Source organism: Pseudomonas sp. 10B238, assembly GCF_000970615.1.
GTDB lineage: Bacteria > Pseudomonadota > Gammaproteobacteria > Pseudomonadales > Pseudomonadaceae > Stutzerimonas.
The window spans coordinates 1-56,059 of sequence record NZ_KQ033944.1 but is presented as its reverse complement, the minus strand read 5'-3'; the positions used below and the strand labels follow the sequence as shown (position 1 = coordinate 56,059).

Sequence of the window (56,059 nt, the reverse complement as noted above, 5' to 3'; positions counted from 1 at the left end):
GCAATGAAGAGCGAGTAGATGTCGTTCTACATCGGGGTCATGTCAGGTACCAGTCTGGATGGCCTTGACTTCGCTCTGATTGAGCAGGGTCAGCGAACGACCCTGCTGGAGACACATTACGTGCCTATGCCTGGGCAGCTCAAACAGGATCTGCTCGATCTGTGTACGTCCGCTTCTGACGAGCTAGCTCGGGCAGCCATTGCTGAACAGGCTTGGGCCGAACTCGCAAGTGCCGGGGTACACCAACTGCTACACAAAGCGCAGTTCGCCCCCTCAGCCATCCGTGCGATCGGTAGCCATGGGCAGACCGTGCGGCACGAGCCGCAACGCGGCTTCTCTATCCAGATCGGACACCCTTCTCTACTCGCAGAACTAACCGGCATCAGCGTTGTGACTGATTTTCGTCGGCGTGACATTGCAGCCGGTGGCCAGGGCGCACCGTTGGTACCCGCCTTCCACGAAACCATGTTCAGCGACGCAAAACGGATCAGAGCGGTGCTCAATATTGGCGGGTTCAGCAACGTCAGCTTGCTACAGTCTGGCACGCCGACACGCGGTTTCGACTGCGGCCCAGGCAACGTGCTGCTCGACGCTTGGATACATCGCCACCAGGGGCAACCCTATGATCGCGACGGAAACTGGGCATCCAGCGGCCATGTCAATCACCAGTTGCTGACGCTACTGTTAAGTGACAGGTTCTTCTCTACTCATGGCCCAAAGAGCACCGGGCGGGAACTATTCAACCTGCCATGGCTGGACACCCACCTCGCATCTTTCCCCGACCTCGCTCCTGAAGATGTCCAGGCTACGCTGCTCGAACTGACTGCCCGCAGCATCAGCGAATCGCTCATCGTGGCCCAACCTGACGCAGAGGATGTGCTGGTCTGCGGCGGCGGTGCACACAACACGGCTCTGATGCAAAGACTGCGAGCATTGCTGCCAGCATGCGAGCTGGCGAGCACCACGAGCTACGGGGTAGAACCTGACTGGCTAGAAGCCATGGCATTCGCCTGGTTAGCGCATTGCTGCATAGAGGGTATCGCCGCCAACCGTCCAAGCGTGACAGGCGCTCGCGGGCTTCGAATCCTTGGCGCCATCTACCCTGCATGAGCTGTTCGCGTCGCACGGTCTTACCAGTCCGCCACCATCCTGGCTCAGAAACAAAAACACCGTGCCAAGGCACGGTGTCTCTTTGCTGCAAGAGAACTTAGATCGAGAATGACTGGCCGCAACCGCAGGTTGTCGTAGCGTTCGGGTTTTTGATGATGAAGCGTGAACCCTCCAGGCCTTCCTGATAGTCGACTTCAGCACCAGCCAAGTACTGGTAGCTCATCGGATCCACCACCAAGCTCACACCCTCACGTTCAATGATGGTGTCGTCTTCCGCGAGCTCCTCATCGAACGTAAAACCATACTGAAAACCAGAGCAACCGCCGCCGGTGACGAAGACACGCAGCTTCAGCCGCGAATTGCCCTCTTCATCGACCAGACTCTTCACCTTGCTCGCGGCGCCCTGACTGAACTGGATCGCGGTGGGCGTGAAGGATTCGACACTCATTTGGTTCTCCTAGCGCGTGAACGCACGTTACTGCTTGACGCCGCATTATCGGCTTGTCCTACAAAATTGGTCAACTATTCATCGATCACGGACCGATACGATGCTGATCTCAAGCGATTTCACTGACAGCCAGTTCAGGGCAGCAAAGCCGCATTACCTAGGCCGAGCCGCTCATCCAGCCCGAAGATAATGTTCATGTTCTGCAGCGCCTGACCGGACGCGCCTTTAACAAGGTTATCGATGACCGACAGCACGACCACCAGATCTCCATCTTGAGGGCGATGGATTGCGATACGGCATACATTGGCACCGCGAACACTGCGCGTCTCTGGATGACTGCCTGCAGGCATCACATCGACAAACGGCTCGCTAGCGTAACGTTGTTCGTAAAGCGCTTGCAGATCCACCGAGGTGTCGGCAACCGTCGCGTACAAAGTGGCATGAATTCCGCGGATCATCGGCGTCAAATGAGGAACGAAGGTCAACCCCACATTACCCCCGGCGGCACGTCGCAGCCCTTGGGTGATCTCTGGCAGATGACGGTGACCTTTGACGGCGTAGGCCATCATGCTTTCGCCCGCCTCAGTGAACAACGAGCCGATCTTCGCTGCTCTTCCGGCGCCGCTGACGCCCGACTTACAGTCGGCTATTAGCCGAGACGTATCGGCCAGGCCACGCTCCAGCAACGGCAGGTAGCCGAGCTGGGTTGCCGTGGGATAGCAACCGGGCACAGCAATCAGGCGCGCCCCCTTGATCTGTTCACGGTTCACTTCCGGCAGCCCGTAAACCGCTTCGGGCAGCAGGGCAGGCGCCCCATGTGGCTGGCCATACCACTTGGCCCACTCATCCGCATCTTGCAGGCGGAAGTCCGCGGAGAGGTCGATAACCCGAGTACCGGCATCCAATAGCTCCCCCGCTAGGGCATGGGCCACGCCATGGGGAGTGGCGAAGAAGACCACATCGCAGGCGCCTAGCGTTGCGGTGTCGGGCACACTGAAGGCCAGCTCGTCGTAATGGCCTCGGAGATTCGGATACATATCCGTCACCTTGACCCCGTTTTCGGAGCGGGAGGTGATCACAGCCACTTCCGCCTGGGGGTGCTGGGCTAGCAGACGCAGCAACTCGACCCCGGTGTAGCCTGTGCCGCCAACGATTCCGACCTTGACCATGAGCTGCCTCTCGCAGTGGAACGATAAAGAACGCTGATGATAAAGGCGCCTGCGCTCAGGGCCAACCACCGAGATGACGCGCGGGCCCTCAAGCCACTACTATCGAGCTGACTCTGAACCGAAGGAACTTCCGAATGCTCTATCTCTGGCTGAAAGCCCTGCACATCGTTGCAATCGTCTGCTGGTTCGCGGGGCTGTTCTATCTGCCGAGATTGTTCGTTTATCACGCCATGAGCGAGGACGCGATCAGTCGAGAGCGGTTCCAGGTCATGGAACGCAAACTCTATCGCGGCATTATGATTCCCTCGATGGTCGCCACGCTGGCTTTTGGCATAGGCATGATTGCGCTTAATCCTGCGCTATTCAGCGGAGGGTGGCTACACGCCAAGCTCGCACTGGTTGTCCTGCTGATCGGCTATCACCATATGTGTGGCGCTCAGCTAAAACGATTCGCACGCGACGAAAACACTCGCAGCCATGTGTTCTACCGCTGGTTCAATGAGTTTCCGGTATTGCTGCTACTGGCTATCGTCATTCTGGTCGTCATCAAACCATTCTGAAACCGACCCAAGGAATCTGCCATGTCATTGCCAGCACTCCTCGAAGAGCGCCTTCGCCTGCCATTGGTTGCCGCTCCCATGTTCCTGGTATCAAACCCTGCACTGGTAGCAGCATGTTGCTCCAGCGGTGTGGTCGGCAGCTTTCCTGCACTGAATCAGCGAGAAAGCAGCGGTTTCCGTGATTGGCTACAGGAGATAGACCAGCACCTGTCGGGTGCCCATAAACCTGCGCCGTATGCGGTCAATCTGATCGTGCATCACAGCAATCCTCGGCTCCAGGCTGATCTTTCAATATGCGTGGAGCAGCGGGTGCCGATTGTCATTACCAGTCTCGGCGCCGTGAAAGAAGTGGTGGACGCCGTTCACAGCTACGGCGGGCTGGTTTTTCATGATGTCACCACGCGGCGCCATGCTGAGAAAGCTGCTGATGCTGGGGTTGATGGTCTGATAGCGGTGGCAGCAGGCGCAGGCGGGCACGCCGGCACTTGGAGCCCCTTTGCCTTGGTGGCAGAAATTCGCCAGTTCTTCGACAAAACACTGCTGCTCTCCGGCTGCCTCAACCATGGCCACGAGATACTCGCGGCGCAGCTCCTCGGCGCGGACCTGGCCTATATGGGGACGCGCTTCATTGCCACCCGCGAAAGCCAGGCTTCGGATGAATACAAGCAGATGCTTCTGCAGGCACATGCTGCGGACATCATTCACACCGCAGCGGTTTCAGGCGTACCTGCAAGCTTCCTGCGTCAAAGCCTGCAGCAAGCCGGCTACGACGAGGAGCGCCTGAAAAACAAAGGCGAAATGAATTATGCAGAAAAGCTCAAGCCTGTCAGCGATGAGGCCAAAGCATGGAAAACCGTGTGGTCGGCGGGCCAGGGCGTGGGGGAAATACGAGACCTGCCGACCAGTGAAGAACTGATTGCCCGTCTGGATCGGGAATACCGTGCCGCCCACGATCACGCAGCGCAGCTGTCGCATCGCTGGCTGCACCAACCGTGACGCATCTCTCAATTGCCACAAGCCTCGTGCAACTCTGATTGGCGCCGCTTGTTGGCCGTTCACCCGCCATTTAGGCTTGCGCGAAAAACCGGCAACAGGGACGCTGGATGAGCACTGATCAATTCCGAATCGTTTTCGACGGTGAACTTGTACCGGGTGTATCGCCCGATACGGCCAAGAGCAACCTGACCCGACTCTTTAAAAGCGACGCCGACAAAGTCGAGCGCCTGTTTGGTCGTGGCTCAGTACATATCAAGCGTAACCTGAGCGCTCCGGAAGCTGACCGATACGTGCAAGCGCTGCAGCGTGCCGGCATCCAGGCACGCAAGGAACCCGAAGCAGCAAAAGGTCTGACGCTCACAATCGCTGACTATGCGCCGGCATCTTCGAGCGAGGTCCCTATCGCCAGTGAGCAGATGGACTGCCCCAAATGCGGCCACACTCAGCCAGCCGCTATCGAATGCCACAGCTGCGGCATCGTTATCCAGAAGTACCTGGCACGCCAGGCACAGCTGGGCGAAACGCCAGCGCAACGTAACAGCGCTGCGCATCCGTACGCTCCGCCCCGCGCTGAAGTGGGCACCCCGGCTGCGGAGTACGGCGAGCTAAAAGTATTTACAACACAAGGCAGAATTGGCCGGTTGCGCTATCTGGCCTGGACAATGGCGCTAACGGCTGCGGCGCTGGGCCTAATGTTAGTAGCAGGCATGATGTCCGCCGCCTCAGTCGTGCTCGGTGTGATTCTTACCGGCGTATTCGGCATCAGCTTCCTGCTCGTAAGTATTCAGATTGGCGTGCAGCGTTTGCATGACCTGGGTTGGTCCGGCTGGCTTATGTTGCTCTATCTGGTGCCGATCATTGGCACCGTCTTGCCACTGGTGGTATTGCTGATGCCCGGCAACCCTGGTGTGAATCGCTTCGGCCCGCCACAACCACCGAATAGCCGGGCGGTAAAAATTCTCGCGGCGCTCTGGCTGCTTGTGCCTGTGATCGGCGTCCTGGCCGCCATCGTCTTGCCAACCTACCAGTAAGCTGTAGCGCTCATTGGGAGCAGCACGCCAGTCAGGCCAGCACGGCTCGCCCCGAAGCCCAACCACGAAGCTCGTCCAGCTTTTCGGCCATCACCACCGAAAGCGGTGCGGTCGCCCGGACGCAGTGCAGAAGCATGTCCTGATCCGGTTCGCGAGATTGGGCCTGACCAGCATAGACGGCCGATACCACCACCTGTTCGATCTCCGCACCGGAGAAACCATCACAGGCCACCGCAAGTGCTTCCAGATTGAACTGATCGGCTTTCAATTCACGCCGTGCCAGATGAATTTGAAAGATCTCAGCCCGCGTTGATGCATCGGGCAGGTCGACGAAGAACAGCTCGTCAAAGCGGCCTTTGCGCAGCAGTTCTGGCGGAAGCCGATCCACCGCATTGGCAGTCGCAACCATAAACACCGGCGCTTCACGCTCAGCCATCCAGGTCAGCAGGGTGCCTAGGACTCGCTGACTGACGCCGCCATCCATCTCGCCCGTCGCGAGCCCCTTCTCCAACTCGTCCATCCATAACACGCAAGGCGCCATCTGTTCGGCCAGTTTTAGCGCCTCACGCAGATTGCGCTCGGTTTCACCGAAGAACTTGTTGTACAGGCAAGCAAAATCCAGGCGCAGCAGTGGCAATCCCCAAAGCCCAGCGACCGCCTTGGCTGCCATGCTCTTACCACCACCCTGCACGCCGACAAGCATCACCCCGCGCGGCCTATCCGATCCGCTGCCTGCCACAAAGGCAGCCTGACGTTGCACCAGCCATCGCTTAAGGTTCTGCAGTCCTCCAACATCAGCAAAACGCTCTGTTTCGTATTCGAAGCCGAGCACGCCTTCCATGTCCAACAACTCAAATTTCTTGCGATTGAGCTCCGGCAGATCTTCCTGTGTGATCGCCCCGTCGTCGCAGATCAGGCTGTGCGCCAAGCTGCGAGCTTCGGCATGACTGAGCCCACGCAAATTCTTTACGACCTGCTGCAGAGTGCGATTGTCGGTACGTACGCGGGCGCCGCGATTACGCTCGCTCCAGACGGTCGCTTCATCCCGAACGATGCTCAGCAGCTCCTCCTCGGACGGCAGGGTGAGACTGAATCGAGCCGCGTAGCGCTGAACCTCCGGAGGTAACTTGAGGGCATGGGAAACCAGCACAAGCGTGGGCGCAGAAGGCCCTTGCGCCATCGCGATTTCCTTCAACAAACGCACCGAACGTGGCTCATCGAGAAACGGATGTAGATCGCAGAACACATACAGATTGCCAAGGGGATCGTGCTTGACCCGTCTCAATGCAACCTCAGCTGAACAGCTTTCGCCGGCATCCAGCGCCTCGCCACCGAACGCGAGATGCCGCAAGCCTTCCGTCACGGACCAAACATGCAGCGTCATACCCCGGTTCACAGCCAATCCGCTCAGGGTTTCGAGCACCCGACGCTCGTCCCAGGACTCGATCAGCACCAATCGCAGCCTTGATTCGAGCACCAGAGCCAAGTCGTGGATATCATTCTTCATTCGCTATGCTCCGTGCCAGCTGACCAGTCCGAAAATCGCCTGTTACACTGCTTTCTGATCAATTCTGGAGAAACGCCGTGGATTGTCTATTTTGCAAGATCGTGGCCGGGGCTATCCCTGCGCAGAAGATCTATGAAGACGAACAGGTTATCGCCTTCAATGACATCGCGCCCCAGGCGCCGGTACATTTCCTGGTAATTCCGAAAAAACATATCGCGACCCTGCATGATCTAAGCGAAGACGACGACAAGATCCTTGCTGGGCATATTCTTTTTACCGCGCAGCGTCTCGCTCAAGAGCAGGGCTGCCAGGAAGGCTTTCGGGTTGTCATGAACTGCAACGACCTTGGCGGTCAGACGGTCCATCACATACATATGCATGTGCTCGGCCAGCGTCAGATGCATTGGCCCCCCGGCTGAACACTCGCTATCCAAACGCACCACCCACTGTCCACGCCTGCTCCGAATCATCTGGAGGCGACATGCCCAACCAACGCCAATACTCACCTGCCGACCGTCTGCTGCTGCAGGCCGATGCCGCGTTACGGACGCTGCTGCCGTTCAGCGGCCAACCTCAGCGACCGACTCCCGCCGTATTAAAGAACGAGGCCGAGCTGAGCGACAGCCAAGCGCGTCACGTTGCCGGCCTGATGCGCATCAATCACACCGGTGAGGTCTGCGCGCAGGCCCTATATCAGGGGCAGGCACTGACGGCACGGTTGCCGAGAGTACGGGAGGCGATGGAGCGAGCTGCAGCTGAAGAAATCGACCACCTGGCCTGGTGTGAACAGCGCATTCACCAGCTGGGCAGTCACACCAGTGTTCTGAATCCGCTTTTTTACGGATTGTCGTTCGGCATCGGTGCATCCGCTGGCCTGATCAGCGACCGGATCAGCCTGGGCTTCGTCGCCGCCACCGAGGATCAAGTCTGCAAACATCTGGATGAGCATCTCGAGCAGATTCCACAAGACGACGAGAAGTCCCGGGCAATACTCGAACAGATGCGCACGGACGAAGCGCAGCACTCGACTGCCGCTCTGGATGCCGGGGGCTTGCGCTTCCCAGCGCCAGTGAAGTTCGGCATGAGCCTGATGGCTAAGGTGATGACTAAAACCACCTACCGGATCTGACCCGATCCTAACGAAGAGGGCGCCTACATGGCGCCCTTCTTCTTTCAGAAGACCGTTGTCTTAGCTCGGCATATTGCGCGCATAGAAAATCTCCAGCATTTCATGGCGCAGACGTTCCTCCACCTCTCCACGTTGTTCTGGCGAAAGATTGCAAGTGGCGTCCCCGAATAGATAACTCTCCAGCTCGAAGTCTTTCAACAGCATCTTGGTGTGGAAGAGGTTCTCTTGATACACGTTCACATCGGTCATCTGATAGGCCGATCGGGTGTCTTCGGATAGATAGTTCTGAATTGAGTTTATTTCGTGGTCGATGAAGTGCTTCTTGCCTTCGACGTCACGAGTAAAGCCGCGAACCCGATAATCAACGGTGACAATATCCGAATCGAACCGATGGATCAGATAGTTGAGGGCTTTGAGCGGTGAGATAACGCCGCAAGTCGACACGTCGATATCCACCCGAAAGGTGGCAATACCTTCGACCGGATGGATCTCTGGATACGTGTGAACGGTGATATGACTCTTGTCCAGATGCGCCAGAATGGTCTCAGGCAACGGACCAGGTGACTCTTCGATCTGGCTGTCGGTGGGCGTTACCGGTTGTTCAGAGATAAGGATGGTCACGCTTGCGCCTTGCGGCTCGTAATCCTGCCGCGCAATGTTCAGGATATTTGCACCAACGATCTCTACAACATCAGTCAGAATCTGCGTTAGCCGCTGCGCGTCATACTGTTCGTCGATGTACTCCACATATGCCTGCTGGTCTTCCTGTGTTTCGGCATAGCAGATGTCGTAAATATTGAAGCTCAAGGACTTGGTCAGGTTGTTGAACCCGTGGAGCTTGAGTTTGCTTTTAACCATTGGAGACTCTCTTCGATGCGGCGCACCGCGTGATCGAGCGTGCCCGTCAGATACCCCTGTATCTGTGTAGGACTGCATACACCTCTTCGCATTTGGGATCGTGGCTGAGTTGCTCTAGCAAAACGCCCCGCTAAAACGGGGCGCGCATTATGCTGGCCGATGCCGCCCGGCCAAATTCCGGTAGCCCTAATCAGATGCCAGCTTCGGTAGCGCCCGGCATTGTCGAGTCGACGAAGTTCGCCGGACTGACGTCAGCCAAGCTCGACGATCTCATAGTCATGGCTGATTTCCACACCCGCGCGGCCGAGCATGATCGAGGCGGAGCAGTACTTCTCGGCAGACAGTTCCACGGCACGCTTGACTTGCGCGTCCTTCAATCCACGTCCCTTAACGACGAAGCGCAGGTGGATCTTTGTGAACACCTTCGGATCCTCATCAGCGCGCTCCGCCTCAAGAAAGGCTTCACAGCTTTCCACAGCCTGGCGCGACTTTTTCAGGATGCTCACGACATCAAAGTTGCTGCAGCCGCCGAGGCCCAGCAAGAGCATTTCCATCGGACGGACACCTAGATTGCGTCCACCATTTTCTGGTGGACCATCCATGACCACCACATGGCCGCTGCCGGACTCGCCAAGGAACATTGCCTCGCCAGCCCACTGAATGCGCGCTTTCATCGATAGACCCCGCTTGAAAAGGAGCGAAGCTTAGCATGTCCATAGGCGGTCGCTGGAGGCGGTAAACCGACGAAATGAATGCCCAAAAGTTGATATTCGTGTCGCAGTTTTATTGTCGACCCGAACGGGTCTGTTAAGCTCGCTAAGCCTGATAACAGAACTCAGTCATACATAATAAGAACTGCCTCCTATTGGACATATCTTCCGGGACTACAGCATGGTCGCTATTACACTCACGCCCAAGATCAAGAACATCGACAAACTACTTGCACATTGCCATCGCCGACGCTACACCGCCAAGAGCACTATCATCTATGCCGGTGACCGTAGCGAAACGCTTTTCTTCATCGTTAAAGGTTCGGTCACGATCCTGATCGAAGACGACGATGGTCGTGAAATGATCATTGCCTATCTCAACTCCGGCGACTTCTTCGGAGAGATGGGATTGTTCGAGAAAGAGGGTTCGGAAAAAGAACGCAGCGCATGGGTTCGCGCTAAGACTGAATGTGAAGTAGCAGAACTGAGCTATGCCAAGTTCCGTGAACTGACCCAGCAAGACCCCGATATTCTTTATGCGCTCGGCAGCCAGATGGCTGAACGCTTGCGCAATACGACGCGCAAGGTGGGTGATCTGGCGTTCCTCGACGTAACCGGTCGCGTAGCCCGCACATTGCTCGACCTGTGCAAGCAGCCCGATGCGATGACGCACCCCGATGGCATGCAGATCAAGATCACTCGCCAGGAGATCGGCCGCATCGTTGGTTGCTCGAGGGAAATGGTCGGGCGTGTACTGAAGAGCCTGGAATCCCAGGGGTTGGTACACGTGAAAGGCAAGACCATGGTGGTATTCGGCACTCGCTGAGCCAACCGTCACGCCAATAATAAAGCCGGCTATTAACCGGCTTTTTTATTCACGCTGCTTATTCGGGATCGACCGACGACCGTAGGCTCGCGCGTCCGGGAAAGAACAAACGCTGCAGCTCAACCCCAGGCTGCTCGGCTCGCATGAAAGCCTCTCCCACCAAAAACGCATACACCTGGTTGATTTCCATCAACTCAACGTCGGCACGATGAAGAATGCCGCTTTCGGTAACCGCCAGACGGTCTCGAGGGATGCGCGGCAGCAGATCGAGAGTCGTTTCCAGACTGAGTTCAAAGGTGTGAAGGTTACGGTTGTTAATCCCGACCAGAGGCGTGTCGAGGCGCAGCGCGCGTTCCAGCTCTGCTCCATCATGGACCTCTACCAATACGTCCAGATTCTGAGCCTTCGCCACATCGGCCAGCTCCGCCATCTGACCGTCCTCCAGCGCAGCGACGATCAGCAGAATACAGTCCGCGCCCAAGGCTCTGGCTTCGATGATCTGGTAGGGGTCGACCATGAAGTCCTTACGGATGACAGGCAGTTTGCATGCCGCGCGCGCTTGCTTCAGGTAGTCGTCGGCCCCTTGAAAGAAGTCGATGTCGGTCAATACCGAGAGGCAGGTGGCGCCACCTGCCTCATAGCTTCTGGCGATGTCCGCCGGCACGAAATCCTCTCGCAGCACCCCTTTGCTTGGTGAGGCTTTCTTAATTTCTGCAATCACAGCCGGTTGTTTGTTACGCGCCTGCTCCTGCAGCCGGCGGGCAAAACCGCGGACCGGGTCGGCTGCCGCCGCCATTGTTTCGAGTTCAGCCAGGCCGACCCGGCCGCGACGCTCAGTCACTTCCTCGCGCTTGCGCCTGATGATCTTTTCCAGAACCGTCGGCACACTGGTCATTGCGAACTCTCCTGCTTGAACACCACGGTGAAGGACACCAGCTCCTCGAACTTGTCTCGCGCCAAACCTGTATGCAACGCATCGTGAGCGATCTCTACGCCCTGCTTCAGGCTGCTGGCGATATCGGCCGCGTAAAGCGCAGCACCGGCATTGAGGACGATCATGTCGGCAGCCTTTTGCCCATTGTCCGTTTTGCGCCGTCCCAGTGCGTCGCGAATCAGCGCCAGCGAACCCTGTGCATCCTCGACATTGAGACCTATCAGGCTCTGGCTCTTGATCCCGAAATCTTCAGGCTGGATACGGTATTCGGTGATCTCGCCCTTGTTCAGTTCGGCGACATAGGTCGGGGCCGCCAGACTGATCTCGTCAAGCCCATCCTGCGCATGCACCACCAACACATGCTGGCTTCCCAGGCGCGACAGCACCTCGGCCATGGGCCGGCAGAGTTCCTTGCTGAACACGCCAAGCACCTGATGCTTGACGCCTGCGGGGTTGGACATCGGGCCGAGGATGTTGAAAAGCGTGCGCAGGCCCAGCTCGCGACGTGGGCCTGCGGCAAATTTCATCGCGCCGTGATGCGCAGGCGCGAACATGAAGCCAACACCCACTGCATCGACGCTGCGCGCAACCTGCTCGGGCGTGAGATCCAGGTAAACACCGGCCGCTTCGAGCAGGTCGGCGCTGCCACTCTTGCCCGACACCGCACGGTTACCGTGCTTGGCCACCTTGCCTCCCGCGGCGGCGACCACGAAGGCTGCGGCAGTTGAAACATTGAAAATGTTCATCCCATCGCCACCGGTACCGCAGGTGTCCACCAATCGATGGGTATCGAAATGCACCGGTTCGGCCAGCTCACGCATCACCTGTACGGCGCCGACGATCTCGTCGATCGTTTCGCTCTTCATGCGCATGCCCATGAGGAACGCGCCAATCTGCGCATCGGTGCACTGACCAGTCATGATCTGGCGCATCACCGCCTTCATCTCATCGGTACTCAAGTCCAGCTGACCGACGATGCGGTTGAGGGCTTCCTTGATATCCATCAGCGCACGCCTCCGGTCTGTTTCAGAAAATTGGCGAACAATTCGTGCCCCTGCTCGGTGAGGATTGACTCAGGGTGAAACTGCACGCCTTCAATGTTCAGCGTCTTATGCCGCAAGCCCATGATCTCGTCGACACTGCCATCTTCCAGTTGCGTCCAGGCAGTGATTTCCAGACAGTCGGGAAGCGTTTCGCGCTTGACCACCAACGAGTGGTAGCGCGTCACCGTTAATGGATTGTTCAGGCCGGCGAACACGCCGGTGTTCTGGTGAGCGACCGGACTCGTCTTGCCATGCATGACCTGACGCGCCCGCACGACCTCACCACCAAACGCTTGCCCGATGCTCTGATGGCCAAGACAAACGCCTAGAATCGGCAGCTTGCCGGCGAAATGGCGGATCAGGTCGAGTGAAACCCCCGCCTCGTTCGGCGTGCAGGGGCCAGGCGATACGACGATACGCTCCGGGTTCAGTGCTTCGATTTCGGCGACACTCAACTCATCGTTGCGCACCACTTTGACGTCCGCACCGAGTTCGCCGAGGTATTGCACGACGTTGTAAGTAAAGGAATCGTAGTTATCCAGCATCAGCACCTTAGTCATGATAACCTCTTGTTTCTTGTATATTTTCCATGACAATGCTTCGATCTATATACACAGACATATACACACATGCACCGGATTTCGGCAGCACAAGCGTCGGAGAATGCCCTTGTGGGGTGGCAGCAAGCATGGAGGCCTGCCTCACGGTGCGTCTCTGCAAGACGCCTCGATGGGACTCCTTGCGAGACCGCCGGCCTTGATGCCGGTGAGCGACGTGCGCAACCGAGCACCACGAGGACGCGGTGCGCGAGGCGCTACCTATGGCGGGGAAATTTAATGGCATCGGGCAATCTCCTGAGTTTTGGAGCCGCCGTGCCGGAGAGCCATCTGCTGAACCTTGCCTGCCGGTACGGCGGCAAGGTGCGGGTCGAGGCCGCAACGACGTGCCGCTTCCTACTGGAAGCGCCACCACTGAGCAACGTTGATCGAAGCGGTACGGGTCATGGCAGACCGAGGTTCAGTTAACCGGGGAAGATACATGCGGAAGCGAACTCTCCCACAGCAGCTTCATATCCGAGTTATTGTAACACGTATTCCTATTTGCCGTCTACCGGCCATACGCATTAACGCATACGAAAGGTCACCCTCAAAGCCGGCAAACTGACCCGCCTACACGACCACGGTCTTCACGTGAGCATGAACTGCGCCAGTGGTTCGGAGGGGCAGCACAGTAGGCAGGGAGATGGCCCTGTCATCCCGGCCACCGCCGATGCAGACTGTCGATGACGAAAGGATGCGCATGAGGAGCGGCACCATGCGCACTGAAGTGCGGGTGGTTCGCCGGCAGACCATCATGGTCGTGAACGAGAACCGCTTGCTCCTCCCTCGGCCAGTTTCGGATCGCAGCGACCATGCCCAACAGCGCAAGGCCACTCAAAGCGGCCAGCGCGACGCCGAGACCGAACGTCAGGCCCACCCAGCCCGCCAGGGGATAAGCCAGCAGCCAGCAGACGTGCGAGAAGGAAAACTGCGCGGCAAACACGGCCGACAGGTCTTCCTCGTGCGCTGATCGACGTATCAGGCGCCCGCCCGGTGTGACCAGACCGGCATAGGCGATGCCCATCAGGCCCCAGGCAGGCAGCAATACCGCCCAGCTACGCCCCGATGGCAACGCGACCCAACATAAGGTGGTGATCAGCAGCACCGCCACCATCACGATAGCGGCCGACAGCATCACCCGGCGATCGGCGACCTGATCGAGTACCTTGGGCAATAGTAGTGCGGCCACCATGGAGCCACCACCGAAGGTCGCCAGCGCCAGCGCAAGCTGTTGCTCACTGCCGCCGAGGACATCCCGCACGATCACGATGGTGTTGACGAACACCATCGCACCACCGGCTGCCGCGCACATATTCAGCGCCAGCAGGCCACGCAACCGTGGCGTGCGCAGATAGATCCTCATGCCGCGCAGCATCCGCTCGCCAAGCCCATCACTGCGCGAGTCGCCAGCGACGGTCGGCAGCGCGGCCGCCAGAATCAACCCCGCCGACAGCGCGAAACCAAAAGCCGTGCCAACGAACAGGACATGGAAACTGACCCAAACCAACAGGGCCGCCGCAAGCATGGGGCTGAGCAGGCTTTCCAAGTCATAGGCCATACGCGACAAGGACAAGGCACGGGTGTAATCGCGCTCCTCGGGGAGCACTTCCGGAATCAAGGACTGGAACAGCGGCGTGAATCCCGCCGAGGCTGATTGCAACACCGCAATCAGCAGATAAATTTGCCAAATTTCCGTGACGAACGGCAGCGCCAGCACGACGCCCGCCCGGACGACATCGAGCGAAATCAGCACCGCCTTGCGCCTGGCCGGCGGCACGATGGCGCCCGCCAGCGGCGCCAGCAGGACATAGACCGTCATCTTGATCGCCAGCGCCGTGCCCAGCACCGCCCCGGCCCCCGAACCGGCCAGATCGTAGGCCAGCAGCGCCAGCGCCACGGTCGCCAGTCCGGTGCCGACAAGTGCGACAACTTGCGCCAAAAACAACCGGCGGAACGTGGCATGTTGAAGAATGGCGAGCATGACTGGCTCCTGGAAAAATTGTGGCAAAGACACGTAACCGTCACCAACGCAGTGCGGTTACGGTCCAAGCTGTCAGTTACCGTTGCCGGACGAGCGCGCTCAAGACTCTTCTTTCTCCTTCGCGGCGTCGCATTGCTCCTTCAGCTTCCTGACTTCAGGATAAGCCACATCGGTGACATAACGCTCTCCATCGGCCAGTTGCTCGCAGGTCTTGGGCATCAACTTGTCGTTATCGGAACCATGCCCTCCAGGATGAGCCATAACGAACGTGGACGCCAACGAGGCACTGGCGGCAACAACAACCAATATCGAACGAATCTGCATTTCACTATCTCCTGATAACTGAATCCGGTGTACACACCGGAAGGGGGTTTACAACACCCCGGTTCCTGCCAGACGCATGGCCTGTGGCAGGGATGCCGGAGTACATGGGACTGGAGTCCATGTCAGTTGGCGAATCACAGGACACGCTTCATTTCCGTGTACTGGCCTCGGGTACGAATGATCACGGTTACGTCAGCACTGTCGCGGTTGCGCCAGAACCAGCCGTGGTTACCATCGAATGCAGCTTCGAGCACACCGTCATCGCCGGGTACTGCGCGCCCTTTCTCATAACTGATCGACTGACCGCCGCCACCGCCATCGCCATGGGTGTCGAAGTTCACCACGCCGCCTTCGGCAACCCAACTGAACTGCGCCTGCTCGCCGGTCTTCATGCTGAGTTTCACCTCGGCACCTTCGCCAGGCTGCAACACCACGCGTATCTCGTCGCGCCAGGCAGCACCCGCCACAGGCTGCGCGGACGATGTAACAGGCATTACAGCGGGCGCCGACTGCTCCGCCGCCAGCGCCGCATCCCTGGCTGCGTCGGCAGCCGCTTCCTCAGCCAACTGTGTCTTGATCTCACCCATCTCGCTCAGTCCGAGCACGCGACCGATTCCGGTGGGATCAATCCCATACTCGGAAGGCAACACGATCGCGATCAGAATCGCGAAGGCGGCAACCAGCGCGATGAGTGTCGAGCGCAACAACTGCTTCGAGGTTGGCAAATCGTCGAGGGTGGGCTTTGTTACGTTGTACATAGTGGTTTTCTCCGTGTGCGGTTCAAGAAACGAAATAGCCGGTGAGCTGGTAACCGATCAGAATGAAGCCAGCACACATCATCGCGACGTTCGCGGTATAGGCATGGCGCCAGAAGCTCGCCGTCCGACGCCAGTAACCCATGACAATCAGGATCGCGCCCAACGCCAGCAATTGGCCGATCTCAACGCCGACGTTGAAAGCCAGCAGATTCGGAATCAGCCCATCGGGTGAGATGTCGTACTCGATAATCTTCGTGGACAGGCCGAAACCGTGGAACAAGCCGAAGACCAACGTTGCGATTTTCGTATCGGGCTGGAACCCGAACCATCGCTGGAACGCGCCGATGTTGTCGAGCCCTTTGTAGACCACCGACAGACCGATGATGGCGTCGATAATGTAGCTGTTGATGCCGATATTGAAGTACACACCCAGCAGCATCGTGGTCGAATGACCGATGGCGAACAGGGTCACGTACAGGCCGATATGCTTCATCCTGTAGAGGAAGAAGATCACGCCGAACAGGAACAGAATATGGTCATACCCGGTCGCCATGTGCTTGGCGCCGAGGTACGCGAAGGAGACAAGGTGGACACCTGTGATCTCCTGAATATAACCCTTGTCGCCCTCGGCAATAGCATGTGCCAATGCCTCATTGGTGCTCGCAAGCAGAAGTACGACCACGGCGGCGAGAAACAGGGACATTCGCAGCCAAGCCTGCTGCTGTCGCAGGCCTGACACCACTACAGATACTCTTTCACTCATGAACTTCGCACCTTAAATCGGATTAAAAATAATTTCCTGTCTGGCATGCATTGCGAGCAATGCGAGGACGAACCGGAACCGAAGAAACAGGCCATCCAGGTCACGTCGTTTTTGTCGCCTCATGTTCGGTATTTCGATGAGTCAGGCGATACAGCGCCGGCAACACCAGCAGTGTCAGCAGTGTCGAGGAGATGATCCCGCCGATGACCACGGTGGCGAGCGGTCGCTGCACTTCCGCGCCTGTGCCGACGTTGAGCGCCATGGGGATGAAGCCAAGGCTCGCGACCAGGGCGGTCATCAGTACCGGGCGCAGTCGCGTCGTGGCCCCGTTGACGATGGCGTCCTGCAACGGCAGCCCATCGTCGAGCAGCTTGCGGATGAAGCTCACCATCACCAGGCCATTGAGCACCGCCACACCCGAGAGGGCGATGAAGCCGACACCCGCCGAGATGGAGAATGGAATATCACGTAGCCACAAGGCGACCACACCCCCCGTTAATGCCAGGGGCACGCCGCTGAAGATGATCGCCGCATCCCGGCCCGAGCCAAAGGCCATGAACAGCAGACCAAAGATCATGAACAGCACCACAGGCACTACCACCGACAGACGTTGACCGGCCGCAATGAGCTGCTCGAAGGTGCCGCCATAATCGACCCAATAGCCCGCCGGCAACTCGATCTGACGGTTCACCTGTACGCGTACTTCTTCCACGAACGAACCCAGGTCGCGCCCACGCACATTGCTGGTGACGACCACCCGGCGCTTGCCGTTCTCCCGGCTGATCTGGTTGGGACCGGGCGCCACCTCAATCGACGCGAGCTGACCGAGCGGCACGTAGGCGGCCTGACCCAGGCCAGCAGCGATGTCAGCCGGTATTGGAATCGGCAGGGATTCAAGCACCTTCGGGTCTTGACGCCGCGCTTCCGGCAGCCGCACCACGATGTCAAAGCGGCGGTCGCCCTCGAACACCTGGCCAGCGACGGCACCGCCCAAGGCGATCGCAACGGTCTGCTGCAGGTCGTCGATCGCCAGGCCGTAGCGGGCGAGCGCCTCCAGGTTTGGTGTGATCGTCATCAGCGGCAGGCCCGTCACCTGTTCGACTGCCACGCCCGCCGCCCCGGGAATGCTTTCGGTCAAAGCCGCGATCTGTGCACCGATTTCGGCCAGTTGGTCCATATCGTCGCCGAACACCTTGATGGCCACCTCGGCACGCACGCCGGCAAGCAACTCGTTCATACGCATCTGCACCGGTTGCAGGAACTCGTATTTACTACCTGGGATTGCGCTGACTGCTTCTTCCATTTCAGCAACCAACGCCGTCTTCGGCTTGCGCGGGTCAGGCCAATCGTCGCGATCCTTGAGCATGATGAAGGTGTCGGCCACCGACGGCGGCATGGGATCGGTCGCGACCTCGGCCGTGCCGATCTTGGAGAACACTTCCTCCACCTCGGGAAACTGCTTGAGCCGGTCCTCCAGTTGGCGTTGCATACCGATCGCCTGGGTCAAACTGGTGCCGGGGATGCGCAGCGCGTGCAGGGCAATGTCACCCTCGTCCAGATCCGGGATGAACTCGGTGCCCAGGCGCGTCGCCAGCATGGCCGACAGCACCACCAGCACCAACGCCGCTGCGACGACCACGACGCGCAACTTGATGGCCTGCTTGAGCAAAGGGGCATAGCAGCGGCTGATACCGCGCATCACCCTGGTTTCCTTCTCGGATACCTTGCCGGTGACGATCATGGCCACGGCCGCCGGCACGAAGGTCAGCGACAACGCCATCGCGGCGGTCAGCGCCATCACCACGGTCAGCGCCATGGGATGGAACATTTTCCCTTCGACACCGGACAGCGCGAAGATCGGCAGATAGACGACCGTGATGATGAACATGCCAAACAGACTAGGCTTGATGACCTCAGCGCCAGCCTTGGCCGTCAGGTCGAAGCGCTCGTCGCGGGTCAACAGGCGGCCGAGCTGATGCTGCCGCTGACTGAAGCGCCGCAGGCAGTTCTCCACGATAATCACCGCACCATCGACGATCAGACCAAAGTCCAGCGCCCCCAGGCTCATCAGGTTGGCCGACACCTTGTTCTGCACCATGCCCGTGATCGTCATCAGCATGGTGAATGGAATCACCGCAGCGGTAATCAGCGCCGCCCGGATGTTGCCCAGCAACAGGAACAGCACCGCAATGACCAGCAGAGCGCCTTCCAGCAGGTTCTTCTGTACGGTAGCGATGGCGCGATCAACCAGTTGAGTGCGGTCATAGGCGGTATGCGCACGCACGCCCTCTGGAAGCGTTTCGTTGATCTCCGCGAGCATCTCACCCGTGCGCTGCGCAACAGCACGGCTGTTCTCGCCAACCAGCATGAACACCGTACCCAGCACGATCTCCTCGCCATCCTTGGTCGCCGCTCCAGTCCGCAGACCACCGCCCTCGATCACGTCAGCAACATCGCCAATGCGCAATGGCAGACCGTCACGCGTCGCCACGACGATCTGGCGCAGCCCCTGGATGTCGGCGACCTGGCCGGGAACGCGGATCAGGTATTGCTCACCGAAACGCTCGATGTAGCCAGCGCCCACGTTAGCGTTGTTGCGCGCGACCGCATCCAACAGATCACTCATGGTCAACCCGTAGGCCAGTAACTTGGCCGGGTCAGGCGTGATTTGGAATTGGCGTTCATAGCCACCGATGGTGTTGACTTCCGTCACGCCCTTCAGGTTGCGGAGCTGCGGACGAACCACCCAATCCTGAAGGGTGCGCAATGCCGTCGGCGACCACGTTTCTTCGTAGCCCGGCTCAGGCTCCACGGTGTACATGAAAATCTCGCCCAAGCCGGTTGCCACTGGCCCGAGCGCGGGGTTCAAGCCGGCGGGAATCCACGAGGCCGCCTGCTGCAAGCGCTCGGCGACTTGCTGCCGCGCGAAGTAGATATCGGTACCGTCTTCAAAAACCGCCGTCACCTGCGACAGGCCGTAGCGGGAGATAGAGCGGGTATAGTCGAGCCGCGCGATGCCGGCAAGCGCCATCTCCACCGGCAAAGTGACGCGCTGCTCGGCTTCGAGCGGCGAATAGCCCGGCGCTTCCGTGTTGATCTGCACCTGGACGTTGGTGATGTCCGGTACCGCATCAATCGGCAGACGGCTGTAGTTCCAGATGCCCAGGCCCGACAGCGCCAACACCAGAGCGAGTACGAGCCAGCGATGCGCGATGGACGCGCGAATGATACGCTCAAGCATATCCGTGTCCTCAGTGGTCGTGGCTGGCGCCGGACTTTTCGATGTCCTGGCGAATCAGGAAACTCTGTTCGGTCACGTAGGGTGTGCCGGGTTTGAGCCCACCCAACACTTCGGCGTAGTCGCCATCACGATCACCGAGTTCAAGCATACGGACCTCATAGGTCTCGCCGACCTGCGCAAACACCACAGTGAAGTCGCGGAAGCGCTGCAAGCCCGACTCCTTCACCGCCAGCGCCACCTCGCGCGAGCCCACCGCGACCTCGGCCGCCACGGTCATGCCCGGCCGCCATCGACCCTCTGAGTTCGGAACGCTGACGCGGGCAATGACACTCTGGCCCGCCCCGGCCACCGGCAGCAGACGACCGATCGTTGCCTCGACAACGGCGCTCCCGGTCGCCGAGCGTATGCGTACCGACTGTCCCGGCTTCAAGCGTTCGGCATCGGTACCGATGGCACGCAGGTCTATCCATACCTGCGACAGGTCGGCCAGCTCGAACAGCGCGCCTGCTCCGGCCACGTCGCCGACGTTGGTGTTGCGCGCCAGTATCACGCCATCGAAGGGTGCGGTGATGGTATAGGTGCGCAGGCTGTCGTTGCTTTCGATAACGGCCAATGTCTGACCGCGCCGGACACTGTCGCCCTGTTGCACACTCACGGAGCGCACGATGCCGGGGAAGCGCGCCCCGACCAATGCCTGCCGGTTGGCATCCAGTTCAACGGTACCCATCAGTCGCACAGCATCATGAATGACGGCCGGACCCGCCGGTTCGACACGGATGCCGGCATCCTCCGCGATGGCCGCCGGGATGGTCACACGACCCTCGTAAGACTCATACGTCCAGGTAGACGTCTTGCCGCCCTGCTCGGCCGTCACGGCGACATCGAACGAATGCGGCTCGGTAACTTCACCACTGCCCGCCAGATAGTCGCCTTCCGGTGTGAAGGTGAATCGGTTGACCTCGCCATCCAGCCGGGAGAGCTCAACTATTGCGGTGACATCCTCGGGGGCGACCGGGTTGCCATCTCGGTAGGCGTAGAGCCGATAGTGCGGCGGCACGTTGGTCTCATAGATGGTGAGTTCCAACGCGAAGTCACCATCACGCAGTAGTCGGCCGTTGTGCGGCCCACGCTCGTAGTCTTCATTTGCCGCTTGTATACCCGCCGCCTCGTTGGTGGGGTCGCCGGAAGGACTGCAAGCGGCCAACAACAAGGGGCAGAGGAGAGTCAGAAGAAGTAGACGATTCATGGGGTCATATCCTCAACGGTAGCGGTGAGGCGTTCGACCTCGACCAGCAAAAGGTGATAACGACTGGAGGCTTCGACAACGCGCGTATGCAGGCCAAATAGCGTCTTCTGCGCTTGCGCCAGTGACATGAAGGAGAAGCGGCCGGCCTCGAAACCGTGACGAGTGGTCGCCAGCGCCTTTTCGGCCTTGGGAATCAAACTCGTATACAACGATTCGGCTTCCGTGCGCGCGCGCATCAGTTCCTGATAGCGCTCGAATAACGCCTGATGACGTTCGAAGCGGTAGACTTCGCGACGTGCCTCCAGCGCGGCGAGTTCCGCATTGGCTTGAGCGACCGAATACCCGGAGCGCTTGCGACTGCCCAGGGGTACCGACACCGACATCACCAGACCCTGGTCATTAAAGGCCTCCATGCGGCGCACGCCCAGGCTGACGTCGACATCGGGCTTGGCACTGGCTTCGGCGACCCGGCGCCGGGCAACGATGGTGTCGGCCTGCAATCGTGAGGCTTGCAGCTCGGGCGTCATCGGCAACCGTGAAGCCAGCGTCTCGAACGGCACCACCGTCGGCAATGCTTTCAGGTCTCCAACAACCTCGCCGAAGTCTGGCACCAGCGCTCCCCAACTCGATGCCAGCGCCATCCTGGCACTGGCAAGCTCGTGTTCCGCGCTCTCACGATCCAGCTCCGCCTCCGCAAGCGCGATCTCGGCAGCCAGAAGATCCGACTCTGGATTGCGAGCTGCCTCTACGCCGGCAGCGACCTCCCGGCGGGTACGCTCGGCCTGCTCAATACGTTCTTCGATATATTTCAGCCGCTGCTGTCCGGCGACCACTTCAATGAAGCGCGTGGCGGTCAGGCTGGCCAGATCAATCCGTACCGTATCGGCCCGGTGCTCCTGCTCGCGAACCTCGGCCCGACCGAGCGTCTGGCGGGCTTCTCGCTTGCCGCCAAGTTCAATGACCCGACCGATACGCAATGTCGTTTCAGCCGAATCGGCTCCGCTCAGGCTGCCGGTGCCAGCGACATTTTCCACCTCGCCACCGATGGTGTAAGACGGTGGCAAGCCCTCGCGATCCGCACGGGCTTGCACGGCCTGGAGCTGAGCCATTTCGGCGACGACGGAGGGATGAGCGGCCAGCGCGCGCGCGACGGCATCTTCCAATCGCAACGGGTCAGCGGCGTGGGCCGCGGACGTACCGCATAAGCCGATGATCCCCCACACTACTAAACGGAGCACCTTCATGAGAATCCTCGCAACAATAACAAGTGAACTAACGAATCCGCCCAACACGGACACCCCACGCTCGCGCAAAACCACCATAAAACCGATCACTGATCGGTTTTTAGAATACAAAAATACCACGAGCAACCCTGTGCGCTTATCTTGTCAGCACGGCAATGAGCGATTCGGTTAAGAAGTGCAGCCAGCCGGTCGATAGACTGCAAAACGCCAGCACACCGACACCGAGGAACGCCCCCAGGTACGACACCGCTTTGCGCTCCGGCGCCAGCAAGGCCTCGACGCGCTCGGGAATGAAATCGGAGAAAAACGCCATCGACAACGGCCTGTGTTCCCTGGCGTGGTTCCGAAATATCTTTTCCACCGCAACGATGGTCTCGGCCACCACCAACGGACACCCCACAGCCGTTGCGGCGACGAAGTCGCAGCGCTGTTCCAGAGCAAGCTCCAAGTCGCTCAGCAACCGACGGCGAGTGCCAGGCAATTGAATGCTCGATAGCACGATGGCAATCAAACGGTGCTGGACGTCGCGATGAGCGATATGCGCCTGCTCATGCGCCAGCACGACGCGCAACTGCGTGGGATCGAGCTGCTGCAATAACGAGGTCGAAAGCAGAATATGGCCACGCCCGATGCCGCAGGCCAGCGCCATGGGTTGATCCGCGTCAAGCACATGCAGTTTGTCCGACTCTCCAGGACGCCGGCTCAATCGCAACATCGCGACCAGGGCCCGTCGAGCACGCCAGAGTCCCACCGCTGCTCGCGTCGCCAACCAGAGCGCGTAGGTCGCCAGCAATGCCAGCGCCCCCCACAACAAGAGGCTCTGCCCACTGTCGCTCGGATGCCATACGCACAAATGCAAGAGAGAACCGGCGTGCTCATAACAGGCCGCGGCCCATCGGTCCGACCCATGAAACACTGATGGCATGACGACGATCATGGCCGCGTAGACAATACCCGCCAATGCTGGCGTCACGAGCGTCCACCAGACTATTCGCGCTCGCTGGACAGGTGTTCTACTCGACAATCGCCCGCGCAATGGATGCTCACAAACAGCAATGAGAAGGCTGAGTGTGATCGCCAGAACGAACCCAGCAAGCAGCGCAAATTGAAGTAGTTGCCCATGACTCATCAATCAATTCTCATCCAGCTCGGCGCGACGGCGCGCAATCGTTTCCTCCAATCGCTTGAGCTGGTCGTCGTCCGCTCGCGCGGCGAGATCGGCGAAAGCTGACAGCAACGCATCCGGCTGATGGCCTGCAACGCGGCGCACCGTGGACTCCACCAACTTCTGGATCAACTCCGGGCGTGACAACCTGGCCGAGTATTCGTAAGCATGACTGACCTTCTCACGTTGCAGGATGCGCTTGCGGAACAAACGCTCCAGCGTGGACTGCACGGTGTTCAACGTAATCGAACGCGAACGTCCCACGCGCCCGTAGACCGTCTTCGCGTCGGATGCACCGAAGCGCCAGATGTCTTCAAGCACGGCAATTTCCAGGTCGCCCAGAGGCGGCACATCGGGATTAGTCAACTTGTTGCACCCAAACGCTTGACTTGAGCGGCAAGTATCATCCATAAAAAACCGACCGTCAATCGGTTTCTGCTATCCTAGTACCGCAGACCGGCAACCGCCCCTACGCGCGGAGCGCCGATCCCGCAGCTCCGACGGGCTTTCGCCCGAGACGACCTGCCCGCTGATGCGGCCGCCACGCGAGCAGATCCAGGGTGCCTCCGTGTGACAGGTACGGCAGACGTTACCAGGAACCGGCGCGATGGCAGCGTCCATCGGTTTTAACTTCACAGCCAGGAGGTCGATCGACTCAAGGGTATAGCACATGGAACTACGCTATCTTCGGTGCTTCATTGCCGTGGCCGAGGAACTTCACTTCAGCCGTGCCGCGGAACGTCTGCACATCGAGCAATCCCCGCTGTCTCGCACGATCAAGAAGCTCGAATCCGACCTCGGCGTGATTCTGCTTGAGCGTACCTCCCGTGGTGCGCGCCTGACTTGGGCCGGCCAAGTGTTTCTGGAAGACGCTCGCCGCATCCTGCTTTCCCTCGATCAAGCCAAGGCCAATGCCAAGGCCGCCGCGACCGGCTATCGGGGCACGTTGCGCGTCGCCCTGTCCGATGGCATCGCCCGCGTCCGTCTGAGCGCGCTGCTCGCGCTATGCCGGGAGGAAGAACCGGAGGTCGAAATCCGATTGTCCGAAATGCCGTTCGCCCAGCAGTTGAAGGGCTTGCAAAACGATCTCTACGACATTGGCTTCACCTTCGCCGATGGGATTGACGAAGGCATCATCACCGAGCCAATCTGGCGCGATCCATTAGTAGTCGCACTGCCGGCCAGGCATCCGTTGCTGGCCCACAAGCGTGTACCCCTTGATCAAGTGCTGAGCTACCCTCTGGTGCTTTGCCACCCCGAAGTCTGCGCGGGTTGCAGCCTTCAGGTGGAACGCTATCTGCGTTCGGTGGATGTGGAGCCCACCGTGGCCGAGCGTGTGGCCACGCACGATCTGATGCTCGCGCTGGTCGCCGCCGGGTACGGCATTGGCTTCTCAAGCGCGGCACACATCGAGGCGTGTCGCACCACCGACGTGATTGCGCGACCTCTTGCCGGACGTTCATTCGTGCTGACGACCCATCTTCTGAGGCCAGACAACGAGCCCTCCGAACAGTTGACCAATTTCATCCGGCGCGTTCGTAAAATTGCCGCCGACTTTTCTGTGTCGTGATCGGCATCAGCACACGGTTACCCGACGAGCAGGCCGGCACGCCTGCCCGACAGATTCCCATACTTAATTACCTGTCGTCGCAGGTGGCAAGCTGATTCCCACCAAACTATGGGGCAGGAAAACAGGCGAACAACGAGAGGCTGACGTTGAGACAACATCGCTCAGCAGAGGTGTCACGGTCAAAAGCTATTGCTTTTTGGATCTTCATCAAGACCTCTACGACATAGCTCATAGTGCTTTCCGTTGCCATGCCGCAACCAACATTGCATATATGCTCGCTCTGCAATATTCGACGTGACACGGCGGCAATCGGCCACTTACGACGCCAATCCCGCGGCGCGCGGAGCATTCTTAGGAGCATCACCTTCAAGACCTTCCAAGTCTGACCCAGGGCGCATTCCGCAATCGGACCTGAACAAGACCCTACGGGTCTTTACCGTTTCGTTACAAGCAAGAACACTTCAAAGTCCGCGCCAGCCAACACCAACCTGGCGGAGCGGGCTCACTTGGTCATGCACTGGATAGGTAGTGGATAGGTCAATATCGAAGAAATCGGGAGATGTGGCGCTGCTTATACATCCTCAACACTGCCGAGCATCCGTAGCTGCTGTTGGGTCGCGGTCAGACAGCGAACACCTAACGACATCCGTCCAAGTGAAACGTGGAGGCTTTTGTCGGAGGAGCCGAATGGCTGGCACATTATGCACAAGACCCGATTCCCTCATCATTCAAAGGTGTTCTATCACCCCATGGAAGCCGCCATCAGATGGTCCAATCTGATTCGGTTTGAAGATCAAATTCTCCAAAAAATAGGGGCAAAGAAAATACCCGGACAGGATGACTTCCCCCGGTGGCCGATGTTGCGTCTCAACACCGAGCGCATCTTTGACGCGCTTTGGAATGGCGATCTCGCGTATGGCAGAGCGGGCATCACCATTGACGACCCATCGCTGCTTGACGATCCGGCACTGACAGTCCGTCACGTTGACCTCAAAATTTGGATGTCGCTCTTCTACCCCGACCAGAAGCCTGAATTCCTGTTCGACGCGGTAGAACGACAAATGCACCCGGCCATCGGCGTCGAAACCATCCAGACGCTGATTGCTGAAAAGGAAGCACTCAGGATTCGTCTGGCGGACCGGGAACAGTCCTTCAATATTTTGTACGAGCAACATCAGTTGCTCCGCGAGCAGGCCAAGAGTTTGGGGGCGGCCGGGCGTGAGGTTTCGGCCAGAAGCGAGACGACCTATCTCAACATCCTCGGAGGATTGCTGAACATGATGCTCGGCAAGTCACCCGGCGGCATGCCGTACTCATCGTTCGAGACGATGGAATCCGTGATCAGCGCGCTACTCGCGCATTACGAAGGCCGCCCTGGCATCAGCGAGCGGACGCTGTGGGCCAAGTTTACCGCCGCCAAGCGGCACCTGGACGGCCACGCGCGCTGACTGCAATTGCAGTCCCGCACTCTGCAATTGCAGTGTTTTTCGCGGCGGTGACCCATTGAATACAAGGCACTTTCCGAACAGCGCCGATGAGCGTCAAGGAGTGCCCACCATGTCTTCGCAGACCACCGCCCCGGCGGCGCCGGTTGAACGTCGCATCCTGCGCCGCGCCGAAGTCGAAGCCAAGACCGGCTTCAAGCGCGCGCACATCTATAGCCTGATGAAAGAAGGCAGGTTCCCCAAGGCACTGCGTTTGGGCGTGCGCGCAGTGGGCTGGGACTCGACCGAGATCGACCAGTGGATCGCTGATCGCCTCAAAGAACGCGCCTGACGCTTCTCCTTTTCCGGTTCATCCCATTCCGTGAGGAGAAGCCCATGCAGGTGGTATCCATCATTTCGACCAAGGGCGGCGTGGGCAAGACGACCACGGCGGCCAACCTGGGTGGCTTCGCGGCCGACGCAGGGCTGCGCGTGCTGCTGCTGGACCTGGACGTGCAACCCACTTTGTCGAGCTATTTCGAGCTGCAAACGCGCGCCCCCGCCGGCATCTACGAATTGCTGGCTTTCAACGAGCAGGACATCGGCCGGCTGGTGTCGCGTACCGCGATCGCTGGCCTGGACCTGGTGCTCTCCAACGACGACAAAGGGCAGTTGAACACCCTGTTGCTGCACGCGCCGGACGGGCGGCTCCGGCTGCGCAATCTGTTGCCCGCGTTCCGCGAACACTACGACCTGCTGCTGATCGACACGCAGGGCGCGCGCAGTGTCCTGTTGGAGATGGCCGTGCTGGCCTCCGATCTGGCGGTGTCGCCAGTCACGCCGGAGATCCTCGCCGCTCGCGAGTTCCGGCGCGGCACCTTGCAACTGATGCGGGACATCGCGCCATACCGTCGCCTCGGCATCGAGCCGCCGCCGCTACGCCTGCTCATCAACCGCGTGCATCCGGTTTCCAGCAACGCGCGGCTCATACAGCAGGCACTGCGCGACCTGTTCCGATCCGAGCCCGGCATCGCGGTGCTCGATACCAGCATCCCCGCCATCGAAGCCTATCCGCGCGCATCGACCCAGGCCTTGCCGGTGCATCGCGTAGAACACCGACGCCCTACGGGGCGGACGACGCCGGCCGCTTTCGACACGATGCGCGCACTCGCCTGCGAACTGTTGCCGAGTTGGGAACCCTCGTTCACTCGACTGACAGCGGGAGCGCACCGGAGGAGCAGCACATGACCATCGCGCGCTCCCTCCAGCGTGGCAACAAGCGGCTGAAACCGCTCATCGACTTCGCACTGAAGGAAGGCTGGGAGGTCGCTCGCACAGCGGGCGGACACCTGAAATTCACCAAGCCGGGCCTGCCTCCGATCTACACCGGCTCGACGCCCGGCGATCGCCGCGCCGGCCTCAACGCGCTCGCTCTACTGCGCCGCACCGACCGCGCCATCGACCCGAAAGCGACGACAAGGGAGGCCGACGCCGATGGCTGAACCGACCCCCCAGGACATCGCAGCCAAGTTGCTGGCCGACCGCTTCGAGCGTAGCGGCCCGGTCACCGATGCACTGAGCGATCCCATCGCCGATACTCCCATGACGGTGACGCTGGACCAGCTCCAGCCGTATGACCTCAATCCGCGCGTCACGCGCAATCCGCGCTACGACGAAATCAAGGCATCGATCCGGGAGCGTGGCCTCGACGCGCCGCCGGCCATCACCCGCCGGCCCGGCGGGACGCACTACATCATTCGCAATGGCGGCAACACGCGACTCGCCATCCTGCGCGAGTTGTGGAGCGAAACGAAGGACGAGCGCTTCTTCCGCATTCCGTGCCTGTTCCGGCCCTGGCCCGAACGCGGCGAGATCATCGCGCTTACCGGCCACCTGGCCGAGAATGAACTGCACGGCGGCCTGTCGTTCATCGAGCGCGCCCTGGGCGTGGAGAAGGCCCGCGAACTCTACGAACAAGAGTTGGGCCAGGCGCTGACGCAGAGCGAGCTGGCGCGTCGCCTCAGTGCCGACGGCTACCCGATCACCCAACCACACATCAGCCGCATGCAGGACGCCGTGCGCTACCTGCTGCCGGCGATCCCAGCCGTGCTCTACGGCGGTCTCGGCCGGCCCCAGGTGGAACGGCTGACGGCCCTGCGCAGGGCGAGCACACGGATATGGGAAGCGCGCGGCGCGAACAAACGGCTGGCCGTCGATTTCCCGTCGCTGTTCAACGACGTGCTCGCCCTGTTCGACGGCGACACCGACGGCTTCTCGATCAAGCGGGTGCAGGATGAACTCATCGGGCAGATGGCCGAGTTGCTGGAGGCCGACTACGACTGCCTGACGCTGGAGATCGGCGAGACCGAGAACCGGCAGCGTGCGCTGACCAGCGATCCGGTGCCCCCCGCACCGCAGTCCGGCAATGCCGCGGCCGCGCCCGTGACGCCACAGCCACCGCGCTCGCCCGACCCGGCGCCGACAGTTCCCATGGCGCAGCCCCCAGCTACATCGCCGAAGCCACCACGGATGCCGGAACCGCTGGCATCGCCCCCGCCCTCGGAAACGCCCGGCAGTGCGCAGCCTTCGGACGACGATCACGACGAACGCCTGCGAGGCCATATCGTGTCGCCGGCGCCGACCACCGAACGCTTGCAGGCGATCCAGCGCCTGGTGGCCGACCAGACCGGCGAGGCACTGCCGGACTTCGAGGCGAACGTCTTGCAGGCGATTCCGGTGCAGGCCGGCGGTCTCTACCCGATTTCCGATGTCTGGTACATCGAACCGGGCCTGGACGCGCCGGACCGGCTGCGCGTGCATATCGCGCAGTTCGCGCGCGAGATCGCCGAGGAAGCCGGACAGGCCGAACGCATCGAGGCCATCGACGATGGCATCGGCTTCCTTTGCGACATAGGCGCCCTATCGACGGACCCGCAGGCGATGCCGCTCATCGCCCGCGCGACGCTCACCCTGCTGCACGCCCTCAGTGCGGGATACCGGCCGGCGGTTGCAGCACCCACCGCACTCGACAACCTGCGCCTGACCGATGCCCTGGGGCCTCTGCTGCAGGGTCGGAAGAATGGCGACAAGGCGCAGGCCTCGCGCCTGAGCGACAGCGGCCTGGTCAAACTCTTTCGCCTGCTGCGGCTCGCGCGCCGGCTGCTGGAGCTGGAATCCGGCATGGCATCGGGCACGCACGCCTCCACTGAACCGTAAGGCCGGGGGAGACGCGATGTCGGCACCGCATCCACTCAACCAGGCCGTGATCGCCCAGGCGCTGCACGATCTGCGCAACGGCCAGTTGCGCCGCTGCAAGGCGATGGGCTTCGGCGACCGGGAGCTGGACGCACTCAAACACCCGGAGCTGGTCAGCATGCTGGTCAACGCCACGGTGTCCTGGTGCTCGGTCAAGGTGAACCGCGAAGTGCTGCAACGCCTGTTGCACCAGGTGGAGGACGTCGAGAAGGAGATTGCGACCGTCGATCGCATGCTCCGCCTGGGCGCAAGCACGGAGATGGTCAGCAAGTTCTACGGCCTGACCCATCAGGAAGTGGCGTTGCGCCGGGACGTTCTCGGCCTGCCCAAACGCAAGGGCCGCCATCCGGTATTGAGCGAGGAACAGGACACCGGCTTGTGGGGGCGCTGGAAGCCCGCCGTCGAGCAACGCGGCATCGCGCTGGACGACGACATGGCGATGCTCCATCTCACCCTCGATCTTGCCGAAGAACTCGCCCTGCCGGCCTCCGTCATCTGGGCGACGATTCGCGGCTGGATCGATCAGGGATTGGTGTAGGCCATGGCGATCGACAAGCCTCATCGGGGAGGCGGTCCGGTCTCGCTCTCGGCCCTGCTGGACGAAGCCGCTCAACACCTGCCGCCCCGACAGGCCGGACCGACGGTCAGCGATGGATTCCTGTTCAGCGGCAACCGCCATGAGAGCGTGCCGCGCGCGCTGTTTTTCGATCATCGCCTCACGCCACTGGAACGCAACGCCTGGCAGGTGTTCCGGCTGCTGCTCGACGACGACGGTATCACCGCCTTTCCCACCTATGAACAACTCCGCCCCTACCTGGCCTCGACACCGTGCGCGCCGAAGGCTTCCCACGAAACGGTGGCGCGCGCGCTCACGCTGCTGCGCCTGACGCGCTGGCTCAGTCTGGTGCGGCGCCGGCGCGATCCGCGCACCGGGCGCATCCAGGGCAACCTGTACGTGCTGCACGATGAGCCGCTGACGCCCTTCGAGGCCATGCAGCTCGATCCCGATTACCTGGACCTGGTAAGCCAGGCGCTGACGCATGCGAGCAAGGCGGTGCAGCACGTCGGCGTCCACACACTCCAGGAGATCGCCGAAGACCCACTGCTCAACGGCCGCGCTCTGCCCACGCGCCTGCAGGTGCTGGCGCAGCGGTTGGCAAGCCAGGGGTGGAAGGCTCTCGAAAGTTATCCACAGGACGAGACGATTCACGAAACCGAAGAAGGCCCGAAAGCCCTTCTTCGGCACGGAGAACAGCAGTCTTCGGAATCCGAAGCGGGTCGCAAAGCCCCGTCAGACGCCCTTCTTCCGAATCCGAAGCAGGACCGTACAGTACGTAAAGAAAGTATTAAAAATAATAAAGTACGTACAGTACCGCGCGCGAGCGAAAACCTTCGTCTGCCTCAGCGCTTCCTCGCCTTGAAAGAGGAACAGCAGTCCGGCGCGCTGGTCGCACTTCAGCGGGTGGACGACACCCTGCAACAGGCGGTGCTCGACGAATGGGCGGCCCGCTGCAAGGCCGGCGGCATCCGCAATCCCGCCGGTTATCTCTTCGGGGTCATCCAGAAAGCGATCAAGGGCGAGTTCCATGCCTGGGCTGGTCAGCCGGAACACGCACCGACCGCTATTTCACCGTCGTCTCTGGAATCGCTGCGCGCGCCCGAGCGCGACTGGTCTCCGCCAGCGATCGATCACGAAGCCGCGCAGCAGCAGCATCTGACCCGCCTGCACGATCTGTTCAAGGAGTCTTGAAGCCAGCGGGCTATACCAGTGGTATAGCGCAACAGACTGCCTTCCCGACGATGCAAACAGGCGGCGGCGCAATGCGGTTTGTTGACTGACAGCCTTCCCCTGCTTGTCGATGCTGGCGACTCGTTCATTCACAGCGAGTCGCTCCTATGGCAAACGAACCCCTGCAACTGAATCTCGGGTCGCTACGCAGCGCGATGGCGCTGACGCTGCACACGCATCACGCCTCACGCATCTGGCACGGCCGCGCGCCCGCCGAAGGCCGGCCCGGCATCATCGGCCTGAACGGCTTCATCTCCATCATGAACAAGCTCAAGCGCGGCGCCGAGCAGGACGACCCCTACTCGGACTGGTGGATGCTGCGCATCGAGGAAAAGATCGCCGACACCAAGACGCGCCTGCAAACGCTGCGCGAACAGGTTGACCAGGCCCTGGCCGACGTACCGCCCGCACTCAGCCTGGGCGAGAACCTCAACGTGCAGCCGGTCAAGCTGCCCCTGTTCGTCAATTCTCAGTTGGGGTTCATGGCGGTCTACCTGCTGGCCGACTACGACGACCTGGCGCGGCGCCTGATCCTGGCGCATCACACGGCGTTGATCGATCGCAGCACCCTGGAGCGCTGGCTCAACGACGGTGCGCATGCGCTGCGCAGCCTGTTCTCCCTGGCCCAGCAGTACCGCTATTCCGGCACAACGCGCGATGACTTCGCGGCGAAGAACGCAGCAGCGCGTGCGGCACTGGAGAAGTTCGGCGAGCTGCCGACCGACGTGCTCGAAGGCACGCACCGCTCGCGCTTCGCGCCGCCGATCAACCGCCGGTCATCGCAGGATGGCAGGCAGGAAAGGACGGATACCCCGAGCGCTGCGCCAGCCGACGAAACCACGGAAGACGACGCGAACGACGACGGCACCGCATCCGATGAGGATGAGCCAGCATGACGGAATCTGCTCTCACCGACACACCGACACGCTTCACGCCGCTGGAACAGGCGGACTTCCAGCGCCTGGAACACGCAGCCTACCTAAAGGGCCTTTTACAGCCTTTTAAGGGTAAGGGACGTTTGGAGACCTGGGCCAACCAGTGCGCGGCGCTGCGCGACGACCTGATCGTGCTGGCGCAGCGGCGGGTACTGCCCCAGGCGCGCGGCTATCCCTTCAGCCTGCTCGGTGTGCAACTGGCCCAGCAGACCACTGGCGCAGGCACGACCTTTCTGCGCTGGCGCAATCTCGACCGTTCCAGCATGGGCGTCGCCTTGTGGGAGGCGCTGCTGGCCGACCCCGCGACACCGGCGTCGCTGATCGACGACCTCTACGCGATGGAGCTGCAGCGCATCGCGCTGAACATGCAGATCAGCCTCACGCACAGCATCGCCCGCCAAACCCTGGACTGCGCCGGAAAGATGGCCCAGGCCGAAGCGGCTTACCTGCGGCGTATCCAGGGGCACGCCGCCTCGATCAACCCCACCACTTCCAAGGAGTCACCATGAGCACGCATTTCTTCGGCGAGGGCAACATCGGCTCTGCGCCAGACTATCGCGAGTTTGCCAACGGCAACGACGAGCCGCGCCGGCTGCTGCGCCTGAACGTCTACTTCGACAACCCGGTGCCGATGAAGGATGGCACTTTCGAGGATCGTGGAGGTTTCTGGGCGCCGGTGGAACTGTGGCACCGCGACGCCGAACACTGGCAGACGCTGTACCAGAAAGGCATGCGCGTGCTGGTCGAAGGTCGCACCGTGCGCGACGAATGGGAAGACGCCGACGAGAACGAGCGCGTGACCTTCAAGATCGAAGCGCGCCGGGTTGGCATCCTGCCGTATCGCGTCGAGGGTGTAACGCTGGGTGCCAAGGGACAGGCCGTGGAGCAACCCCACGACGAGTAGCCGCTGCGCAGGATCGTGTGAGCGGCTGGAGCAGCCGTCAGCCGCTCACCGTGCGCCAGTTGTGCGCGGTTTATACCAGTGGTATAGCGCCATTGACGTCCATGGAAGGCCAATCGTCATGGACTTGAGCACTACTTCGATCTATAACTTGTTGTTTTTCCAATCTGTGAAATGGCTTGCCCCTAAGCCATCTTCCTAGAACGAGATAAGCAGCATGATCGGAGTCAGGACTCGTTATTCACTTGCTCAATTCCTTGAACTGCAGGAGCCCGCCGTGTGTGTCGTGATATTGGGCAAGTACGGCGTTCAGCACCTGTCGCTGTCGAGGGAGCAACTGCTGTACGACCTACTGAACACACTGCGCGGACTTGATGACCGCACGCTCATGCTGGCGCTGTCCGAGGTGGTTGCAACCACAGGTGATCTTCGGGCCAGAGTCAATCCGAAGTATCGGTTTGACGAGCGCATGCACGACTTGGCGCAGTGCCTGCTGCTGGACGGCTACATCATCCAGGAAAAGAAACTGGTCCAGACCGATCCGTCGATTGCCGATGCCGCGCCCTTGGAGGATGACCTGGTTACGGCATTGCAGAACTCTGGCGCCCCCCCGCGCGCAGGACATCATCGCCAAGATCAACGACTCGGCCGAGGCATTCCGGGCGACGCCGCCCGACTACAACGCATCGCTCGTCAACGCCCGAGTGGCGCTGGAAACCTTGGCCGTTGACGTGGCCACCCATGTCGCTTCGCTGCAGCAGAGTCCCACCACCTACAACCCGTCAAAATGGGGCGAGGTGCTTTCGTTCCTGCGCAGCAGCGGCGAGATCACGGTCGAAGAGGAAAAGGGGCTGGCTGGCGTGTTCGGTTTTCTGAGCCCTGGCGCCCATCGCCCGGTTGGCATCCCGGAAGACCAGATGACGCGGCTTGGCCGCTCCTTCGCGCTCAATATGTGCTGGTTCCTGCTCAAGAACCATCTCGCGCGAAGCCACCAGCCTTGAACTCACTGACTTCGATGCGCAAGGGAAAACAAGATGCCGTTTGAAATCAGGTCTTGGGAAGAAATCTCCAGAAGCTACGGATGCACGATCCTGCTCGGCAACGGCGCCAGCATTGCCGTCAGCCCGAGCTTCTCCTATGGATCACTGCTCAGGCATGCCGTTGAACAGCGCTTCCTTCCCGACGACGCCCAACGACTGTTCCAGTTCTTTCAGACCAACGATTTCGAGTTGGTTCTTCGGATCGTCTGGCAGGCGTCGAACGTCAATCGGTCGTTGCAAATCCCGGACCACCGAACCCATGCCGCCTACGTGAGTCTCAGAGACTGCCTCATTCAGACAGTCCGCGACATTCACCCGGAATACGATCAGGTCAGCGCGCACCTGCCGAGCATCTACCAATTCCTGAAACGCTTCAGCACTATCATCTCACTCAACTACGACTTGGTGGTGTACTGGGTCATGACCTATGGCCTGGAGATCGAGGATCAGCATGTGTTCAAGGATTGCTTCATAGGAGGCGGCGTCTTCTCCGACGACTGGCAACGGTTCAGGCAGCCGATCGGCAGGGAGCGCTCGACCACACTGGTGTTCCATGCCCATGGCAGCCTTGTGCTGTGCAGGAATTTGGTCGAGCAAGAACTGAAGATACACAACAGGGACGCTGGTCTTCTCGAAGCGATACTTCAGCTCTGGCAGAGTGAAAGCGTTGTCCCGTTGTTCGTGAGCGAAGGAACGTGGCAGCAGAAGATCACGTCCATCCAGAACAGCTACTACCTCTCCACGGTCTACAGAGAAGTTCTGAAGTCACCGCGGAACACTCTCGTTGTTTACGGCTGGGGATTCGCTGAACAAGATCTCCATCTCTTGCAACGGATGAGTGGAACAGGGATCAATCGTGTGGCGGTGGCGGTGTTCCGAGGGGATCAGGCCTATTGCAACAGGGTCTTCCAGGCGATCCGCGATACCTTGGGGTGGCACGTTGAGGTAGAGTTTTTCGACAGCGAGAGTCCCGGTTGCTGGATTTACGCTGATTAGCAGAGTCTGCGCCCTGTCCTATAGACCTGCAAAGCCAAAAGCAAACACCGCACCCTGAACCCGCACAAGTTGGTGTCTGCCGCTGCCGCGTTGTTTGCTGCCGCACTCATTGCCCGCTGGGATGCTGACGATCATTCGATGACCGTCACGCACACTCAGGAGGCTTCATGCGCGTTTTTCTGTGCGAAAAGCCTTCGCAAGGCAAGGACATCGCCAGGATGTTGGGCGCCCGGCAGCGCGGCAACGGCTGCTACAGCGGTTCGGGTATCACGGTGACCTGGTGCATCGGCCATCTTGTCGAGGCGGCACCGCCGGAAACCTACGGCGAGCAGTACAAGCACTGGTCCATCGAGCAGTTGCCTATTCTTCCCGAGCGCTGGCGCATCGAGGTCAAGGCCAAGACCGCCGCGCAGTTCAAGATCGTGAAGCAGTTCGTCGCCCAGGCCGGCGAGTTGGTGATCGCCACCGATGCCGACCGCGAAGGCGAAATGATCGCGCGCGAGATCATCGATCTGTGCGGCTACCGTGGCCCGATCCAGAGGCTGTGGCTGTCGGCGCTCAACGATGCGTCGATCCGCAAGGCGCTGACTCAGCTCAAGCCGGGTGGCGAAACGCTGCCACTGTATTTTTCCGCACTGGCCCGTTCGCGCGCGGACTGGCTGATCGGCATGAACCTGAGCCGCTTGTTCACGGTGCTGGGTCGGCGGTCCGGGTATCAGGGCGTGCTGTCGGTCGGTCGCGTACAGACACCGACACTGAAACTGGTGGTGGACCGCGACCGCGAGATCGCACGCTTCGTCTCCATGCCGTATTGGACCATCGACGTCACGCTATCCCACGCGGGCCAGTCCTTCGCGGCAAGCTGGATGCCGCCCGACGGCACCACGGGTGCAGCCGGTCGCTGCCTGCAGCAGCCAGTGGCGCAGCAGGCCGCCGACCGCATCCGTGCGGGTCGTGAATCGAAGGTGCTGTCGGTGGAAACCGAGCGTGTGCGCGAAACCGCGCCGCTGCCGTTCGACCTCGGCACCTTGCAGGAAGTGTGTTCGCGGCAGCTCGGGCTGGACGTACAGGAGACGCTGGACATCGCGCAGTCCTTGTACGAAACGCACAAGGCGACGACTTATCCGCGCAGTGACTCCGGCTACCTGCCCGAGAGCATGCTGGCCGAAGTGCCGACCGTGCTCGACGCGCTGCTCGCCACCGATCCCGGCCTGCGCCCGTTGATCGACCGGCTCGACAGGACACAGCGCTCGCGCGTCTGGAACGACAGCAAGGTAACGGCGCACCACGGCATCATTCCCACGCTGGAGCCTGCGAACCTCTCAGCCATGTCGGAGAAAGAATTGGCGGTATACGCGCTGATCCGGGCGCACTACCTGGTGCAGTTTCTGCCGCATCACGAATTCGACCGCACGCTGGTAGTGCTCGACTGTGCAGGGCAATCATTACAGGCTGTCGGCAAGCAGGTGATCGTGTCTGGCTGGCACCTGGCGCTCCCCGGCAAGGGGCAGGATGCGGCGGACGACGAGCAGGCTCAGCGCAGCCAGATCCTGCCGCCGCTGGACATCGGGGCGCGCTGCGGTGTCGGGCAGGTCGAACTGAAGGCACTGAAGACGCTGCCCCCCAAGCCTTACACCCAGGGCGAGTTGATCAGGGCGATGAAGGGTGTCGCCAAGCTGGTCACCGATCCACGGCTGAAGCAGAAGCTGAAGGAGACGACGGGCATCGGCACCGAAGCCACGCGCGCCGGCATCATCAACGGCCTGTTGGTTCGCGGCTATCTGGTGAAGAAGGGCCGTGCCATCCGCGCGTCGGATGCGGCCTTCACACTCATCGACGCGGTGCCGGCGGCGATCACCGATCCCGGCACGACGGCGATATGGGAACAGGCGCTGGACATGATCGAGGCCGGCCAGATGACGCTGGACACCTTCATCGACAAGCAATCGGCCTGGGTCGCGCAGTTGGTTCAGCAATATCGAGGCACCGTCCTGTCGATCAAGCTGCCCGAAGGACCGGCCTGCCCGGTGTGCGGTGCGGCGACGCGCCAGCGCAACGGCAAGAACGGTGCCTTCTGGTCGTGCAGCCGCTATCCCGACTGCAAGGGCACGCTGCCGGCCGAATCCTCGACGGGCAGGCGCAGGGCTTCGCGCCAGCGGCGCGCTGCGCCCAAGGCGTCCTGATGCCAACGAACACCTCTGCCGCGCCGGGATTTCACTGACGGCGAGGCAAACCGTCCCGCGCCCCGTGGGACTCCCCAGCGCGCGTCTCCTTCTGCAACGGTGTGCGCGTTCCGCCTGGCCGATACAGGCCACGGGACGAGAAGGTGGTTTCTCCACGAATGGCGCTCGCCGCCATTTCATTGATCGGTGTTCCTTCCGTTGATCGCGAGGGGTCTCCTGACGACTTGCCGGCCCTCCGGCGCTGCGCGAATCGTCAGGAGACCCCTCGGGTCCACGGTACTCGGTGCCGGTGCCCGCCGGCGAAACAACGGGTTCCCTTTGTGCGCGGATGTGTGCCAGAGGTTTCCGGCCCCAGCCACGAAACGGGTCGGGTGAGATTGCTGGACCAGCGGCAGGCTTTGACGACGGCCACGCCCTGCAACAGCCCACGGGTGGTGATTCCTCCCCGCCGAAGGCTCCCGCCTTCGGCTGCTTTTCCCTTCACACCAGCTTTCGCTGCGCCGACGCACCACGCTCGGCAAGCAATCGGGCGATCACCGCGAGCGGATTTCGGCTCGCCAATGCACGCCAAGCCTCCGAACCTACACCCCATGCGCGCTGACCTCCGTCAGCACCATGCCCAGGCAGCTTCGGTCTTCAAAGCTACGGCGCGGTTCTTCCGCGTTGACCGATCCAGTCCGCTTCGCATCGCTCCTGCGGACGATCGCCATGTCCTGGCGACGATGCTTCGTTCCACCCCACGGGAATCCGCTTCATCCCGTCGGGATGTGGCGCTTCCCATCCCTTCATAGGAGAACACCATGTCCTTCGATCCTGTCGCACTCAAGCCCACAGGCCCTTCGGGTCTGCTGGCGCTGGCGTATGTAGGCAAAAGCCTGCCCTTGCAGGTGCTGTGCAGTGCCGCCGGGCACTACATCGGCACCTTCGACGACGACGGCCCCGTCTCCCGCGAGTCCGTCGAGTATTTCCCGAGCCACGAGGCCGCTCGCCATGCCCTGGAAACCAGCGCATGGATGCAGCGCCAGTACCCGTGATCCCCATCCATCTATCATCAGGAGAACCTCGTCATGAATCCGATGAGCGAGCAGGCGATCTTTGACGAGATCGCGCGCAACGATCTGCACTTCTCGAAAGCCCCCGATGCCTTTTTCCACGCCTGGAAGCGCGGCGTCGAACTGGTCGGCCCCGGCCTGTTCGGCAACGGCACGCAGGAATGTCTGAACCTGGCCGTGGACAAGTGGGACTTGTGCCCAAACGTCGCCGTCATCAAGAAGACCATCGGCGCCATGAGTTCCGGCGAAAGGGTCTTTCTCGCCGCGATGGTGAGTTTCTACAACTCCAAGGACGGCGGTGCGCTGCTCAAGCGCGTTGGCGTCCACGGCCTGGCCGACCTGGGCGGCCTGGACCTGGAGCGACGCAAGATCATCGCCGCGCTGATCCTCAACTACACCGGCTGGTAACAGCACCTGCGGACCGTCATCCGTGACGGGCACCGTTTCTTTCATCCCTCTGGGGTCGATCCCCGGCAGGGGATCGGCTCCGCCTTTCCTCTACTGGAGAACCATCATGAACCCCACTGCCAATCCCGTTTCAAATCCCTTTGTCCGTGGCTACAACGGCCTTTCCATTCAGCGAATGATCGCCATCGCCTACGATGACGACTGCCCGCTGACCTATCTTCCGCTGCACGTCTCGCAGTCCCATCTGCGGGACGACCAGATCCAGCGTTTTGAATGTGTCTTCTGCGACGACTTCACCTTGATCACTCAAGGCCAAGCCGTGCCGGATGAACTGGACGCTCAATGCCGGAACCATGGCATCGCGCGCACGGTGATCTATGCCGTCATGGCGGACGACTTCGGAACGCCGGTGCATGTCGGCGATACCTATTCCGAGGAAGCCGCCCGCGACGTGGTGCGCCGTCTGACCTTCGACACTGGCCACTACAGCCGGTGCTGGGAGATCAGTTCCGGGCACCTTCCCGAGGAAACGATGCAGTACCTCGAAGACCTCGCGGATGCGTCCACGCTCACCGGCCTGTTGTTTGAAGCCTTCAGGATTCCCGACAGCGATGCCGTGGGCGTGAAGTTGATCGCCACGCCCTGGACCGACGCCAATCTCGAAATCGTCGATGGCCGCAATACCCAGGCGCTGCACAACGATCAGACGGATGCGTGCGTCCCCACGCCGCTGCTGAACGTGATGCACTTGGCCGCCATGGCGGACGTGCGCATACTGGTCTTCGATCCGAACGCCGCGATACTGGACGGCCTGCCTGTCTACGAAGACTGATTCCTCCATCTTGAGCCCCTTCGAGGGGCTCTTTCTCTTTGTACCCCACAGAAATAGGGATGGCTGCGGAAGCCGATTGACGGTCGCCGGTTCGCCGCCGCCATGCCACGCTGCGGCCATGTTCCGCTGATCCGTCAGCAACATGCCCAGGTAGTCACGGTCTTCGAGGCTACGACGCGGTTCCGACCGCGTGACCGATCCAGTTCGCACCAGCATCCCATGCGCGAACGTTCGCCCCTCCTAGGGCGAAGGATGCACAAGCAGTACCTGGATCGTTCGATCCATCAACCCGCGCGGGGGTTATGCCTCCCCGCCGGGGTGGGTGTGTCTCCGCCTTCTTGTCCCTCAAGTCTGGAGATTCACCATGACCACTTCATCCGAAAAGTCCAACTTCTTCGATCTGCACATCACCGGCCTCGGGTATCTCAATCGCATCCGCGAAGTGAAGCCCAAGAAAGGCGATGCCTTCCTGGCCTGCGACATCGCGGCGCTCAATGGTCCCAGCGATAAGCCGGAGTACCGCCGTTTCGACGTGCGCGTATCCGGCAGCGAAGCGCAGCACCTGATCCGCCGTTGCGTCCCCGCCGTCGAGGCCGAACGCAAAGTGCTGATCGGCTTTCGCCTGGGCGATCTGTGGACCGACCTCTTCACCTACAGCAAGGGGAAGCGTGTCGGCGAACAGAGCGTCAGCCTGAAGGCCCGCCTGCTCTTCGTGAGCTGGATCAAGGTCGATGGCCAGCTCGTCTACAAGGCCGAACCCAAGGCCTCCGAGGAAACGGCTCGCGACGAAGCGCCCAGCGTTTCGAGCGAACCCACTGCCCAGGATGCACCCGCATCCGAGACGGTTTCCGACGACGAAGCAGCCGAAGTACCGGCGTTGGCCGAGTCGTTCTGAACCCACAAGGCCCCCTCACCGGGGCCTTGCTTCCTTTCCATCCAACGAACCGCCGGTCTTTCCAGTCGGCGTCTCGTGACCTCATCGTAAGGAGCTGACCCATGATTACGCTTCCCGGCCAATTGGCCATCAAGACCATCCACGGCAGGAACGGCGACTTCAACGTCGGCCGCCTCGCCACCTCCATCGGCGAGTTCGTCATCAAGAACGCCGAGCTGGATCAGTACCGCGAAGGCAAGTACGAGGGCGATTTCGTCATCACCGAGATTCGTCCTTCGACGTACAACACCAGCGGCCGCATGGTCATCGAGATCCGCGCGCACCTGGGCGGAATGACCTTATCGAACATCGACCACCTGAGCCGCGATGAAGCCAACCGGCTGAGTCCGCAGGAAGTCGATCCGATCGACGAGGAAGCGCAGACGCCAGTCCCGTCCACTTCGGCACCTGCCGAAGCGAAGGCGGCAACGTCCAGCGATCCCCTGGTCGATACCACGCCGTTCGGCGCCGACGTTCCCGCCAAGCCGGCCTCCAAGCCGGTGACGCAGGACGATGACGCCACGCTGTTCGGCGCTCTCTGGCCGCTGGGCGAGATCGTCAAGCTCGATGCCACCGTCGATCGCCGCCTGTTGCGTCAGCAACGGGACCGTCTTGGTGCCTTGGGCTACGAGTTCGCGCCGCTGTCCCAGGACTGGCATATCGCCTCCGCCTGATCCCTCCGTCGCTTCCCGCGACGTTCCAACCACCCGCCGGGGTATTTCCCCCGTCGGGGGAGTGCTCCGGCTTTTCACAGGAGAACTCCCATGGGCTGGTATTTCTCGCGGCAAACCCGCGACCAACTGATCCGCGAACTGATCGAACCGCAGGAGAGCGAAAGCGCTCGCTCGGAGGTCATCGCCCACGCCCTACGCGGCAACGTGCTGTGGTCCGTGGTGCGCATCACCGCCAAGCAGTCGGGATTCATGAAGCTCGCTGCCGGCGATTCCATCAACGTCATCCGTTGCGACCTGCTGCAAGGCTCGGGTGGCGAATGGGGCCACAAGCCCCTGGATGAATCCATGCACCCCTACTACTACTCGTGCCCGTTGCGCTATCTCGACATGGCGCCGGTGCAATCCCCCGAGTGGCGGGAAGGCGTGCTCGCCCATCACGCACGTCGGCGCATGCCGGCGTCAGTGGCCTGAGCACGGGAGGTACGTCATGGACCCGATCCTGGCCTCTCTCCCGGCGTCGTTGCTGCGTCTCGTCGAAGATCAGTTGTCCAACAACGAAGTTTCTTCCGACGAGGAACTGCTCGATCACTTCATCAGCGACGGTCTCACCGAGGAACAGGCACGGCAGGCGTTGACCTACCGCAACCAGTACCTCGCCAACCTCTACCTAGACGGTTTCACACCGATCCTCAAGGGGAGCGAAGCGCTTCGCTTCAACCCCTACAGCCGGCAATTCGAGCCGGAATGATCCGCAGGCCCTTCTTCACGGGGCTGCATTCCTCTTTACCTGACCCACCCAGGCCCTGCCCCGCAGGGCCTTTCTTTGTCCCATGCAATCGCACGCATCCGGCTTTTGGCCTCTCGATGCCGATTGCTCCAATCCTCAAAAGGAGATAGTCATGAAACTCGCATCCCGCTTTTCTTATCGTTCTCCGGTGCTGCGTTCGGATCACCCGTTGTCGGATGATCAGATCCGCACCGTCGCCCCATCCATCTTCGCGGAGACCCCGCACGAAAGCCGTTCCCAGCGCTACAGCTACATCCCGACTGCGGCCGTGTTGACGGAGCTGCGCAGAGAGGGTTCCCAACCGTTCATGGTGTGCCAGACACGTGTGCGCCACGAGGATCGGCGTGACTACACCAAGCACATGCTGCGGCTTCGTCATGCGAGCCAGATCAATGGCACCGAGGCGAGCGAGATCATCCTGCTCAACTCGCACGACGGCACCAGCAGCTATCAGATGCTGGCGGGCATGTTCCGCTTCGTCTGCCAGAACGGCCTGGTGTGCGGCGACACCTTCGCCGACGTCCGCGTTCCTCACAAGGGCAACGTCACCGATCACGTCATCGAAGGCGCCTATGAGATCTTGCAGGGTTTCGAGCAGGTGCAACACTCGCGCGACGCCATGCGTGCCATCACACTCGACGACGGTGAGGCCGAGGTCTTCGCCAGATCGGCGTTGACTCTCAAGTACGACGATCCCGGCAAGACCTTGCCGATCACGGAGAATCAGGTTCTGCGGCCACGTCGTTTCGACGACAACCGTTCGGACCTGTGGTCCACCTTCAATCGAGTGCAGGAGAACCTCGTCAAAGGCGGCCTGACCGGCCGTACCGCAAACGGGCGCCAGCAACGCACGCGGCCCGTTCAAGGCATCGACCAGAACGTCCGGCTGAACCGGGCGCTGTGGCTGCTGGCGGAAGGTCTGCGTCAGTTGAAAGCCTGACCATCAAGCGGATCATGCCCATGTCGGCATGGTCCGCTTTTTTTGTTCGGCGGACGCCCCTTCGGAGCCCCTTTGCAAACAGGGTGGCGTCGCGTGGCGGTTTTTCGCTCCCGCTCACCGGCCTGTTGAAGCAGGCTACTTCCCATGTCCGTCGGCGTTGCCGACAACATGCCCAGGTAGCCTAGACCTTCAAGGCTACGGTGCGTTGCGACGCACTGGTCGTTCTCTTTGCCAAGACGCCTACGGCGTTTCCTTCCATCCCCCTGGGGCAGTGACTGCCCTCGCGGGTGGTGCTGCCTCTGTTTTCTTCGAGGACATCACCATGCCTGCATCCACATCATCCAGTGTGCTCTATCCCATCGACGAATGCCCCGACCTCATGGCCGACGGCTGCATCGGCGATGAGCACGGCAACCTCATCTTCCTGTCCGTCTGGGCGCGCGATACAGCCATCCAGGAGTTCCTGGCTCGCCTGACCCTCGGTCGGTCCGAACAGGGACTGGACCAGTTCCATCTCGTCACCGATCAGGCGTCGATTCCGGTCTTTGTCGGCAACACCGACAACCTGGAGAAGCGCACCACGCGCGCCTTCCGGCGCACGCTGTTCGGTTCCATGTCTCATCTGTGGCTGTTCGACAAGCGCTGCGTGAAGCCCGACAAGGCCAACGCCAGCGCATTGGCGCTACTGCCCAGGACAGTGACCGACCACACCGAACGCCTATGGGCGCTGGTGCGGGAGACCTGCCCCCTGCCGCTGCTCGATCACTGGCGCGATGCCGTGCTGGAGCTGCTGCAATCACGGGACATGCTGACGCGCCTTCCGTTCGCCCTCGGGCCGCTGGAAGGCCATCGGCTGGCCCTGGACGTTCCGGCGCTGACCACGGCGCTGGGCGAACTGATCCGCAACGGCACCCTTGGTGTTTCGCAGGTCGAGCTGGCCTCGGGCAAACCGCTGCGGCGGGTGGCCTGACGCTCACCACACGGGCATGTGCGTCGCGCGTGCCCCGCTTTCATCCCACTTCTTCACAGGAGATTCCCATGGCTCTCATGTTTCCGCGCCTTGCGCGCAACTTCATCAAGAACGGCTACTTCCCGACAGACGAACCCACGTTGGAAAGAGCCCTGACCGCGCTGGCACCCTCATCCGGCGCCATGTGCATCCTCGATCCCTGCGCCGGCGAAGGCGTGGCGATCGCCGAAGCCGCTCATGCCCTCGGGCGCGAACAGGTGAAGGCATTTGCCGTCGAGTACGACGCGGAGCGCGCCACCCATGCGCGCAGACTCGTCGATCGTTGTCTGCATGGCGACCTGATGGACTCGCTGATTTCCCGCCAGTCCTTCGGACTGCTGTGGCTCAATCCGCCCTATGGCGACCTGACGCGGGGCGTCGATGGCAACATCGGCTACCAGGGTCAGGGCCGCGCACGGCTGGAAAAGCTGTTCTATCAGCGCAGCCTGCCGCTGTTGCAGTACCACGGTGTGCTGGTGCTCATCATCCCGGCCTATGTACTCGATGCCGAGTTCGTCGGTTGGCTGACCCGCCACTTCGCCGACCTGCGCATCTACCGTGCGGTGGACGTGCAGTTCAAGCAGGTGGTGATCTTCGGCCGGCGCGTGCGTCAGCGCGAGCAGGTGCCGGAGGACGCCAAGACGGCGCGCAGCCTTTTGCTGCAAGTCGGGCAAGGCGACATCGAAGCCGAGGAATTGCCCTGCGAATGGCCGTTCCAGCCTTACACGGTTCCGGCGTCTCCCGTCGAACCGGAGCACTTCTATCGCGTCACGCTCGAACCCGAGCAATTCGCCGACGAGGTACAGCGCCTGCAAGGGCTGTGGCCGTCAATCGACACGCACCTGGGCGCCGCGCAGCAATTGCCACGGCCCCCGGCGCGCGCCCTGTCGCACTGGCATCTCGCCCTGGCTTTGGCCGCAGGCGCGGTTTCAGGCGTCGTGCAATCGAAGAACGGCCGCACGCTCGTCGTCAAAGGTGATACCCACAAGGAGAAGTCTCACCAGACGGAATACACCGAGCGTGACGATGGCTCCGTGGCCGAGACGCGCATCCTCACCGACAGGTTCGTGCCTGTCATCAGGGCGTGGGACATGACCCTTGGCTCTCCCACATGGGGCCAGGTACTGACCATTCGCTGATCGTTGTTCCTTGACGGTTCGCCGTCGTTTTCATCCACCCACCGGGGTCATGTCGCCCCTGTGGGGTGCCGTGGCCCCTTTTTCTTGAGAGGTAGTCACCATGGCACTCGCAGTTCTGTCTCAACCACGCTTTCGGGCCGGAAAATTGCTCATGACCGCAGGCGTGAATGACCTTGTTCAACGGGGTGTGTTCAACCCCGGACCCTATCTCCAGCGCCATCTCGATGGCGATTGGGGCGATCTCTGCGACGACGACAGGCGGCAGAACGATGCCGCTTTGAAGTTCGGCGAGGATCGATTGTTCTCGTCCTACCAAGTCACTTCCGACCTGAAGATCTGGATCATCACCGAGTGGGATCGCAGCGTAACCACGCTGCTGTTGCCCAGCGAGTATTGATCTGTTTTCACCGCGGCGCTTGAACGTCGCGTTTCTTCCCACCCCTGGGGCATGTCATCGCCCCATCGGGGGAGGTGCATGCCCCATTTTTTTTGGAGCATCACCATGTCCCTCGATCTTGAAACTGTTCCCGATACCGCCGTGCGGGGCGACCTGCTGGAAGCGGCGGCTTCTCCACTCACGATCAGCTTGCAGGACTTCGTATCGGAGTTCGGCGACGAGTTGCTCGATTCTCTCAACCGCGCCAACCCGCCCGTCTACGCTGGGCAGGCACGGGCGCATCGCCAGACCATCCTGGCCGGCCTGAAGCGGAAGTTGTTTCCCGCCCAGGCCGAAGTCGTCCATGCCGTCACCGAGCTGCTGGTCGATCGTGGCGAACGCGCCGCGATCGTCAACGGCGAGATGGGCTGCGGCAAGACGACCGTCGGCATCGCCACGGCCGCCGTGCTCAACGCCGAAGGCTACCGCCGCACCCTGGTGCTCTCGCCACCCCACCTGGTCTACAAGTGGCGGCGCGAAATCCAGGAGACGGTGGCCGGTGCCAAGGTCTGGGTGCTCAACGGCCCGGACACGCTGGTCAAGCTGCTGAAACTGCGCGAGCAGTTGGGCGTACCACCCCAGGGGCAGGAGTTCTTCGTCCTCGGCCGTGTGCGGATGCGCATGGGCTTTCACTGGAAGCCGGTGTTCGTGCGTTGGCGTACCCGTCACGGCGACGTGGGGGCGTGCCCGCATTGCGGCCATGTCATCACCGACCTGGACGGCGAGCCGATCAACCCGGTGGAACTCGAAGCGGAGGAAACCCGCCGCAAGTGCGGACACTGCGCCTCGACGCTGTGGACGCTGATCCGTCCCCGGCGCCTGTCGGTCAACGACCAGTCCCACGCCGTGCTCAAGGCGCTCAAGCGTATTCCCACCATCGGCGAAGTCACGGCGCAGAAGCTGATGAAGAAGTTCGGCGAGTCGTTCCTGGCTTCGATGCTGGGCGACAACCTGTACGAGTTCATCAATCTCATGGACGACAACGGCGAGCTGGTGTTTTCCGACCGGCAGGCCCAGCGCATGGAACGTGCGATGGCCTCGATGGAGTTCGGCTTCGGCGAAGGTGGGTATCAGCCTTCGGAATACGTCAAACGCTACCTGCCGCAAGGCACGTTCGACCTGCTCATCGCCGACGAGGCGCACGAGTACAAGAACGCGGGTTCCGCCCAGGGGCAGGCGATGGGGGTCTTGGCCTCCAAGGCGCGCAAGACGCTGCTGCTGACCGGCACCTTGATGGGCGGTTACGGCGACGACCTGTTCTACCTGCTGTTCCGCGCCCTGCCGGGGCGAATGATCGAAGACGGCTACCGGCCGAGCAAGCAAGGCAGTCTGACGCCGGCCGCGATGGCGTTCATGCGCGATCACGGCGTGCTCAAGGACATCTACTCCGAGAGCAACGGCTCGGCCCACAAGACCGCCAAGGGCAGCAAGATCACGGTGCGAACCGTGAAGGCCCCCGGCTTTGGTCCCAAGGGCGTGCTGCGCTGCGTATTGCCGTTCACGGTCTTCCTCAAGTTGAAGGACATCGGTGGCAATGTGCTGCCGCCCTACGACGAGGAGTTCCGCGAAGTGGCGATGGACGCGGAGCAGGCGCAGGCCTATGGACGCCTGGCGGGGCAACTGACCGCCGAGTTGAAGCAGGCGCTGGCGCGCCGCGACACGACGCTGCTGGGTGTGGTCCTCAACGTGCTGCTGGCCTGGCCGGACACGTGCTTTCGATCCGAGACGGTCAAGCATCCGCGCACCCGCAATCTGCTGGCGTTCACGCCGTCGCTGTTCACCGATCTGGAGGTCATGCCGAAGGAGCGGGAACTGATCGACATCTGCCGCGAGGAAAAAGCGGCGGGACGCAAGGTGCTGGTCTACAGCGTCTATACCGGCACGCGCGACACCACATCGCGCTTGAAGGTGCTGCTGGAGCAGGAAGGCTTCAAGGTGGCGGTACTGCGCGCGAGCGTGGATGCCTCCCGCCGGGAAGACTGGATCGCCGAGCAGTTGGATCGCGGCATCGACGTGCTCATCACCAACCCCGAACTGGTGAAAACCGGCCTGGACCTGTTGGAGTTTCCGACCATCGTGTTCATGCAGTCGGGCTACAACGTGTACTCGCTGCAGCAGGCTGCGCGCCGTTCCTGGCGTATCGGGCAGAAGCAGCCGGTCCGGGTGATCTACCTCGGCTACGCGGCCACCTCGCAGATGACTTGCCTGGGGCTGATGGCCAAGAAGATCACGGTGTCGCAGAGCACGTCGGGAGACGTGCCGGAATCCGGGTTGGACGTTCTCAATCAGGACGGCGACTCGGTGGAAGTGGCACTGGCACGGCAGTTGGTACATTGAGCATCGCTCGATTTTTGGCGGCCCCTTCGGGGGCCGTTTTCTTTTCTGTCGGGCCGGTGCGTGATCGGCCCCGCGATACCTGGCAGTCGAAAAATCGGGCGGCCCGCAGTTCCCTTTGTTCGCTGATGCGACGGCCTTCCCCTGCGAAGGTGGCATCACGAAGCCCCTGGGAGCCGCCGCATGCTATCCATTCGCCGCCCATACCCGGCCGGAAACGCCGCGCTTGCCGCCGGCCTGATCGCCGCCGCCCTGACCGCCGGATGCGCCACATCATCCGTCGCGCCACCCGTCATCGAACCGGAGCCGGAAACACAAGCCCGGCCCGTGCCGGACGGCTGGATTCCCATCGTTCGGTATGGGCGCTACACGCTGGTGGAGCTGGTCCCGGAGGCCGCCCAGCAAGACCTGCTGTTGCAGGTCATCGACGTGTCGATGCCGGCGACCCTGCCCGCGACGGTCGGCGAGGCGCTGGGCTACGTGCTGCTGCGTTCCGGCTACACCCTTTGCGAAGCCGATCCCGACGCCGCACCGCTCCACCATCTTCCCTTGCCGGCCGCGCACCTGCGGCTTGGGCCGCTTTTCCTGCGCGACGCCCTGCTGACGCTGGCGGGGCCGGCCTGGGAGCTTCACGTCGATGACGTGGCGCGGCGCGTGTGCTTCACCCAGGAACAGGAGCCGTTGCCATGACCCTGCCTCCCGATTTCCATCCGACTTCCCGCACCCGCCTGCTGCAAGTCGCCGCAGCGACCTGGCTGCTGCTGGTCAGCGCGGCTGTCGTCGTCAATCACGTGTCCCTGTCCCGCCTGGCCGAGGACGCGCGAGCCAGCGCGCCGGCCATTGAGGTCGCGCTGCTCGATAGCCGCCTCACCGAACTGGAACTGCTGACGGACAGCACCGGGCACGAGCTGGAACCGCTGACCCAGGCCAGCCTCGACACGGTTCGCCAGGCGCTGGAGGAACGGCTCGCCCGGCTCGAACAGGCGGACACCGAACCGCCTGCCACGACCGACATTGCACACCTGCAAAGCCGCCTGGATCAGCTCGAAGCGCGCTTGAAGGAAGTCCGCCAGCCGCCACCACCCGCTGCCGCGCCGGCACGTCGTCCGCCCCCGGCCGAGGCCGCACGGCCCGCGACCGTCGAACCGCCATTCCGGCTGCTGGACATCGAACTGCGTGCCGGCGAGCGCTTCCTGTCCATCGCGCCCGCCGATTCCCGCTCGCTCGCGGCGGTCCGCGTGCTGCGTCTCGGCGAGACCGAGAGCGGCTGGCGGCTCGAATCCCTCGAAGGGCGGACCGCGACCTTTCTGTTCAACGGACAGGCACGGCGTTTGAGCGTGCCGTAGGAGGTCTTCGTGAAGCCGTGGTTCGTTCGTTTCGTTCTGGCGGTCGCCGTCACTTCGATGGCTTCGGCGGTCGCCGTCGCGCAGAACGCGCCCGCCGCCGACTCCCGCATCGTCCAGAGCCGGGACAGGGCCGCCATCGACGCCGATCTTGACGAACGCCTGGCGCGGGATTGGGGGCTGCAAACCGAGGAGTGGGCGCGCTACCGCCAGTTGATGCAGGGACCGCTGGGTGTGTACTCGCCCGGTCTCGATCCCTTCACGGCCCTCGGCATCGAGGCGCGCACGGACGAGGAACGCCGCCGCTACGCGGAGCTTCAGGTGCAGGCGGAGGCCCGCCGCGTCGAGAAGCTGCTTGCGTACCAGCGTGCCTATGACGATGCCTGGAAGCGGCTCCATCCCACGCTTCAGCCCGTCGTCCTGACCGATGCCGGCACCCCTCCCGCCACGTCCGGCGCCCTGGGGCGGCTGGCGGTCTTCGTCAAGGACGACTGCCCGCCCTGCGAACAGCGCGTGCGGCAATTGCAGACCGCAGGCACGGCCTTCGATCTCTACATGGTCGGCAGCCGCCAGGACGATGCGCGCATCCGGCAATGGGCGACGAAGGCAGGTATCGAGCCGGCCAAGGTGCGCGCACGGACCATCACCCTGAATCACGACGCCGGCCGTTGGCTGTCGATCGGTGTGCCGGGCGAGCTGCCGGCCGTCGTGCGCGAGGTCAACGGGCAATGGCTGCGTCAGTGAGCCTTTGCCGGGCAGGCGTCCTGTGCCTGCTCTGCCTCGCTGTCTGGACCGCGCCCGTCCTGGCGCGGGAGGTTCCGCCGCCGGCCTATCAACTGGCCGCGCACGACGCCGGCATTCCCTCGGCGGTGTTGTACGCCGTGGCCTTGCAGGAAAGCGGCATCGCGCTGCGCGGGCAGCGAACTCCGTGGCCCTGGACCTTGAATGTCGCCGGCCAGGCACGGCGGTTCCAGACCCGCGAGGCCGCCTGCGCAAACCTGCGGCGCGTGCTGCGGGAGGTGCCGGCAACGCGCATCGACGTTGGTCTGGGGCAGATCAACCTCGGCTACCAGGCGCACCGTTTCGATCACCCCTGCGAACTGCTGGACCCGTACCGGAATCTCGCGGTCGCCGCCGCGATCCTGCGCGAACACCACAGGCCCGGCGATGACTGGCTGCTCTCCATCGGCCGCTATCACCGCCCCGCCGGTGGCGCACCGGCAGCCCGCTACCGCCGCAGCGTTCAAAAACATCTGGCGCGTGTGCAGGGCAGCCCGGTTCCGTCCATCGCATCGAGGAGTCATCGACCATGAACATCCGCCTGTGCGTACTGCCGCTGCTGGGTCTGCTGGCCCTCACCGCCCATGCCGCCGACCAGACCCTTATCGTCGTCGAGGATCGCGGCGGCGCGTCCGCCTTGCCCTACTACCAGGCGCTGAACCTCCAGCCCCGAAACCCTCGCCAGGCACTACCGCCACCGCATATCGAGGTGCCGCCGCTGCCGGGGGAACGTCACGGCGAGGCCGACATGCTGCCAGTGCGCTCGACGCTGTTGACGCCGGGCACGGTGGAGCGTCGGGTGATCGAGGCGCAGGGGTTGCGCCCGCTGTTCCTCGTCGGTGATGACGAACGCTCACGCGCCTGGCTGCGTCTGCGCGTGGAAGTCTTGCACGAACTCGGCGCGGTCGGCCTCGTGGTCAACGTCGAGTCCCAGGTCACGCTGGATGCCCTGCGACGCCTGGCGCCGGAACTGATCCTGTCCCCGATCTCCGCCGACGACCTGGCCCGACGGCTTGGCATCCGCCACTACCCCGTGCTCATCACCGCCACGGGGATCGAGCAGTGATATGGCCCAGCCGCATTCGGTGGAAGTCCTGCTGCGTCCGGCGGTCGAGCTTTACACCGTCGCGGTCTGCCTCGGCGCCGCCGTTCTCTGCCTCGCCGCCCCCTGGTCGCTGGCACTGAGCCCACTGGTGGGCCTGGCCGGTGCGCTGGCCTTTCTGACCTTCGGCACCATCCGCTTCTATGAAGCCTGGGCGATCCTGCGCTATCGCCGCAACATTCGCCGCATACCGCGCTACGTGATGGCCAGCCGCGACGTGCCGGTGAGCCAGCAGCGGCTGTTCGTGGGCCGGGGTTTTCGCTGGGATCAGCGCCACACCCACAGGCTGATGCAGACCTACCGGCCGGAGTTTCGCCGCTACGTCGAGCTAACACCGCTCTACCGATCCGTGCGCCGGCTGGAGGAGCGATTGGAGTTCGCGCCTTTCCCGCTGCCTCTGCTGACCCGCGTGACGGCGTGGGACAACCCGTTGAACCCGGCGCGGCCACTGCCGCCGGTCGGCGGCCTGCCACGGTTGCACGGCATCGAACCGCACGAGGTCGATGTGTCGCTGCCGCTGGGCGAGCGTGTCGGCCACACGCTGGTGCTCGGCACCACCCGTGTCGGCAAAACCCGGTTGGCCGAACTGTTCATCACCCAGGACATCCGCCGCAAGGTCAATGGCGAGCACGAGGTCGTGATCGTCTTCGATCCGAAAGGTGATGCGGACCTGTTGAAAAGGATGTACGTGGAGGCCCAGCGCGCCGGACGCGCAGGGGAGTTCTATTGCTTTCATCTCGGCTGGCCGGACATCTCCGCGCGCTACAACGCGGTGGGCCGCTTCGGACGAATTTCGGAGGTCGCCACGCGCATCGCCGGCCAGCTCTCCGGCGAAGGCAACAGCGCGGCGTTTCGCGAGTTCGCCTGGCGTTTCGTGAACATCATCGCGCGCGCGTTGGTGGAGTTGGGACGACGCCCCGACTATCTGCTGATCCAGCGCCACGTCATCAACATCGATGCGCTGTTCATCGAGTACGCGCAGCACTTTTTCGCCAAGGCCGAACCGAAAGTCTGGGAGGTCATCGTCCAGCTCGAAGGCAGGCTGAACGACAAGAACATTCCTCGCCACATGATCGGACGGGAGAAGCGCGTGGTGGCGATCGAGCAGTATCTGTCGCAGGTGCGCGTCTACGACCCGGTGCTCGACGGCCTGCGCTCGGCGGTGCGCTACGACCGCACCTACTTCGACAAGATCGTCGCCTCGCTGCTGCCGCTGCTGGAGAAGCTGACCACCGGCAAGATCGCGCAACTGCTGGCGCCGAACTATGCCGATCTCGATGATCCGCGGCCGATCTTCGATTGGTTGCAGATCATCCGCAAACGCGCGGTGGTCTACGTGGGCCTGGATGCGCTGTCGGACGCCGAGGTCGCGGCGGCCGTGGGCAACTCGATGTTCTCCGACCTGGTATCGGTCGCCGGACACATCTACAAGTTCGGCATCGACGACGGCCTGCCCGGCGCCTCAACCGGCGCCTCAACCGGCGCCAAGGTGCCGATCAACGTGCATGCCGACGAGTTCAACGAATTGATGGGCGATGAATTCATCCCCATGGTGAACAAGGGTGGCGGCGCTGGTATGCAGGTCACGGCGTACACGCAAACACTCAGCGACATCGAGGCGCGCATCGGCAACCGCGCCAAGGCCGGCCAGGTCATCGGCAACTTCAACAACCTGTTCATGTTGCGCGTGCGGGAGACGATCACCGCCGAGCTGCTGACCCGGCAGTTGCCCAAGGTCGAGGTATACACCACCTCGATTGTCAGCGGCGCGACGGATACCTCCGATCCCCAGGGGCACACTGCGTTCACGTCCAACACGCAGGACCGCGTCACCACCACCAGCGTGCCGCTGATCGAACCGCCGCACGTGGTCAATCTGCCCAAGGGGCAGGCTTTCGCGCTGCTCGAAGGCGGCAACCTGTGGAAGATCCGCATGCCGCTGCCCGCGCCCGACGCCGACGAGGCCATGCCCAAGGACTTGCAGGAGCTGGCCGGCTACATGCGTCAGCACTACGTCGATGCCGGCGACTGGTGGGAAAGCCAGGGCCTGCCGGCGCTGCAGCACGAAGCGCTGCCGGCAGACCTGCTCGACGACTTCAAGCAAATGGCCTTCGCCGATACTGCCGAGGATGGAAGGGCATGAGCGATCCGGCCGTCGCGGCGCAACGCCAACAGGTACGCCAGAGAGGTTTTCTCGCCAGCCTTGTCACCTTGCCGTTTCGCTTCTTCGGCGTGCTTTGTGGGTCGCTGCTGCTGTGCATCCTGATCGAATGGATCGGCATGCACCTGTTCTGGCCGGAACAGGGATGGCGTCATGCGCAGGACATGGTGGCCTACGAGCTGGACCAGCTATCGACCTACTTCACGCGCAGCGTGGTGGTGCAGGAACCGGGGCGCACCGCCCATCGGATTGTCGAGTGGGCGTATGAATGGGTCTTCCTCAAGACCGGGCTGCTGGAGTGGGTGCAGAACGCCTCCGCGCAGGCCAGCGCCGGCAGCCACGGTCAGACCAGGGATTTCCGGTACTACCTGAGCCAGGTCTATGTCCACCTGGAAAGCTATCTGATCGCGGCGGCGTACACGGTGCTGGTGTTCCTCGTGCGCCTGCTGGTGCTGTGCCTGATGCTGCCACTGTTCCTCATGGCGGCTTTCACGGGCCTCGTGGACGGCTTGGTACGCCGTGACATCCGCCGCTTCGGCGCGGGGCGCGAATCCGGCTTCGTCTATCACCGCGCCAAGGCGGCCTTGATGCCCCTGGTGGTACTGCCGTGGGCGGTCTACCTGGCGCTGCCGATCAGCGTGAGCCCGATCCTGATTCTCTTGCCGAGTGCCGTGCTGCTGGGCGTGGTCGTGGACATCGCGGCCGGAAGCTTCAAGAAATACCTGTAGTTACGTACACTAGCTACTAAACTTGGGGGTTAAAACAAAGGGTTGCCAGCTAGAGCCAGAGAAGCCTGACGTAACCCGACACGCCAATAGCCTAGGGGAATACAGATGAAGCTGCGTCATGCAAAGATCAAGAACTTCCGGTTACTCGCAGACGTGCAGCTTGCTCTGGAGGATTTGACTACTGTTGTCGTGGGGCGAAACAACAGTGGCAAAACTTCACTGTCCGAGATCATACGGCGACTACTAGCCGAAGGCAGCGCAGCATTTCAACTCGAAGATTTCTCCAGTGCCTGCTACGACAGGTTCTGCACGGCACTGGAAGCTCATAATAATGGCCAAGATGACGATGTAGTCAGGGCTCTGATTCCGTTCATCGAGTTGCGTTTGACGTTTGAATATGACCCTGCTCAGCCACAGTTGGGGCCTCTCAGTCCATTCGTTATCGACCTCGACCCCGACTGTAATGAGGTACTCGCTGTAGTCCGCTACGAGTTGAAGGATGGACAGCTCGCCCAATTTTTCTCGGGTCAGCCGGATACCCCCCTGACCGATGAAACGAGGATAGCTTTCTTTCGCTCGCTTCGAGAACGTATTCCAACCAGCTTTGCCGTCAGGGTATGGGCGGAAGATCCGAATGATGCGGAGAACAATCGTCAGTTGCAGCCGAGTGCACTGAAGGCTCTGATCAAAACCGGCTTCATCAACGCTCAAAGAGGCCTGGACGACATAACATCCCGCGAGTCCGATGTACTCGCCAAGACTGTTGAACTCCTCTTTGCCACAGCTTCTTCATCTTCGGCAGATGAGGCTGACAAACAGATTGCCCAAGCGCTGAAAGAGGCCGTTCAGGACATTCAATCTCAGATAGACAGCAGCTTCGGCGGCCAACTGAACAATCTGATACCGGCATTGAAGAACTTTGGATACCCAGGATTGGGAAATCAGGAACTGGGCGGTTGCAGAAGCTGAGTGCAACACGGTTATTGATTTGAAGCTGGAGCATGATGCCGCATAGCCATGGCTTCCTGCATCACCTCGCCCATGACTTCGATCGGGCACTTGAAATCGAAGCGTTTACGGGGGCGCATATTCAGCTCCAAGGCGATGGCATTCAATTGCTCTTGACTGTGTACCGACAAGTCAGTCCCCTTGGGCAGGTACTGGCGGATCAGGCCGTTGATGTTTTCGTTGCTACCGCGCTGCCAGGGGCTGTGCGGGTCGCAGAAGTAAATAGCGACCCCTGTCTGCTGGGTGATTTCAGCATGCCGCGCCATCTCCCGGCCCTGGTCGTAGGTCATGCTCTTGCGCATCGCCAGCGGCATGCTGTTGAGCGCTGCACTGAAGCCCTCCATCGCCGAGGTCGCCGTTGCGTCGTTCATCTTCATCAGCATCAGGTAGCCACTGGTGCGCTCCACCAACGTGCCTACCGACGAGGCGTTGGCCTTACCCTTGATCAGGTCGCCCTCCCAATGCCCCGGCATCAGCCGGTCTTCGATCTCTGGCGGGCGAACATGAATGCTGACCATCTCAGGGATCTGGCCGCGCCGATCCACGCCACCAGAGCGCGGCCGGCGCGTCGTCTTGCCTTGGCGCAGGCAGACGATCAGCTCCTTGCGCAACTCGCCGACCGGCAAGGCATAGATCGCGTTATAGATCGTCTCACGA

Annotated in this window: 61 protein-coding genes (1 of these 61 cut by a window edge); 43 read left to right on the top strand and 18 right to left on the bottom strand. The window is 61.6% G+C overall.

Features of this window, described 5'->3' with window-relative positions:
* Both RT21_RS21300 and RT21_RS21295 read left to right on the top strand, forming a co-directional pair.
* On the top strand, positions 1-18 hold the end of the coding sequence (locus tag RT21_RS21300; protein WP_046164305.1) for a peptidoglycan DD-metalloendopeptidase family protein. The gene continues 1,371 nt to the left of window position 1, outside the view; 18 of the gene's 1,389 nt are visible here — the last part of the coding sequence; the start codon falls outside the window, past its left edge; its stop codon occupies positions 16-18.
* Positions 19-1,110: an anhydro-N-acetylmuramic acid kinase gene (locus RT21_RS21295; RefSeq protein ID WP_046164304.1), complete on the top strand. Its 1,092-nt coding sequence runs from the start codon at positions 19-21 to the stop codon at positions 1,108-1,110.
* Between the two features lie 97 nt (positions 1,111-1,207).
* Here the strand turns inward: RT21_RS21295 and erpA are convergent, their stop codons facing one another.
* Positions 1,208-1,558: an iron-sulfur cluster insertion protein ErpA gene (erpA, locus tag RT21_RS21290; RefSeq protein ID WP_046164303.1), complete on the bottom strand. Its 351-nt coding sequence runs from the start codon at positions 1,556-1,558 to the stop codon at positions 1,208-1,210.
* Between the two features lie 134 nt (positions 1,559-1,692).
* On the bottom strand, positions 1,693-2,727 hold the full coding sequence (argC, locus tag RT21_RS21285) for an N-acetyl-gamma-glutamyl-phosphate reductase (RefSeq protein ID WP_046164302.1): 1,035 nt from the start codon (positions 2,725-2,727) through the stop codon (positions 1,693-1,695).
* Positions 2,728-2,861: 134 nt separating this feature from the next.
* Between argC and hemJ the strand changes: the two genes are divergently transcribed.
* From hemJ to RT21_RS21270, 3 genes are all read left to right on the top strand, one after another.
* A complete protein-coding gene (hemJ, locus tag RT21_RS21280; RefSeq protein ID WP_045430635.1) occupies positions 2,862-3,287 on the top strand; it encodes a protoporphyrinogen oxidase HemJ in 426 nt (141 codons plus the stop codon).
* Positions 3,288-3,308: 21 nt separating this feature from the next.
* On the top strand, positions 3,309-4,283 hold the full coding sequence (locus RT21_RS21275; protein WP_046164301.1) for an NAD(P)H-dependent flavin oxidoreductase: 975 nt from the start codon (positions 3,309-3,311) through the stop codon (positions 4,281-4,283).
* Positions 4,284-4,390: 107 nt separating this feature from the next.
* The gene (locus RT21_RS21270; RefSeq protein ID WP_046164300.1) at positions 4,391-5,314 is read left to right on the top strand and encodes a DUF805 domain-containing protein; all 924 of its coding nucleotides are present in this window, start codon (positions 4,391-4,393) and stop codon (positions 5,312-5,314) included.
* Positions 5,315-5,345: 31 nt separating this feature from the next.
* Here the strand turns inward: RT21_RS21270 and RT21_RS21265 are convergent, their stop codons facing one another.
* Positions 5,346-6,821 (bottom strand): AAA family ATPase, encoded by a 1,476-nt coding sequence (locus RT21_RS21265; RefSeq protein WP_046164299.1) that lies wholly within the window; start codon positions 6,819-6,821, stop codon positions 5,346-5,348.
* A gap of 77 nt (positions 6,822-6,898) precedes the next feature.
* On the opposite strand from RT21_RS21265, the gene RT21_RS21260 reads away from it, so the two are divergent.
* Together RT21_RS21260 and coq7 are read left to right on the top strand one after the other, a co-directional pair.
* Positions 6,899-7,240 (top strand): histidine triad nucleotide-binding protein, encoded by a 342-nt coding sequence (locus RT21_RS21260; protein ID WP_046164298.1) that lies wholly within the window; start codon positions 6,899-6,901, stop codon positions 7,238-7,240.
* A 62-nt stretch (positions 7,241-7,302) separates the two neighbouring features.
* Positions 7,303-7,950 carry a 2-polyprenyl-3-methyl-6-methoxy-1,4-benzoquinone monooxygenase gene (coq7, locus tag RT21_RS21255; RefSeq protein WP_045430649.1) on the top strand — a complete coding sequence of 216 codons (648 nt, stop codon included), beginning with the start codon at positions 7,303-7,305 and terminating at the stop codon, positions 7,948-7,950.
* A gap of 60 nt (positions 7,951-8,010) precedes the next feature.
* Here the strand turns inward: coq7 and speD are convergent, their stop codons facing one another.
* Together speD and RT21_RS21245 are read right to left on the bottom strand one after the other, a co-directional pair.
* The gene (gene speD, locus RT21_RS21250) at positions 8,011-8,808 is read right to left on the bottom strand and encodes an adenosylmethionine decarboxylase (RefSeq protein ID WP_046164297.1); all 798 of its coding nucleotides are present in this window, start codon (positions 8,806-8,808) and stop codon (positions 8,011-8,013) included.
* Positions 8,809-9,059: 251 nt separating this feature from the next.
* A complete protein-coding gene (locus RT21_RS21245; protein ID WP_045430653.1) occupies positions 9,060-9,482 on the bottom strand; it encodes an OsmC family protein in 423 nt (140 codons plus the stop codon).
* A 217-nt stretch (positions 9,483-9,699) separates the two neighbouring features.
* Here RT21_RS21245 and crp point away from each other — a divergent pair, with 217 nt between their 5' ends.
* Entirely contained in the window at positions 9,700-10,344 is a 645-nt protein-coding gene (gene crp, locus RT21_RS21240; RefSeq protein WP_045430655.1) for a cAMP-activated global transcriptional regulator CRP, read from the top strand.
* A 58-nt stretch (positions 10,345-10,402) separates the two neighbouring features.
* Here the strand turns inward: crp and trpC are convergent, their stop codons facing one another.
* The 12 genes from trpC to RT21_RS21180 form a co-directional block, all read right to left on the bottom strand.
* On the bottom strand, positions 10,403-11,239 hold the full coding sequence (gene trpC / locus RT21_RS21235; RefSeq protein ID WP_046164296.1) for an indole-3-glycerol phosphate synthase TrpC: 837 nt from the start codon (positions 11,237-11,239) through the stop codon (positions 10,403-10,405).
* Complete coding sequence (gene trpD, locus RT21_RS21230) at positions 11,236-12,282, bottom strand: anthranilate phosphoribosyltransferase (protein WP_045430659.1); 1,047 nt, start codon at positions 12,280-12,282, stop codon at positions 11,236-11,238. Before trpD ends, trpC begins: the two co-directional genes overlap by 4 nt.
* Positions 12,282-12,881: an aminodeoxychorismate/anthranilate synthase component II gene (locus RT21_RS21225; RefSeq protein ID WP_046164295.1), complete on the bottom strand. Its 600-nt coding sequence runs from the start codon at positions 12,879-12,881 to the stop codon at positions 12,282-12,284. The genes trpD and RT21_RS21225 overlap by 1 nt, the downstream gene beginning before the upstream one ends.
* 691 nt (positions 12,882-13,572) lie before the next feature.
* A complete protein-coding gene (locus RT21_RS21220) occupies positions 13,573-14,901 on the bottom strand; it encodes an MFS transporter (protein WP_023464565.1) in 1,329 nt (442 codons plus the stop codon).
* A 99-nt stretch (positions 14,902-15,000) separates the two neighbouring features.
* On the bottom strand, positions 15,001-15,225 hold the full coding sequence (locus RT21_RS21215; protein WP_031299072.1) for a hypothetical protein: 225 nt from the start codon (positions 15,223-15,225) through the stop codon (positions 15,001-15,003).
* A 134-nt stretch (positions 15,226-15,359) separates the two neighbouring features.
* The gene (locus tag RT21_RS21210) at positions 15,360-15,983 is read right to left on the bottom strand and encodes a hypothetical protein (RefSeq protein WP_023464564.1); all 624 of its coding nucleotides are present in this window, start codon (positions 15,981-15,983) and stop codon (positions 15,360-15,362) included.
* Positions 15,984-16,005: 22 nt separating this feature from the next.
* Positions 16,006-16,686 (bottom strand): HupE/UreJ family protein, encoded by a 681-nt coding sequence (locus tag RT21_RS21205; RefSeq protein ID WP_046164309.1) that lies wholly within the window; start codon positions 16,684-16,686, stop codon positions 16,006-16,008.
* 160 nt (positions 16,687-16,846) lie between these two features.
* Complete coding sequence (locus RT21_RS21200) at positions 16,847-19,987, bottom strand: efflux RND transporter permease subunit (RefSeq protein ID WP_023835649.1); 3,141 nt, start codon at positions 19,985-19,987, stop codon at positions 16,847-16,849.
* Between the two features lie 10 nt (positions 19,988-19,997).
* On the bottom strand, positions 19,998-21,233 hold the full coding sequence (locus tag RT21_RS21195) for an efflux RND transporter periplasmic adaptor subunit (protein WP_023464561.1): 1,236 nt from the start codon (positions 21,231-21,233) through the stop codon (positions 19,998-20,000).
* Positions 21,230-22,477, bottom strand: a complete 1,248-nt coding sequence (locus tag RT21_RS21190) for a TolC family protein (RefSeq protein WP_031299070.1) — start codon at positions 22,475-22,477, stop codon at positions 21,230-21,232. Before RT21_RS21190 ends, RT21_RS21195 begins: the two co-directional genes overlap by 4 nt.
* A gap of 136 nt (positions 22,478-22,613) precedes the next feature.
* Positions 22,614-23,450 (bottom strand): M56 family metallopeptidase, encoded by an 837-nt coding sequence (locus tag RT21_RS21185; protein WP_256203911.1) that lies wholly within the window; start codon positions 23,448-23,450, stop codon positions 22,614-22,616.
* Between the two features lie 159 nt (positions 23,451-23,609).
* On the bottom strand, positions 23,610-24,008 hold the full coding sequence (locus RT21_RS21180) for a BlaI/MecI/CopY family transcriptional regulator (RefSeq protein WP_031299067.1): 399 nt from the start codon (positions 24,006-24,008) through the stop codon (positions 23,610-23,612).
* Positions 24,009-24,312: 304 nt separating this feature from the next.
* Between RT21_RS21180 and RT21_RS21175 the strand changes: the two genes are divergently transcribed.
* From RT21_RS21175 to RT21_RS21010, 35 genes are all read left to right on the top strand, one after another.
* Positions 24,313-25,212, top strand: a complete 900-nt coding sequence (locus RT21_RS21175; RefSeq protein ID WP_023464558.1) for a LysR family transcriptional regulator — start codon at positions 24,313-24,315, stop codon at positions 25,210-25,212.
* Positions 25,213-25,961: 749 nt separating this feature from the next.
* Positions 25,962-26,660 (top strand): hypothetical protein, encoded by a 699-nt coding sequence (locus RT21_RS21170; protein WP_234492733.1) that lies wholly within the window; start codon positions 25,962-25,964, stop codon positions 26,658-26,660.
* A 109-nt stretch (positions 26,661-26,769) separates the two neighbouring features.
* Positions 26,770-26,988 carry an AlpA family transcriptional regulator gene (locus RT21_RS21165; protein ID WP_023464556.1) on the top strand — a complete coding sequence of 73 codons (219 nt, stop codon included), beginning with the start codon at positions 26,770-26,772 and terminating at the stop codon, positions 26,986-26,988.
* A gap of 44 nt (positions 26,989-27,032) precedes the next feature.
* Positions 27,033-27,884, top strand: a complete 852-nt coding sequence (locus RT21_RS21160) for a ParA family protein (protein ID WP_023464555.1) — start codon at positions 27,033-27,035, stop codon at positions 27,882-27,884.
* Positions 27,881-28,138 (top strand): type II toxin-antitoxin system HicA family toxin, encoded by a 258-nt coding sequence (locus RT21_RS21155; protein WP_023464554.1) that lies wholly within the window; start codon positions 27,881-27,883, stop codon positions 28,136-28,138. Before RT21_RS21160 ends, RT21_RS21155 begins: the two co-directional genes overlap by 4 nt.
* Positions 28,131-29,852 (top strand): ParB family protein, encoded by a 1,722-nt coding sequence (locus RT21_RS21150; protein WP_023464553.1) that lies wholly within the window; start codon positions 28,131-28,133, stop codon positions 29,850-29,852. Before RT21_RS21155 ends, RT21_RS21150 begins: the two co-directional genes overlap by 8 nt.
* Positions 29,853-29,868: 16 nt before the next feature.
* Positions 29,869-30,429: a DUF2857 domain-containing protein gene (locus tag RT21_RS21145; RefSeq protein WP_023464552.1), complete on the top strand. Its 561-nt coding sequence runs from the start codon at positions 29,869-29,871 to the stop codon at positions 30,427-30,429.
* A gap of 3 nt (positions 30,430-30,432) precedes the next feature.
* Complete coding sequence (locus RT21_RS21140; protein ID WP_023464551.1) at positions 30,433-31,641, top strand: STY4528 family pathogenicity island replication protein; 1,209 nt, start codon at positions 30,433-30,435, stop codon at positions 31,639-31,641.
* A gap of 146 nt (positions 31,642-31,787) precedes the next feature.
* Positions 31,788-32,576, top strand: a complete 789-nt coding sequence (locus tag RT21_RS21135; RefSeq protein ID WP_023464550.1) for a PFL_4669 family integrating conjugative element protein — start codon at positions 31,788-31,790, stop codon at positions 32,574-32,576.
* The gene (locus RT21_RS21130) at positions 32,573-33,124 is read left to right on the top strand and encodes a DUF3158 family protein (protein WP_023464549.1); all 552 of its coding nucleotides are present in this window, start codon (positions 32,573-32,575) and stop codon (positions 33,122-33,124) included. Before RT21_RS21135 ends, RT21_RS21130 begins: the two co-directional genes overlap by 4 nt.
* Positions 33,121-33,519, top strand: a complete 399-nt coding sequence (locus RT21_RS21125) for a single-stranded DNA-binding protein (protein WP_023464548.1) — start codon at positions 33,121-33,123, stop codon at positions 33,517-33,519. Before RT21_RS21130 ends, RT21_RS21125 begins: the two co-directional genes overlap by 4 nt.
* A gap of 274 nt (positions 33,520-33,793) precedes the next feature.
* Positions 33,794-34,246, top strand: a complete 453-nt coding sequence (locus RT21_RS23950) for a hypothetical protein (protein WP_218186919.1) — start codon at positions 33,794-33,796, stop codon at positions 34,244-34,246.
* Entirely contained in the window at positions 34,221-34,517 is a 297-nt protein-coding gene (locus tag RT21_RS23945) for a hypothetical protein (RefSeq protein WP_218186918.1), read from the top strand. Before RT21_RS23950 ends, RT21_RS23945 begins: the two co-directional genes overlap by 26 nt.
* A gap of 33 nt (positions 34,518-34,550) precedes the next feature.
* A complete protein-coding gene (locus RT21_RS21115) occupies positions 34,551-35,552 on the top strand; it encodes a DUF4917 family protein (protein ID WP_023464546.1) in 1,002 nt (333 codons plus the stop codon).
* Positions 35,553-35,719: 167 nt separating this feature from the next.
* The gene (locus RT21_RS21110) at positions 35,720-37,735 is read left to right on the top strand and encodes a DNA topoisomerase III (RefSeq protein WP_023464545.1); all 2,016 of its coding nucleotides are present in this window, start codon (positions 35,720-35,722) and stop codon (positions 37,733-37,735) included.
* Between the two features lie 800 nt (positions 37,736-38,535).
* On the top strand, positions 38,536-38,769 hold the full coding sequence (locus tag RT21_RS21105) for a hypothetical protein (RefSeq protein ID WP_046164294.1): 234 nt from the start codon (positions 38,536-38,538) through the stop codon (positions 38,767-38,769).
* A gap of 33 nt (positions 38,770-38,802) precedes the next feature.
* Positions 38,803-39,195 carry a hypothetical protein gene (locus tag RT21_RS21100; RefSeq protein WP_023464543.1) on the top strand — a complete coding sequence of 131 codons (393 nt, stop codon included), beginning with the start codon at positions 38,803-38,805 and terminating at the stop codon, positions 39,193-39,195.
* A 106-nt stretch (positions 39,196-39,301) separates the two neighbouring features.
* Positions 39,302-40,027 (top strand): DUF5983 family protein, encoded by a 726-nt coding sequence (locus RT21_RS21095; RefSeq protein WP_023464542.1) that lies wholly within the window; start codon positions 39,302-39,304, stop codon positions 40,025-40,027.
* Between the two features lie 364 nt (positions 40,028-40,391).
* The gene (locus RT21_RS21090; RefSeq protein ID WP_023464541.1) at positions 40,392-40,922 is read left to right on the top strand and encodes an STY4534 family ICE replication protein; all 531 of its coding nucleotides are present in this window, start codon (positions 40,392-40,394) and stop codon (positions 40,920-40,922) included.
* Positions 40,923-41,023: 101 nt separating this feature from the next.
* Complete coding sequence (locus RT21_RS21085; RefSeq protein WP_023464540.1) at positions 41,024-41,635, top strand: DUF3275 family protein; 612 nt, start codon at positions 41,024-41,026, stop codon at positions 41,633-41,635.
* Between the two features lie 90 nt (positions 41,636-41,725).
* Positions 41,726-42,106 (top strand): hypothetical protein, encoded by a 381-nt coding sequence (locus RT21_RS21080; protein WP_023464539.1) that lies wholly within the window; start codon positions 41,726-41,728, stop codon positions 42,104-42,106.
* A 16-nt stretch (positions 42,107-42,122) separates the two neighbouring features.
* Complete coding sequence (locus RT21_RS21075; RefSeq protein WP_023464538.1) at positions 42,123-42,383, top strand: hypothetical protein; 261 nt, start codon at positions 42,123-42,125, stop codon at positions 42,381-42,383.
* A 151-nt stretch (positions 42,384-42,534) separates the two neighbouring features.
* Positions 42,535-43,362 carry a DUF932 domain-containing protein gene (locus tag RT21_RS21070; protein ID WP_023464537.1) on the top strand — a complete coding sequence of 276 codons (828 nt, stop codon included), beginning with the start codon at positions 42,535-42,537 and terminating at the stop codon, positions 43,360-43,362.
* Between the two features lie 322 nt (positions 43,363-43,684).
* A complete protein-coding gene (locus RT21_RS21065) occupies positions 43,685-44,332 on the top strand; it encodes a hypothetical protein (RefSeq protein WP_023464536.1) in 648 nt (215 codons plus the stop codon).
* 68 nt (positions 44,333-44,400) lie between these two features.
* Entirely contained in the window at positions 44,401-45,510 is a 1,110-nt protein-coding gene (locus RT21_RS21060; RefSeq protein ID WP_023464535.1) for a DUF6094 domain-containing protein, read from the top strand.
* A gap of 100 nt (positions 45,511-45,610) precedes the next feature.
* On the top strand, positions 45,611-45,907 hold the full coding sequence (locus tag RT21_RS21055; protein ID WP_023464534.1) for a hypothetical protein: 297 nt from the start codon (positions 45,611-45,613) through the stop codon (positions 45,905-45,907).
* Positions 45,908-46,012: 105 nt separating this feature from the next.
* Entirely contained in the window at positions 46,013-48,283 is a 2,271-nt protein-coding gene (locus RT21_RS21050; RefSeq protein WP_033960241.1) for a DEAD/DEAH box helicase family protein, read from the top strand.
* 180 nt (positions 48,284-48,463) lie between these two features.
* Positions 48,464-48,970, top strand: coding sequence for a PFGI-1 class ICE element type IV pilus protein PilL2 (locus RT21_RS21045; protein WP_046164293.1), 507 nt, complete (start codon positions 48,464-48,466; stop codon positions 48,968-48,970).
* A complete protein-coding gene (locus RT21_RS21040) occupies positions 48,967-49,626 on the top strand; it encodes a hypothetical protein (RefSeq protein WP_046164292.1) in 660 nt (219 codons plus the stop codon). The genes RT21_RS21045 and RT21_RS21040 overlap by 4 nt, the downstream gene beginning before the upstream one ends.
* A gap of 57 nt (positions 49,627-49,683) precedes the next feature.
* A complete protein-coding gene (locus tag RT21_RS21035) occupies positions 49,684-50,367 on the top strand; it encodes a TIGR03759 family integrating conjugative element protein (RefSeq protein ID WP_046164308.1) in 684 nt (227 codons plus the stop codon).
* A complete protein-coding gene (locus RT21_RS21030; protein WP_046164291.1) occupies positions 50,352-50,936 on the top strand; it encodes a lysozyme family protein in 585 nt (194 codons plus the stop codon). The genes RT21_RS21035 and RT21_RS21030 overlap by 16 nt, the downstream gene beginning before the upstream one ends.
* Positions 50,933-51,469, top strand: a complete 537-nt coding sequence (locus RT21_RS21025; protein WP_023464528.1) for an integrating conjugative element protein — start codon at positions 50,933-50,935, stop codon at positions 51,467-51,469. The genes RT21_RS21030 and RT21_RS21025 overlap by 4 nt, the downstream gene beginning before the upstream one ends.
* Position 51,470: 1 nt before the next feature.
* On the top strand, positions 51,471-53,648 hold the full coding sequence (gene traD, locus RT21_RS21020) for a type IV conjugative transfer system coupling protein TraD (RefSeq protein ID WP_046164290.1): 2,178 nt from the start codon (positions 51,471-51,473) through the stop codon (positions 53,646-53,648).
* Entirely contained in the window at positions 53,645-54,394 is a 750-nt protein-coding gene (locus tag RT21_RS21015) for a TIGR03747 family integrating conjugative element membrane protein (RefSeq protein ID WP_046164289.1), read from the top strand. The genes traD and RT21_RS21015 overlap by 4 nt, the downstream gene beginning before the upstream one ends.
* 105 nt (positions 54,395-54,499) lie before the next feature.
* The gene (locus RT21_RS21010; RefSeq protein ID WP_082082204.1) at positions 54,500-55,363 is read left to right on the top strand and encodes an AAA family ATPase; all 864 of its coding nucleotides are present in this window, start codon (positions 54,500-54,502) and stop codon (positions 55,361-55,363) included.
* Positions 55,364-55,374: 11 nt separating this feature from the next.
* Here RT21_RS21010 and RT21_RS21005 read toward each other — a convergent pair.
* Positions 55,375-56,059 (bottom strand): IS30 family transposase (locus tag RT21_RS21005; protein WP_046164288.1); only part of this gene is annotated, 685 nt, incomplete at its 5' end.

What these genes read in the sequence shown, in the direction of transcription:
- RT21_RS21295 (WP_046164304.1), top strand. Translation starts at nt 19, where the DNA reads ATGTCGTTCTACATCGGGGTCATGTCAGGTACCAGTCTGGATGGCCTT.
- erpA (WP_046164303.1), bottom strand. Translation starts at nt 1,558, where the DNA reads ATGAGTGTCGAATCCTTCACGCCCACCGCGATCCAGTTCAGTCAGGGC.
- argC (WP_046164302.1), bottom strand. Translation starts at nt 2,727, where the DNA reads ATGGTCAAGGTCGGAATCGTTGGCGGCACAGGCTACACCGGGGTCGAG.
- hemJ (WP_045430635.1), top strand. Translation starts at nt 2,862, where the DNA reads ATGCTCTATCTCTGGCTGAAAGCCCTGCACATCGTTGCAATCGTCTGC.
- RT21_RS21275 (WP_046164301.1), top strand. Translation starts at nt 3,309, where the DNA reads ATGTCATTGCCAGCACTCCTCGAAGAGCGCCTTCGCCTGCCATTGGTT.
- RT21_RS21270 (WP_046164300.1), top strand. Translation starts at nt 4,391, where the DNA reads ATGAGCACTGATCAATTCCGAATCGTTTTCGACGGTGAACTTGTACCG.
- RT21_RS21265 (WP_046164299.1), bottom strand. Translation starts at nt 6,821, where the DNA reads ATGAAGAATGATATCCACGACTTGGCTCTGGTGCTCGAATCAAGGCTG.
- coq7 (WP_045430649.1), top strand. Translation starts at nt 7,303, where the DNA reads ATGCCCAACCAACGCCAATACTCACCTGCCGACCGTCTGCTGCTGCAG.
- speD (WP_046164297.1), bottom strand. Translation starts at nt 8,808, where the DNA reads ATGGTTAAAAGCAAACTCAAGCTCCACGGGTTCAACAACCTGACCAAG.
- RT21_RS21245 (WP_045430653.1), bottom strand. Translation starts at nt 9,482, where the DNA reads ATGAAAGCGCGCATTCAGTGGGCTGGCGAGGCAATGTTCCTTGGCGAG.
- crp (WP_045430655.1), top strand. Translation starts at nt 9,700, where the DNA reads ATGGTCGCTATTACACTCACGCCCAAGATCAAGAACATCGACAAACTA.
- trpC (WP_046164296.1), bottom strand. Translation starts at nt 11,239, where the DNA reads ATGACCAGTGTGCCGACGGTTCTGGAAAAGATCATCAGGCGCAAGCGC.
- trpD (WP_045430659.1), bottom strand. Translation starts at nt 12,282, where the DNA reads ATGGATATCAAGGAAGCCCTCAACCGCATCGTCGGTCAGCTGGACTTG.
- RT21_RS21225 (WP_046164295.1), bottom strand. Translation starts at nt 12,881, where the DNA reads ATGACTAAGGTGCTGATGCTGGATAACTACGATTCCTTTACTTACAAC.
- RT21_RS21220 (WP_023464565.1), bottom strand. Translation starts at nt 14,901, where the DNA reads ATGCTCGCCATTCTTCAACATGCCACGTTCCGCCGGTTGTTTTTGGCG.
- RT21_RS21215 (WP_031299072.1), bottom strand. Translation starts at nt 15,225, where the DNA reads ATGCAGATTCGTTCGATATTGGTTGTTGTTGCCGCCAGTGCCTCGTTG.
- RT21_RS21210 (WP_023464564.1), bottom strand. Translation starts at nt 15,983, where the DNA reads ATGTACAACGTAACAAAGCCCACCCTCGACGATTTGCCAACCTCGAAG.
- RT21_RS21205 (WP_046164309.1), bottom strand. Translation starts at nt 16,686, where the DNA reads ATGTCCCTGTTTCTCGCCGCCGTGGTCGTACTTCTGCTTGCGAGCACC.
- RT21_RS21200 (WP_023835649.1), bottom strand. Translation starts at nt 19,987, where the DNA reads ATGCTTGAGCGTATCATTCGCGCGTCCATCGCGCATCGCTGGCTCGTA.
- RT21_RS21195 (WP_023464561.1), bottom strand. Translation starts at nt 21,233, where the DNA reads ATGAATCGTCTACTTCTTCTGACTCTCCTCTGCCCCTTGTTGTTGGCC.
- RT21_RS21190 (WP_031299070.1), bottom strand. Translation starts at nt 22,477, where the DNA reads ATGAAGGTGCTCCGTTTAGTAGTGTGGGGGATCATCGGCTTATGCGGT.
- RT21_RS21175 (WP_023464558.1), top strand. Translation starts at nt 24,313, where the DNA reads ATGGAACTACGCTATCTTCGGTGCTTCATTGCCGTGGCCGAGGAACTT.
- RT21_RS21170 (WP_234492733.1), top strand. Translation starts at nt 25,962, where the DNA reads ATGGAAGCCGCCATCAGATGGTCCAATCTGATTCGGTTTGAAGATCAA.
- RT21_RS21165 (WP_023464556.1), top strand. Translation starts at nt 26,770, where the DNA reads ATGTCTTCGCAGACCACCGCCCCGGCGGCGCCGGTTGAACGTCGCATC.
- RT21_RS21160 (WP_023464555.1), top strand. Translation starts at nt 27,033, where the DNA reads ATGCAGGTGGTATCCATCATTTCGACCAAGGGCGGCGTGGGCAAGACG.
- RT21_RS21155 (WP_023464554.1), top strand. Translation starts at nt 27,881, where the DNA reads ATGACCATCGCGCGCTCCCTCCAGCGTGGCAACAAGCGGCTGAAACCG.
- RT21_RS21150 (WP_023464553.1), top strand. Translation starts at nt 28,131, where the DNA reads ATGGCTGAACCGACCCCCCAGGACATCGCAGCCAAGTTGCTGGCCGAC.
- RT21_RS21145 (WP_023464552.1), top strand. Translation starts at nt 29,869, where the DNA reads ATGTCGGCACCGCATCCACTCAACCAGGCCGTGATCGCCCAGGCGCTG.
- RT21_RS21140 (WP_023464551.1), top strand. Translation starts at nt 30,433, where the DNA reads ATGGCGATCGACAAGCCTCATCGGGGAGGCGGTCCGGTCTCGCTCTCG.
- RT21_RS21135 (WP_023464550.1), top strand. Translation starts at nt 31,788, where the DNA reads ATGGCAAACGAACCCCTGCAACTGAATCTCGGGTCGCTACGCAGCGCG.
- RT21_RS21130 (WP_023464549.1), top strand. Translation starts at nt 32,573, where the DNA reads ATGACGGAATCTGCTCTCACCGACACACCGACACGCTTCACGCCGCTG.
- RT21_RS21125 (WP_023464548.1), top strand. Translation starts at nt 33,121, where the DNA reads ATGAGCACGCATTTCTTCGGCGAGGGCAACATCGGCTCTGCGCCAGAC.
- RT21_RS21115 (WP_023464546.1), top strand. Translation starts at nt 34,551, where the DNA reads ATGCCGTTTGAAATCAGGTCTTGGGAAGAAATCTCCAGAAGCTACGGA.
- RT21_RS21110 (WP_023464545.1), top strand. Translation starts at nt 35,720, where the DNA reads ATGCGCGTTTTTCTGTGCGAAAAGCCTTCGCAAGGCAAGGACATCGCC.
- RT21_RS21105 (WP_046164294.1), top strand. Translation starts at nt 38,536, where the DNA reads ATGTCCTTCGATCCTGTCGCACTCAAGCCCACAGGCCCTTCGGGTCTG.
- RT21_RS21100 (WP_023464543.1), top strand. Translation starts at nt 38,803, where the DNA reads ATGAATCCGATGAGCGAGCAGGCGATCTTTGACGAGATCGCGCGCAAC.
- RT21_RS21095 (WP_023464542.1), top strand. Translation starts at nt 39,302, where the DNA reads ATGAACCCCACTGCCAATCCCGTTTCAAATCCCTTTGTCCGTGGCTAC.
- RT21_RS21090 (WP_023464541.1), top strand. Translation starts at nt 40,392, where the DNA reads ATGACCACTTCATCCGAAAAGTCCAACTTCTTCGATCTGCACATCACC.
- RT21_RS21085 (WP_023464540.1), top strand. Translation starts at nt 41,024, where the DNA reads ATGATTACGCTTCCCGGCCAATTGGCCATCAAGACCATCCACGGCAGG.
- RT21_RS21080 (WP_023464539.1), top strand. Translation starts at nt 41,726, where the DNA reads ATGGGCTGGTATTTCTCGCGGCAAACCCGCGACCAACTGATCCGCGAA.
- RT21_RS21075 (WP_023464538.1), top strand. Translation starts at nt 42,123, where the DNA reads ATGGACCCGATCCTGGCCTCTCTCCCGGCGTCGTTGCTGCGTCTCGTC.
- RT21_RS21070 (WP_023464537.1), top strand. Translation starts at nt 42,535, where the DNA reads ATGAAACTCGCATCCCGCTTTTCTTATCGTTCTCCGGTGCTGCGTTCG.
- RT21_RS21065 (WP_023464536.1), top strand. Translation starts at nt 43,685, where the DNA reads ATGCCTGCATCCACATCATCCAGTGTGCTCTATCCCATCGACGAATGC.
- RT21_RS21060 (WP_023464535.1), top strand. Translation starts at nt 44,401, where the DNA reads ATGGCTCTCATGTTTCCGCGCCTTGCGCGCAACTTCATCAAGAACGGC.
- RT21_RS21055 (WP_023464534.1), top strand. Translation starts at nt 45,611, where the DNA reads ATGGCACTCGCAGTTCTGTCTCAACCACGCTTTCGGGCCGGAAAATTG.
- RT21_RS21050 (WP_033960241.1), top strand. Translation starts at nt 46,013, where the DNA reads ATGTCCCTCGATCTTGAAACTGTTCCCGATACCGCCGTGCGGGGCGAC.
- RT21_RS21045 (WP_046164293.1), top strand. Translation starts at nt 48,464, where the DNA reads ATGCTATCCATTCGCCGCCCATACCCGGCCGGAAACGCCGCGCTTGCC.
- RT21_RS21040 (WP_046164292.1), top strand. Translation starts at nt 48,967, where the DNA reads ATGACCCTGCCTCCCGATTTCCATCCGACTTCCCGCACCCGCCTGCTG.
- RT21_RS21035 (WP_046164308.1), top strand. Translation starts at nt 49,684, where the DNA reads ATGGCTTCGGCGGTCGCCGTCGCGCAGAACGCGCCCGCCGCCGACTCC.
- RT21_RS21030 (WP_046164291.1), top strand. Translation starts at nt 50,352, where the DNA reads ATGGCTGCGTCAGTGAGCCTTTGCCGGGCAGGCGTCCTGTGCCTGCTC.
- RT21_RS21025 (WP_023464528.1), top strand. Translation starts at nt 50,933, where the DNA reads ATGAACATCCGCCTGTGCGTACTGCCGCTGCTGGGTCTGCTGGCCCTC.
- traD (WP_046164290.1), top strand. Translation starts at nt 51,471, where the DNA reads ATGGCCCAGCCGCATTCGGTGGAAGTCCTGCTGCGTCCGGCGGTCGAG.
- RT21_RS21015 (WP_046164289.1), top strand. Translation starts at nt 53,645, where the DNA reads ATGAGCGATCCGGCCGTCGCGGCGCAACGCCAACAGGTACGCCAGAGA.
- RT21_RS21010 (WP_082082204.1), top strand. Translation starts at nt 54,500, where the DNA reads ATGAAGCTGCGTCATGCAAAGATCAAGAACTTCCGGTTACTCGCAGAC.